Source organism: Polaromonas sp., assembly GCF_036676035.1.
Classification (GTDB): Bacteria; Pseudomonadota; Gammaproteobacteria; order Burkholderiales; family Burkholderiaceae_C; genus Polaromonas.
On sequence record NZ_JAKFDR010000128.1, the window covers coordinates 1 to 56,833 of the forward strand.

The 56,833-nt window shown below is 60.7% G+C and carries 51 protein-coding genes and 2 pseudogenes; 39 read left to right on the forward strand and 14 right to left on the reverse strand.

The features are described from left to right. The 5 genes and pseudogenes from V6M61_RS20080 to manD all read left to right on the forward strand — a co-directional run. Nucleotides 1-608, forward strand: a pseudogene (locus V6M61_RS20080) (altronate dehydratase); the annotation flags it as partial. 128 nt (nucleotides 609-736) lie between these two features. Beyond that, nucleotides 737-1,801: a malate/lactate/ureidoglycolate dehydrogenase gene (locus V6M61_RS20085; RefSeq protein WP_332778424.1), complete on the forward strand. Its 1,065-nt coding sequence runs from the start codon at nucleotides 737-739 to the stop codon at nucleotides 1,799-1,801. 99 nt (nucleotides 1,802-1,900) lie between these two features. Further along, nucleotides 1,901-2,647 carry an SDR family NAD(P)-dependent oxidoreductase gene (locus V6M61_RS20090; RefSeq protein ID WP_332778376.1) on the forward strand — a complete coding sequence of 249 codons (747 nt, stop codon included), beginning with the start codon at nucleotides 1,901-1,903 and terminating at the stop codon, nucleotides 2,645-2,647. A 7-nt stretch (nucleotides 2,648-2,654) separates the two neighbouring features. Beyond that, nucleotides 2,655-4,079 carry a mannitol dehydrogenase family protein gene (locus tag V6M61_RS20095; RefSeq protein WP_332778377.1) on the forward strand — a complete coding sequence of 475 codons (1,425 nt, stop codon included), beginning with the start codon at nucleotides 2,655-2,657 and terminating at the stop codon, nucleotides 4,077-4,079. Further along, the gene (manD, locus tag V6M61_RS20100; RefSeq protein ID WP_332778378.1) at nucleotides 4,076-5,287 is read left to right on the forward strand and encodes a D-mannonate dehydratase ManD; all 1,212 of its coding nucleotides are present in this window, start codon (nucleotides 4,076-4,078) and stop codon (nucleotides 5,285-5,287) included. Before V6M61_RS20095 ends, manD begins: the two co-directional genes overlap by 4 nt. 233 nt (nucleotides 5,288-5,520) lie before the next feature. On the opposite strand, the gene slmA is transcribed toward manD, so the two are convergent. From slmA to argB, 4 genes are all read right to left on the reverse strand, one after another. Continuing rightward, the gene (gene slmA / locus V6M61_RS20105; protein WP_332778379.1) at nucleotides 5,521-6,159 is read right to left on the reverse strand and encodes a nucleoid occlusion factor SlmA; all 639 of its coding nucleotides are present in this window, start codon (nucleotides 6,157-6,159) and stop codon (nucleotides 5,521-5,523) included. A gap of 139 nt (nucleotides 6,160-6,298) precedes the next feature. Continuing rightward, nucleotides 6,299-7,729, reverse strand: coding sequence for a sensor histidine kinase (locus V6M61_RS20110; RefSeq protein ID WP_332778425.1), 1,431 nt, complete (start codon nucleotides 7,727-7,729; stop codon nucleotides 6,299-6,301). Nucleotides 7,730-7,846: 117 nt separating this feature from the next. Continuing rightward, on the reverse strand, nucleotides 7,847-8,536 hold the full coding sequence (locus tag V6M61_RS20115) for a response regulator transcription factor (RefSeq protein WP_332778380.1): 690 nt from the start codon (nucleotides 8,534-8,536) through the stop codon (nucleotides 7,847-7,849). Nucleotides 8,537-8,772: 236 nt separating this feature from the next. Then, complete coding sequence (gene argB / locus V6M61_RS20120; protein WP_332778381.1) at nucleotides 8,773-9,684, reverse strand: acetylglutamate kinase; 912 nt, start codon at nucleotides 9,682-9,684, stop codon at nucleotides 8,773-8,775. Nucleotides 9,685-9,810: 126 nt separating this feature from the next. On the opposite strand from argB, the gene V6M61_RS20125 reads away from it, so the two are divergent. The 23 genes from V6M61_RS20125 (at nucleotide 9,811) to V6M61_RS20235 (ending at nucleotide 35,211) form a co-directional block, all read left to right on the forward strand. Then, entirely contained in the window at nucleotides 9,811-10,326 is a 516-nt protein-coding gene (locus tag V6M61_RS20125) for a MarR family EPS-associated transcriptional regulator (RefSeq protein ID WP_332778382.1), read from the forward strand. Beyond that, complete coding sequence (locus tag V6M61_RS20130; RefSeq protein WP_332778383.1) at nucleotides 10,319-11,737, forward strand: mannose-1-phosphate guanylyltransferase/mannose-6-phosphate isomerase; 1,419 nt, start codon at nucleotides 10,319-10,321, stop codon at nucleotides 11,735-11,737. Before V6M61_RS20125 ends, V6M61_RS20130 begins: the two co-directional genes overlap by 8 nt. 3 nt (nucleotides 11,738-11,740) lie before the next feature. Beyond that, nucleotides 11,741-12,826 (forward strand): GDP-mannose 4,6-dehydratase, encoded by a 1,086-nt coding sequence (gene gmd, locus V6M61_RS20135; protein ID WP_332778384.1) that lies wholly within the window; start codon nucleotides 11,741-11,743, stop codon nucleotides 12,824-12,826. A 5-nt stretch (nucleotides 12,827-12,831) separates the two neighbouring features. Beyond that, nucleotides 12,832-13,764: a GDP-L-fucose synthase family protein gene (locus V6M61_RS20140; RefSeq protein ID WP_332778385.1), complete on the forward strand. Its 933-nt coding sequence runs from the start codon at nucleotides 12,832-12,834 to the stop codon at nucleotides 13,762-13,764. Beyond that, nucleotides 13,761-14,927: a DegT/DnrJ/EryC1/StrS family aminotransferase gene (locus V6M61_RS20145; RefSeq protein ID WP_332778386.1), complete on the forward strand. Its 1,167-nt coding sequence runs from the start codon at nucleotides 13,761-13,763 to the stop codon at nucleotides 14,925-14,927. Before V6M61_RS20140 ends, V6M61_RS20145 begins: the two co-directional genes overlap by 4 nt. 3 nt (nucleotides 14,928-14,930) lie before the next feature. Next, nucleotides 14,931-15,704, forward strand: a complete 774-nt coding sequence (gene rfbF / locus V6M61_RS20150) for a glucose-1-phosphate cytidylyltransferase (protein WP_332778387.1) — start codon at nucleotides 14,931-14,933, stop codon at nucleotides 15,702-15,704. Continuing rightward, a complete protein-coding gene (gene rfbG / locus V6M61_RS20155) occupies nucleotides 15,701-16,789 on the forward strand; it encodes a CDP-glucose 4,6-dehydratase (RefSeq protein ID WP_332778388.1) in 1,089 nt (362 codons plus the stop codon). Before rfbF ends, rfbG begins: the two co-directional genes overlap by 4 nt. A gap of 20 nt (nucleotides 16,790-16,809) precedes the next feature. Then, on the forward strand, nucleotides 16,810-18,132 hold the full coding sequence (gene rfbH, locus V6M61_RS20160) for a lipopolysaccharide biosynthesis protein RfbH (protein WP_332778389.1): 1,323 nt from the start codon (nucleotides 16,810-16,812) through the stop codon (nucleotides 18,130-18,132). Nucleotides 18,133-18,138: 6 nt separating this feature from the next. Then, nucleotides 18,139-19,233, forward strand: coding sequence for an NAD-dependent epimerase/dehydratase family protein (locus tag V6M61_RS20165; protein ID WP_332778390.1), 1,095 nt, complete (start codon nucleotides 18,139-18,141; stop codon nucleotides 19,231-19,233). Next, the gene (locus V6M61_RS20170; RefSeq protein ID WP_332778391.1) at nucleotides 19,230-20,036 is read left to right on the forward strand and encodes a transketolase; all 807 of its coding nucleotides are present in this window, start codon (nucleotides 19,230-19,232) and stop codon (nucleotides 20,034-20,036) included. The genes V6M61_RS20165 and V6M61_RS20170 overlap by 4 nt, the downstream gene beginning before the upstream one ends. Beyond that, nucleotides 20,033-20,965 carry a transketolase family protein gene (locus V6M61_RS20175; RefSeq protein ID WP_332778392.1) on the forward strand — a complete coding sequence of 311 codons (933 nt, stop codon included), beginning with the start codon at nucleotides 20,033-20,035 and terminating at the stop codon, nucleotides 20,963-20,965. Before V6M61_RS20170 ends, V6M61_RS20175 begins: the two co-directional genes overlap by 4 nt. Beyond that, complete coding sequence (locus tag V6M61_RS20180; protein ID WP_332778393.1) at nucleotides 20,962-22,383, forward strand: lipopolysaccharide biosynthesis protein; 1,422 nt, start codon at nucleotides 20,962-20,964, stop codon at nucleotides 22,381-22,383. The genes V6M61_RS20175 and V6M61_RS20180 overlap by 4 nt, the downstream gene beginning before the upstream one ends. A 5-nt stretch (nucleotides 22,384-22,388) precedes the next feature. Continuing rightward, nucleotides 22,389-23,387 carry a CgeB family protein gene (locus tag V6M61_RS20185; protein WP_332778394.1) on the forward strand — a complete coding sequence of 333 codons (999 nt, stop codon included), beginning with the start codon at nucleotides 22,389-22,391 and terminating at the stop codon, nucleotides 23,385-23,387. Continuing rightward, on the forward strand, nucleotides 23,380-24,411 hold the full coding sequence (locus V6M61_RS20190; protein WP_332778395.1) for a glycosyltransferase family 2 protein: 1,032 nt from the start codon (nucleotides 23,380-23,382) through the stop codon (nucleotides 24,409-24,411). The genes V6M61_RS20185 and V6M61_RS20190 overlap by 8 nt, the downstream gene beginning before the upstream one ends. Then, a complete protein-coding gene (locus V6M61_RS20195) occupies nucleotides 24,408-25,463 on the forward strand; it encodes a glycosyltransferase family 10 domain-containing protein (protein ID WP_332778396.1) in 1,056 nt (351 codons plus the stop codon). The genes V6M61_RS20190 and V6M61_RS20195 overlap by 4 nt, the downstream gene beginning before the upstream one ends. Beyond that, the gene (locus V6M61_RS20200; protein ID WP_332778397.1) at nucleotides 25,460-27,256 is read left to right on the forward strand and encodes a hypothetical protein; all 1,797 of its coding nucleotides are present in this window, start codon (nucleotides 25,460-25,462) and stop codon (nucleotides 27,254-27,256) included. The genes V6M61_RS20195 and V6M61_RS20200 overlap by 4 nt, the downstream gene beginning before the upstream one ends. Continuing rightward, the gene (locus tag V6M61_RS20205) at nucleotides 27,249-28,310 is read left to right on the forward strand and encodes a glycosyltransferase (protein ID WP_332778398.1); all 1,062 of its coding nucleotides are present in this window, start codon (nucleotides 27,249-27,251) and stop codon (nucleotides 28,308-28,310) included. Before V6M61_RS20200 ends, V6M61_RS20205 begins: the two co-directional genes overlap by 8 nt. Before the next feature lies 1 nt (nucleotide 28,311). Continuing rightward, the gene (locus V6M61_RS20210) at nucleotides 28,312-29,550 is read left to right on the forward strand and encodes a glycosyltransferase family 4 protein (protein ID WP_332778399.1); all 1,239 of its coding nucleotides are present in this window, start codon (nucleotides 28,312-28,314) and stop codon (nucleotides 29,548-29,550) included. Further along, nucleotides 29,547-30,404, forward strand: coding sequence for a dTDP-4-dehydrorhamnose reductase family protein (locus V6M61_RS20215; RefSeq protein ID WP_332778400.1), 858 nt, complete (start codon nucleotides 29,547-29,549; stop codon nucleotides 30,402-30,404). Before V6M61_RS20210 ends, V6M61_RS20215 begins: the two co-directional genes overlap by 4 nt. An 18-nt stretch (nucleotides 30,405-30,422) precedes the next feature. After that, nucleotides 30,423-31,433, forward strand: a complete 1,011-nt coding sequence (locus tag V6M61_RS20220) for a polysaccharide biosynthesis protein (RefSeq protein WP_332778401.1) — start codon at nucleotides 30,423-30,425, stop codon at nucleotides 31,431-31,433. After that, entirely contained in the window at nucleotides 31,426-32,553 is a 1,128-nt protein-coding gene (wecB, locus tag V6M61_RS20225; protein WP_332778402.1) for a non-hydrolyzing UDP-N-acetylglucosamine 2-epimerase, read from the forward strand. Before V6M61_RS20220 ends, wecB begins: the two co-directional genes overlap by 8 nt. A 66-nt stretch (nucleotides 32,554-32,619) precedes the next feature. Further along, entirely contained in the window at nucleotides 32,620-33,180 is a 561-nt protein-coding gene (locus tag V6M61_RS20230; RefSeq protein WP_332778403.1) for a sugar transferase, read from the forward strand. Nucleotides 33,181-33,255: 75 nt separating this feature from the next. Beyond that, on the forward strand, nucleotides 33,256-35,211 hold the full coding sequence (locus V6M61_RS20235) for a polysaccharide biosynthesis protein (protein ID WP_442957826.1): 1,956 nt from the start codon (nucleotides 33,256-33,258) through the stop codon (nucleotides 35,209-35,211). Here V6M61_RS20235 and rfbC read toward each other — a convergent pair. Genes rfbC through rfbB form a run of 4 tightly spaced genes read right to left on the reverse strand, consistent with a single transcriptional unit; the run spans nucleotide 35,208 to nucleotide 38,611 of the window. Continuing rightward, the gene (gene rfbC, locus V6M61_RS20240) at nucleotides 35,208-35,747 is read right to left on the reverse strand and encodes a dTDP-4-dehydrorhamnose 3,5-epimerase (protein ID WP_332778405.1); all 540 of its coding nucleotides are present in this window, start codon (nucleotides 35,745-35,747) and stop codon (nucleotides 35,208-35,210) included. The genes V6M61_RS20235 and rfbC overlap by 4 nt on opposite strands. Then, a complete protein-coding gene (rfbA, locus tag V6M61_RS20245; protein ID WP_332778406.1) occupies nucleotides 35,744-36,631 on the reverse strand; it encodes a glucose-1-phosphate thymidylyltransferase RfbA in 888 nt (295 codons plus the stop codon). Before rfbA ends, rfbC begins: the two co-directional genes overlap by 4 nt. Nucleotides 36,632-36,641: 10 nt before the next feature. Continuing rightward, nucleotides 36,642-37,538 carry a dTDP-4-dehydrorhamnose reductase gene (rfbD, locus tag V6M61_RS20250; RefSeq protein WP_332778407.1) on the reverse strand — a complete coding sequence of 299 codons (897 nt, stop codon included), beginning with the start codon at nucleotides 37,536-37,538 and terminating at the stop codon, nucleotides 36,642-36,644. An 8-nt stretch (nucleotides 37,539-37,546) separates the two neighbouring features. After that, entirely contained in the window at nucleotides 37,547-38,611 is a 1,065-nt protein-coding gene (rfbB, locus tag V6M61_RS20255) for a dTDP-glucose 4,6-dehydratase (RefSeq protein ID WP_332778408.1), read from the reverse strand. Nucleotides 38,612-38,632: 21 nt separating this feature from the next. Between rfbB and V6M61_RS20260 the strand changes: the two genes are divergently transcribed. After that, on the forward strand, nucleotides 38,633-39,205 hold the full coding sequence (locus V6M61_RS20260) for an H-NS histone family protein (protein WP_332778409.1): 573 nt from the start codon (nucleotides 38,633-38,635) through the stop codon (nucleotides 39,203-39,205). 61 nt (nucleotides 39,206-39,266) lie between these two features. On the opposite strand, the gene V6M61_RS20265 is transcribed toward V6M61_RS20260, so the two are convergent. After that, nucleotides 39,267-41,252 (reverse strand): SDR family oxidoreductase, encoded by a 1,986-nt coding sequence (locus V6M61_RS20265; protein ID WP_332778410.1) that lies wholly within the window; start codon nucleotides 41,250-41,252, stop codon nucleotides 39,267-39,269. A 238-nt stretch (nucleotides 41,253-41,490) separates the two neighbouring features. On the opposite strand from V6M61_RS20265, the gene V6M61_RS20270 reads away from it, so the two are divergent. From V6M61_RS20270 to V6M61_RS20285, 4 genes are all read left to right on the forward strand, one after another. Next, the gene (locus V6M61_RS20270) at nucleotides 41,491-41,985 is read left to right on the forward strand and encodes a phasin family protein (RefSeq protein ID WP_332778411.1); all 495 of its coding nucleotides are present in this window, start codon (nucleotides 41,491-41,493) and stop codon (nucleotides 41,983-41,985) included. A gap of 135 nt (nucleotides 41,986-42,120) precedes the next feature. After that, nucleotides 42,121-43,452 (forward strand): patatin-like phospholipase family protein, encoded by a 1,332-nt coding sequence (locus V6M61_RS20275; protein ID WP_332778412.1) that lies wholly within the window; start codon nucleotides 42,121-42,123, stop codon nucleotides 43,450-43,452. 120 nt (nucleotides 43,453-43,572) lie between these two features. Further along, nucleotides 43,573-44,232: a TetR/AcrR family transcriptional regulator gene (locus tag V6M61_RS20280; RefSeq protein WP_332778413.1), complete on the forward strand. Its 660-nt coding sequence runs from the start codon at nucleotides 43,573-43,575 to the stop codon at nucleotides 44,230-44,232. Nucleotides 44,233-44,277: 45 nt separating this feature from the next. After that, nucleotides 44,278-45,051 (forward strand): hypothetical protein, encoded by a 774-nt coding sequence (locus V6M61_RS20285; RefSeq protein ID WP_332778414.1) that lies wholly within the window; start codon nucleotides 44,278-44,280, stop codon nucleotides 45,049-45,051. 438 nt (nucleotides 45,052-45,489) lie between these two features. Here the strand turns inward: V6M61_RS20285 and V6M61_RS20290 are convergent, their stop codons facing one another. The 5 genes from V6M61_RS20290 to V6M61_RS20310 all read right to left on the reverse strand — a co-directional run bounded on the left by V6M61_RS20290 (nucleotide 45,490) and on the right by V6M61_RS20310 (nucleotide 50,811). Continuing rightward, complete coding sequence (locus V6M61_RS20290) at nucleotides 45,490-46,152, reverse strand: HAD-IB family hydrolase (RefSeq protein WP_332778415.1); 663 nt, start codon at nucleotides 46,150-46,152, stop codon at nucleotides 45,490-45,492. Beyond that, on the reverse strand, nucleotides 46,140-47,687 hold the full coding sequence (locus tag V6M61_RS20295) for an ArnT family glycosyltransferase (protein WP_332778416.1): 1,548 nt from the start codon (nucleotides 47,685-47,687) through the stop codon (nucleotides 46,140-46,142). The genes V6M61_RS20290 and V6M61_RS20295 overlap by 13 nt, the downstream gene beginning before the upstream one ends. Before the next feature lie 7 nt (nucleotides 47,688-47,694). Beyond that, nucleotides 47,695-48,642 (reverse strand): lysylphosphatidylglycerol synthase transmembrane domain-containing protein, encoded by a 948-nt coding sequence (locus tag V6M61_RS20300; protein WP_332778417.1) that lies wholly within the window; start codon nucleotides 48,640-48,642, stop codon nucleotides 47,695-47,697. 8 nt (nucleotides 48,643-48,650) lie between these two features. Beyond that, nucleotides 48,651-49,505 (reverse strand): decaprenyl-phosphate phosphoribosyltransferase, encoded by an 855-nt coding sequence (locus V6M61_RS20305; RefSeq protein ID WP_332778418.1) that lies wholly within the window; start codon nucleotides 49,503-49,505, stop codon nucleotides 48,651-48,653. A 145-nt stretch (nucleotides 49,506-49,650) separates the two neighbouring features. Next, nucleotides 49,651-50,811, reverse strand: coding sequence for an ABC transporter substrate-binding protein (locus V6M61_RS20310; protein WP_332778419.1), 1,161 nt, complete (start codon nucleotides 50,809-50,811; stop codon nucleotides 49,651-49,653). A 51-nt stretch (nucleotides 50,812-50,862) separates the two neighbouring features. Between V6M61_RS20310 and V6M61_RS20315 the strand changes: the two genes are divergently transcribed. From V6M61_RS20315 to V6M61_RS20340, 6 genes and pseudogenes are all read left to right on the forward strand, one after another. Next, nucleotides 50,863-52,980 (forward strand): molybdopterin-containing oxidoreductase family protein, encoded by a 2,118-nt coding sequence (locus tag V6M61_RS20315; protein WP_332778420.1) that lies wholly within the window; start codon nucleotides 50,863-50,865, stop codon nucleotides 52,978-52,980. Nucleotides 52,981-53,021: 41 nt separating this feature from the next. Then, nucleotides 53,022-54,086, forward strand: coding sequence for an aminopeptidase (locus V6M61_RS20320; protein WP_332778426.1), 1,065 nt, complete (start codon nucleotides 53,022-53,024; stop codon nucleotides 54,084-54,086). Then, entirely contained in the window at nucleotides 54,079-54,393 is a 315-nt protein-coding gene (locus V6M61_RS20325; RefSeq protein WP_332778421.1) for a polyhydroxyalkanoic acid system family protein, read from the forward strand. The genes V6M61_RS20320 and V6M61_RS20325 overlap by 8 nt, the downstream gene beginning before the upstream one ends. 28 nt (nucleotides 54,394-54,421) lie before the next feature. Next, nucleotides 54,422-55,357, forward strand: coding sequence for a LysR family transcriptional regulator (locus tag V6M61_RS20330; RefSeq protein WP_332778422.1), 936 nt, complete (start codon nucleotides 54,422-54,424; stop codon nucleotides 55,355-55,357). A 37-nt stretch (nucleotides 55,358-55,394) separates the two neighbouring features. After that, entirely contained in the window at nucleotides 55,395-56,615 is a 1,221-nt protein-coding gene (locus V6M61_RS20335) for a CaiB/BaiF CoA transferase family protein (RefSeq protein WP_332778423.1), read from the forward strand. Then, nucleotides 56,612-56,833: pseudogene (locus tag V6M61_RS20340) on the forward strand (hydroxymethylglutaryl-CoA lyase); the annotation flags it as partial. The gene V6M61_RS20335 and the pseudogene V6M61_RS20340, both read left to right, overlap by 4 nt.

A 56,833-nucleotide genomic window follows, 5' to 3' on the forward strand; every position in this document is an offset into this window, starting at 1 on the left:
CGCCTGAAATTTACGGCGCCGAACACCTGCTGACGCGCCGGGCGGTGAAACCCGAGGTGGCGGAGAAGCTTATCCAGCGCATCAAGTGGTGGGAGCACTACACCGAGATCAACGAAGGCGAAATGAACAACAACCCCTCGCCGGGCAACAAGGCCGGCGGGCTGACCACCATTCTCGAGAAATCGCTGGGCGCCGTTGCCAAGGGCGGCACCAGCAACCTGCAGGCGGTCTATGAATACGCCGAGCCGGTGCAGGCCCACGGCTTTGTCTACATGGACACACCCGGCTACGACCCGGTCAGCGCGACCGGCCAGGTGGCTGGCGGCGCCAACCTGATCTGCTTTACCACCGGCCGCGGCTCGGCCTATGGCTGCGCGCCCTCGCCCTCGCTCAAGCTGTCGACCAACTCGGCGCTGTGGCGCAAGCAGGAAGACGACATGGACATCAACTGCGGCGAGATCATCGACGGCAGCAGCACGGTGGCCGAGATGGGGCAGCGCATTTTCGAGCTGGTGCTGGCCACCGCCTCAGGCGAGCAGAGCAAGAGCGAAAAACACGGCTACGGGCAAAACGAGTTTGTGCCCTGGCAAGTCGGTGCGGTGATGTAGTTTCTTTCTTCACTCCTTCTCCCCTTTGGAGAGGGCGGGGGTGAGGGCTCTGTGTGCCGAGAGGCCCTCACCCTAACCCTCTCCCAGAGGGAGAGGGAATGGAACCCCAAAACACCTTCAATACCAACATGAGTCACATCATCTCCGCCGCCCAGTTACGTGCACAAGCAGCTACTGTTTTAATAGCGGCTGGCAGTTCCTCCGAAGAGGCCGCAACCGTCGCATCCAACCTGGTGCTGGCCAACCTGAGCGGCCATGACTCGCACGGTGTGGGCATGCTGCCGCGCTACGTGGACGCGGTGCTCGAAGGCGGCCTTAAACCCAACAGCGGCGTGCGGGTGGTGCTGGATACCGGCTCGCTGCTCACGCTGGACGGCCAGCGCGGCTACGGCCAGGTCGTTGGCGAACAGGCGATGGCGCTCGGCATAGATCGCGCCCAGACCCACGGCAGCTGCATCATGACCCTTAGCAATGCGCACCACCTCGGGCGCATCGGGCACTTTGCCGAAATGGCCGTGGACCAGGGCCTGGTGTCCCTGCATTTTGTCAATGTGCTGTCGCGCCCGGTCGTCGCGCCCTTTGGCGGCGCCGACGGGCGCTACGGCACCAACCCCTGCTGCATTGGTGTGCCTCTCAAGGGGCGCGATTCTTTCGTGTTGGACTTTGCCACCAGCCGCGCGGCGCAGGGAAAAATGCGTGTCGCGCACAACGAGGGCCGGTACGTGGAGCCCGGCACGCTGATTGACGAACACGGCCGCCCCACCATCGACCCCGGCGTGGTGGTGGTGCCGCAGAGCAATGGCCTGTTTGGTGCGCTGCTGGCCTTTGGCGAGCACAAGGGATACGGCCTGGCCGTGGCCTGCGAACTGCTGGGCGGCGCGCTGACCGGCGGCGGTACCTGGCATCAGCCGACCGACCCCGCCGTGCGCGCCGTCGTCAACGGCATGCTGACGATTTTGATAGACCCGGCCAAACTGGGCACACAAGCGACTTTTGAACAGGAGGCGGTGGCCTTTGTCGACTGGCTCAAAGCCGGACCGGTCGCACCCGGCTTCGACGCCGTACAGATTGCCGGCGAACCGGAGCGCGCCACCCGCGCGCAGCGCGATGTCGATGGCATCGCGGTGGATGGCCAGACCTGGCAAGAGATGGTTGCGGCGGGCCGCAAGGTCGGTGTCACCTTGCAGGACTGAGGCTCGCAGTCACGCCCTTTCGCTATCAAATCAATAGCTGCCTGCGCAAACAAATCAAGGGCCAGCGGCTTAAAACACTATTAACCTCCTTTAAACACCATGACCCCTCCCATTCAAGACCAGATCGCACTCGTCACCGGCGCCAATGCCGGCATGGGCCTGGCCACCGCCCGGGCGTTGCTGGACGCAGGCTACCGGGTGGCCGCCACCGACCTGAGCACCGAGCGCGTCGCCGACACCCTGGCCTCGTTTGGTGAGCGCCTGGCCTGCTTCACCATGGACGTGAGCGAGCAGGCCCAGGTACACGCCGCCTGCGACCAGATCGAGGCGCGCTTTGGCCGCATCGACGTCTGCGTCAACAATGCCGGTTTTTTGCAATACGCCAACTGCGAGCAGACCACCCCCGAGCTGTGGCACAAGACCCTGCGCATCAATCTGGACGGCGTGTTTTACGTCAGCCAGCGCGTGGCCCCCGGCATGAAGGCGCGTGGCTTTGGCCGCATCGTCAACGTGTCGTCGTACGGCGCCAAGACCGGCGGCCTGTCACCGCTGCCGGCCTACGCTGCCAGCAAGGGCGGCGTGATCTCGCTGACCTTCAGCTTTGCCCGCGAATACGCCCCGTTTGGCGTGACCTGCAACGCCGTAGCGCCCACCTTCGTCAAGACCCAGATGCTGACCGAGCAGGTCAGCCCTGAACGGCAAGCCGAGCTGCGCCAGAAAATCCCGGTGGGCCGCTTTTGCGAGCTCGAGGAATTTGCCCACACGGTGCTGTTTCTGGCCCACCCCTTGAGCGGCTTCATCACCGGCGAGGTGCTGGACCTCAACGGCGGTTTGCAGTTTGACTGAGCTCGCCATGCTGAACACACAGTCCCTGCCGTCTCTGGCCGCTCGCGGAATAAGCGCACCAGGCTACGCGCGCGGCGGCCCGGTCGGCGTCGTGCACCTCGGTCTGGGGGCCTTTCACCGCGCCCACCAGGCACTGGTTTTTGACGCCTTGTTGCGGCGTGGCAATGCGCGCTGGGGCGTGCTCGGTGTCGCCATGCGCAGCACGGCGCTGGCCGATGCCCTGGCCGCGCAAGATGGCTTGTACGCGGTGCAGGTCGCCAACGCTGCCGGCGTGCATTGGCAGTTGAGCGGCGCGCTCTGGCAAACCTGCGTGGCCGCACGCGAGCCGTCGCAGGTGGTGCGGGCGCTGGCGGCGCCGTCCACCCGCTGGGTCACCCTCACGGTCACCGAGAAAGGCTATGGGCCGGCGCTGGCCGGACTGCTGGTGCAAGGCCTGGCGGCGCGCCAGGCGGTGGGCCTGGGGGGGCTGACCCTCGCCTCCTGCGACAACCTGGCGCACAACGGCCGCAAGCTGCAAGCGCTGTGTATCGAGGCGGCGCTTGCCCAAAGCCCGGCGCTCGCGCACTGGATAGCCGCCACCTGTGCCTTCCCCAACAGCATGGTGGATCGCATTGTCCCCGCCGCCACCGCAGAACGTCTGGCGGCGGCAGCGCAGGCCCTGGGTGTTGCAGACCAGGCGGCCCTAGGTACCGAGGCGTTTTGGGAATGGGTGATCGAGCGCCGCTTTGTCGATGCCGACGACGCTGATACCCTGGCCGCCGTGGGCGTCACGGTGGTGGACGATGTCGGCCCGTTTGAAGAAGCCAAGCTGCGCCTGCTCAACGGCAGCCACACGGCCATGGCCTGCATAGGCGCGGTGGCGGGTTTGCCCGTGATCAGCGAGTGCATCGCCCAGCCCGCCATCCACCAGTTCATCCATGGCCTGATGACGGTGGAGGTGGGGCCGCAACTCAGCCGCCCGGATTGGGCCCGCTACCGCGATGCGCTGCTCGCGCGCTTTGCCAACCCTGAGCTGCGGCACCGCGTGCACCAGATCGCCACCGACTCCTCGCAAAAAATTCCGCAGCGCTGGACGCCCTCGGTACTCGGCGCACTGCGCACCGGGCAGCCGGTTGAGCGGCTGGCCTTTGCCGCCGCGGCCTGGATGCGCTACCTGCGCGGCAGCGACGAACAAGGGCAAGGCTACGCCATCCATGACCCCATGGCAGAGCAGCTGCAGGCGCAGGCGCTGGCACTGGCCCACGCCGGCGACGCCGCCGCCACGGTGCAGGCCCTGGGCACGCTGAGCGCGATTTGGGGCGAGGCCCTGCCGCAGGAAGCGCGCTGGCTGGCCCGTATCACCCATTGGCTGGACCAGATCACCCAGCTAGGCATGCTGGCCGCCCTGGCCCAACTCAACACGCACCTGACACCGACTCTTGAAACACCATGAAAATCACCAACGCCCGCGTCATCGTCTGCAGCCCCGGCCGCAACTTCGTCACCCTCAAGATCGAAACCGATGAGGGCCTGACCGGCATCGGCGACGCCACGCTCAACGGCCGCGAGCTGGCGGTGGCGAGTTACCTCACCGACCACGTCATTCCCTGCCTGATCGGGCGCGATGCGCACCAGATCGAAGACATCTGGCAATACCTTTACAAGGGTGCGTACTGGCGGCGCGGACCTGTGACCATGAGCGCCATCGCCGCGGTCGATACGGCGCTGTGGGACATCAAGGCCAAGGCAGCGAACCTGCCGCTGTACCAGTTGCTCGGCGGGCGCAGCCGCACCGGGGTGATGGTCTACGGCCACGCCAATGGCAAGGACATCGCACAGACCGTCGACGAAGTCTTGCGCTACAAGGAGATGGGCTACCAGGCCATCCGCGCGCAGAGCGGCGTGCCGGGGCTGGAGAAGGTCTACGGCGTGGGCAAAGGCACGCTGTTCTACGAACCGGCCGACGCCGACCTGCCCAGCGAGCACGACTGGAGCTCGGAAAAGTACCTGCTGCACACGCCCAAGCTGTTCGAGGCGGTGCGCAGCGCCGTCGGGCCGGACATCCACCTGCTGCACGATGTGCACCACCGCCTGACACCTATCGAGGCCGCGCGGCTGGGCAAGGCGCTGGAGCCCTACCACCTGTTCTGGATCGAGGATGCGACGCCGGCGGAAAACCAGGAAGCCTTCAAGCTGATCCGCCAGCACACCACCACGCCGCTGGCGGTGGGTGAAATTTTCAACACGCTGTGGGACTGCAAGGACCTGATCCAGAACCAGCTGATCGACTACATCCGCGCCACCGTGGTGCATGCCGGCGGCATCACGCACCTGCGGCGCATTGCCGACTTCGCCGCGATGTACCAGGTGCGCACCGGCTGCCACGGCGCGACGGATTTGTCACCGGTGTGCATGGGCGCGGCGCTGCATTTCGACACCTGGGTGCCGAACTTCGGCGTGCAGGAATACATGCGCCACACCGAGGCCACCGACGAGGTGTTTCCGCACGCCTACAGCTTCAACAACGGCTTCATGCACTGCGGCGAAGCCGTGGGACACGGCGTGGACATCGACGAGAAGCTGGCCGCCAAATACCCCTACCAGCGCGCCTACCTGCCGGTGAACCGGCTGGCGCACGACGGCACTTTATGGAACTGGTGAATAAGCTCACCCCTGCTGACGCTCACTGCGTGTAGCGTCCCCTCCCCTTGCAGGGGACAGGCGCCTTGGGGCCGGCGGAGCCGGCCCCAAGGCGCCTGCTGGAAAAGAATCCTCGTTAGCTGGCCTCCCCGCGGGGTTTACCAGTTGGGGCCGCGGAACGGGCTTTGCCCGGCCGCAGGCGCCGTCCCCTGGAAGGGGAAAAGGCGCGACACGAAGTGCGCGTCCGATAGGGGTCAGCCCAATATACTGGCCAGGCTGGCGTCCAGGTGCTCGGACGGCAAACGCTTGAAGCCGGAACGGGCAAAGCGCTGCAAACGGCCCACCATGAAGGCCACGATCACCGAGGCGCGCACCTGCGCCTCGACCGTGGGCGTGCTGGCGCCGCTGGCGGCCGCCGCGTCGCGCAGGCTTTGCCTGAGGCTGGCTTCGAGCTTGTCGAAAAACTGGTTCATGCGCTCCTGCAGGCGCTCGTTTTCAAACACCAGCGCATCACCGACCATCACGCGGGTCATGCCGGGGTTCTTTTCAGCAAACTGCAACACCATGACCACCAGCCGGCGCGTGCGCACGGCGTGATCGGTTTCACGCTCGCTGATCTGGTTGACCAGCGTGAAAACCGACTGCTCGATGAATTCGATCAGGCCTTCAAACATCTGCGCCTTGCTGGCAAAGTGCCGGTACAGCGCGGCTTCGCTCACTTCCAGCCGGGCGGCCAGCGCCGAGGTGGTGATGCGCTCGGCACCGGGCTGCTCGAGCATGGTGGCCAGGGCCTGCAGGATCTGGACGCGGCGCTCGCCCGGCTTGGGGCGTTTGCGGGGGGCCGCTTCTGGCGATACCGGGCTCGGTTCAGTTTCAGGCGCTAGCTCAGACATAGTGGCGGTGTAAGAGATGTTTCAAAAGACTGGAAATCGTTGCGATTGATTCTCGCACAGCGCCGGTGACGCGCCCGGCGCTTTGATCTGCGGGTTGACGGCTGTTGTCTGAGCACCACGGACAGCCGGTCTGGCCACACTACAAACTCAGGCGCACCCGCAAACCGCGCGGGCCGCTGGCTGACTGGCTCGCAACATCCAGCTCCAGCCGCGAGCCGTGCACCCGCGCAATCTCGTCGGCAATCGCCAGCCCCAGCCCGTTGCCCTCCCCGGTCGTGCCCTGCACGCGGTAAAAGCGTTCCAGCGCCTTGGCCCGCTCCTGCGGTGCAATGCCGGGGCCATCGTCTTCGACCTCCAGAAACACGCCCTCGCGCGTCCGCGCCTGAGGATCACCCGGGGCCATGGAATCGGCCAGCCCGGGCGCCGGCCCGCAGCGGATGGTGACGGTGCCGCCGGCCGGCGTGTACTTCACCGCGTTATCGACCAGGTTGCTCAACAGCTCGCGCAACAGCCACTCGTAACCCGTTGCCTGGGCGGGCCGGGCCTCCAGGCCCAGGTCAATGCCCTTGCGCGTTGCGGCATCCAGATGCAGGGGCAAGATGGATTCGCACAGATCCTTGAGGTCCACACGCTGCATGGGCTGGGCCGCGATGGCCGAGGCATCGGCCCGCGACAGGGCCAGCAACTGGTTGGCCAACTGCGAGGTGCGCCGGGTGGCGCTGCGCAGCTTGAGGATCTGCTCGGCGCTCAAGGTAATGCGACCTTCAGCGCCGCTGGCGCGGGCAGCCTGGGCCCAGGCCTCCACCTGCGCCTGCAAGCCGGCCAGCGGCGTGCGCAACTGGTGCGCCGCGTCCGCGATGAAGCGGCGCTGCCCCTCGGCCTGGGCATTGACCAGGCCAAACAGGCGATTGAGCGAGGCCACCAGCGGCTGCACCTCGGCCGGGGTGGTTTGCGGGTCAATCGCGCTCAGGTCACGCGGCGAGCGGCGCTCGACGGCCTCCTTGAGGTCCAGCAGCGGCTTGAGGGCGGTCGTGACGGCCCAGTTGACGGCAAACCCGGCCGCCAGCACCAAAATCAGGTTGGGCAGCAGCACCTTGAACAGGACCAAGCGCAGCCACTGCTGGCGTGCGTCCGAGCCGTCGGCCAGTTGGACAATCAGTTCGCCGGCCACGGTATGCACGCGCTGGGCCACGATGCGATAGGTCACACCGCCTTCGGCCATGCTGTGAAATTCGGGCTCGCTGGTGGCCGGCAACAGCTCCGCAATCCAAGACTCGCCCACCAGGAAATCACCCTTCGCACCGGAGATCCGGAAACCGGCCATGCCGGTCCGGTCCTTGATGAAATCTTCCACGGGCGGCGCCAGCAAGAGCACCGGCGCCTCGCCTTCGACCGGGGCCGCCGCCACCACCGAGTCGGCCAACAGAGGCACCAGACGCAGCAATTGCTGGTCTTTTTGCAGGGCAGCACTGCCGGCCGCCTGGTAGTCAAAGTAAATGCTCACAAGCGCAAATACGCTGAGCGGTATGAGCAGCAGCAGCAGCAAGCGGCGCTGCAGGCCGGACTTCATGGCCGCCGGCATCACCCCAGCGGGTGCGGCCACGCGCTCAGCCGTGGCTGACGCAGCCTTGTTGGTGAGGCGGTTTTTCAGGCTGCCCAGCCAGGTGCGGCCCGGATGCATGCGCGCTCACTCGGCCCCGGCGCCTGCGCCACCGAGCAACTCCAGACGGTAACCAAACCCGCGGATGGACCGTACGGCAATGCCATGCGGCTCGAGCTTGCCGCGCAGGCGCGAGATGTAGACCTCGATCGCGTTGGGCGTGATTTCCTTGTCCCAGCCGGTCAGGGCCTGCAACAGCTTGTCTTTGCTGGCGGGCTTGGGAGCGTTGATCAGCAGGTACTCCATCACCGTCCATTCGCGCGGGCCCAGCTCGATCAGCTGGCCGTTGGCACGCGCCTGGCGATTGGCCGAGTCGAGTTCCAGCGCGCCAAAACTTAAGGTGGCGCTGGTGGCGGCCTGCGAGCGGCGCAGCAGCGCGCGCAGCCGCGCCAGCAGCTCAGGCAGCTCAAACGGCTTGACCATGTAGTCGTCGGCGCCCAGGTCCAGCCCCTGCACCCGGTCCTGCAGGGCGTCGCGCGCCGTCAGGATCAGTACCGGCATGGCCAGACCGCTGCGGCGCAAGCGCCGGGTCAGCTCCAGGCCATCGACCTGGGGCAGGCCGATGTCAATGATCGCCGCGTCAAAGGTTTCACCCTGCAGCACCTCCTCAGCCCGCTCGGCGCTGCCGACCCAGTCCACGGCGTAGCCGGCGTCGCTCAGCCCCAGCTTGATGCCGCTGGCCACCATCACGTCGTCTTCAACAAGCAGAAGTCTCATAAGGCATCAAAACGTGTGAAAAACGCGTTCAGGAAGCGTCGCGAGCGGCTGTCAGGCTAGGCGCACGGAGCGGGTTTTTGGGGTCAGAGCCCAAATTCGCCGAGCCTTCGGTTCGCCCGGAGGGTGCGGTGCGGCGCACCGCAGCGAAATTGGTGTCTGACCCCAATAACCCATGAGGATTGCGAGCACCGCGCAACGACGCATGACAGACGCGCAGTAGCTTCATGAATGCGTTTTCAATGGGAGCGGATCATGGTCCCGTAGGCCTGGTCGGTCAAAATCTCCAGCAGCATGGCGTGCGGCACGCGCCCGTCAATGATGTGCACCGAGTTCACGCCACTCTTGGCCGCATCGAGCGCGCCGGCGATCTTGGGCAGCATGCCGCCCGAAATCGTGCCGTCGGCAAACAGATCGTCAATTTCGCGCGCCGTCAGGTCCGTCAGCAGCTTGCCGGCTTTGTCGAGCACCCCGGGCGTGTTTGTCAGCAGCACCAGTTTTTCAGCCTTGAGGACGGTGGCCAGCTTGCCCGCCACCACATCGGCATTGATGTTGTAGCTTTCATTGTGCTCGCCAAAGCCGATCGGGCTGATGACCGGGATGAAGGCATCGTCCTGCAACGCCTTGACCACGCTGGGGTCGATGCTGACGATATCGCCCACAAAGCCGATGTCGTGCTCTTTGGCCGGGTCGTCTTTATCCAGCATCTTGAGCTTTTGCGCCCGAATCAGCCCGCCGTCACGCCCCGTCAGGCCCACCGCCTTGCCGCCAGCCTGGTTGATCAGGCCCACGATGTCCTGCTGCACCTGGCCGGCCAACACCCACTCCACCACCTCCATCGTCTCTTCGTCGGTCACCCGCATGCCCTGGACGAACTCGCCCTTTTTGCCCAGCCGGTTGAGCGCCGTCTCGATCTGCGGCCCGCCGCCATGCACCACCACCGGGTTCATGCCCACCAGCTTGAGCAGCACCACATCCTCGGCAAAATCCGCCTGCAGCGCCGGATCGGTCATGGCGTTGCCGCCGTACTTGATGACCAGGGTTTTGCCATGGAACTTGCGGATGTAGGGCAGCGCCTGGGCCAGGATTTCGGCTTTGTCGCGCGGGCCGACGTGGGAGAGGTCGGGGTCGGTAGCGGTCGGTTGGGTCATGGCAGGTATTTAATGAAATCTGAAGTCAATATTCAAATTGTGCCGCAACAGAAATTAGCACGACTCAATAATTGCCTACCTACAAGCAGCTTTGAGCAATGGCGTCAAGTCAAAATGCACTAAATTATGGCAGCAGACCCACCATCAAGAAGTGTTAATATCTTTGTTCATTCGTTGAACACTCCGGAATTCACCCCCCCCCCCTCCAAAGTCTCCAGCCGCCTGCCATCACAACAGCCGCTTCAGGGCCTGAAGGGGTTTAAAGCCGACCCAAAGCTCTTGTTAAACGCATCCCTTCAAGAAGAGAATCACCTCAAGGTTTTGCGCCTTTTGGAGGCTAACCCACACATGAACCAGCGCGATCTGGCAGACGCGTTAGGGGTGAGCTTGGGTAAAACCAACTATTGCCTCAAGGCATTGCTGGACAAGGGCTTTATCAAGATGCAGAGCTTTAGCAAAAGCCAGAAAAAACTGGCTTACGCTTACCTGCTGACCCCTGTCGGCATTGCCGAAAAAGCCGGGCTAACGGTCCGCTTTCTGGAACGCAAGATGGCCGAGTACGAAAGCCTGACGCTTGAGATCGAAGCCCTGAAGTTTGAAGTAACCGAAACCCAAAACAAGCCAGACCGCATTCATGATTAACGCAAAAATCACCCCCGTCATTCTTTGTGGCGGCTCGGGCACGCGGTTATGGCCGCTCTCGCGCAAGAGTTTCCCCAAGCAATTCGTACCATTGATCGGTAACAAAAGCCTGCTGCAACTGACGCTGGAGCGTGTAGCGCAGGTCAGTGGCGGCAGCACAGCCTCTGAGGTGATTTGCGTGGCCGCCGAAGACCACCGCTTTCTGGTCAGCGAGGCCATGCAGGCCGCAAAGATCAAGGGTCAGATCATCCTGGAGCCGGTGGCGCGCAACACGGCTGCCGCGATGGCGCTGGCAGCGCTGAAGGTCGGCCCGCAAGACTTGCTGCTGTTTAGCCCCTCTGATCACCACATCCCCGATGCGCAGGCTTTTGCAGCCATGGTGCAGCAAGGCAGCCAGGCCGCACGCCAGGGCGCCATCGTCACCTTTGGCGTGGTGCCAAGCTTTCCCTGCACAGCCTATGGCTATATTGAACAGGGCGCGGCCAGCGGCAATGACAGCTTTGGTGTGACTCGCTTTATTGAAAAGCCCGCTGCTGACAGGGCAGAGGCGCTGATTTTGCAAGGTAATGTGCTCTGGAATGCAGGGATCTTTCTAGCTCAGGCGGACACCCTGCTTAAAGCGCTGCAGCTGCACGCGCCCGATATTTTTCAAAGCTGCCAGCAAGCCATGGCGCAAGCGAAACAGGACCAGCAGTTTGTGCGCCCAGAGCCCGAAGCCTTCAGTACCTGCCGGTCTGAAAGTATCGACTACGCGGTTCTGGAGCGCCACAAAAAGGTGGCCGTGGTACCGTTTGCAGGCACCTGGAGCGACGTGGGCAGTTGGAATGCCGTGGCTGATTTGTCGCCGGCCGACAACCAGGACAACCGCATTGACGGCCAAGGCCTAGCGGTGCAAAGTAAGCGGACCTATATTCACGCTCCGCATCGCACGGTTGTGGCTCTGGGCACGCAGGATTTGCTGATCATTGACACCCCCGATGCTCTGCTGGTGGCCGCAAGCAGCCATGCCGAGCAGGTCAAACACGTGGTGGCACAACTGGAGACGCAGCAAAGCCCCGAAGCCAGCATGCACCGCAGAGTCGCACGCCCCTGGGGGTGGTATGACAGCATTGACCGTGGTGAGCGCTTTCAGGTCAAGCGCATTGCGGTCAAGCCTGGTGCATCGCTCAGTCTGCAAAAACACCACCATCGTGCAGAGCACTGGATTGTCGTGTCCGGCACCGCGCTGGTGACCAAAGGCAGTGAGACTTTCCTCCTCACGGAGAACCAGTCGACCTACATTCCCATTGGTGAAACTCACCGCCTGGAAAACCCCGGCAAGACCGACCTCGAGATAATTGAAGTCCAGTCTGGTAGTTATCTGGGTGAGGATGACATCGTACGATTTACCGACAACTATGGCAGGGCCTAAAGAATGAAAAAAGCACTTATCACCGGCGTCACCGGACAGGACGGCGCCTACCTCGCGGAATTTTTGCTTGGCAAGGGTTACGCGGTTCATGGGATCAAGCGTCGCACTTCGCTTTTCAATACAGACCGCATTGATCACCTGTTCCATGACCCGCATGAAAAGGGCATTGACTTCACCCTGCACCATGGTGACATGACCGACTCCTCGTCCCTCACCCGGATCATCCAGCTGGTTCAACCCGACGAGATCTACAACCTCGCCGCCCAAAGTCATGTAGCGGTGAGCTTCGAAGAGCCGGAATACACCGCCAACAGCGACGCGCTGGGGGCCTTGCGCATACTCGAAGCCATGCGCATTCTCGGGCTTGAGAAGAAGACACGGTTTTACCAGGCCTCGACCTCGGAACTGTACGGCCTCGTGCAGGAAACGCCCCAAAAGGAAACTACGCCCTTCTACCCGCGCAGTCCTTATGCCGTCGCCAAGCTCTACGCTTACTGGATCACCGTCAACTACCGCGAGGCCTACGGCATTTATGCCTGTAACGGGATTTTGTTCAACCACGAAAGCCCGATTCGCGGCGAAACCTTTGTCACCCGCAAAATTACCCGGGCGCTGGCCCGTATCAAGCTCGGCATCCAGGACTGCCTGTACCTGGGCAACATGGATTCCAAGCGCGACTGGGGCCATGCCAAAGATTACGTCGAGATGCAGTGGTTGATGCTGCAGCAGGACAAACCCGAAGACTTTGTGATCGCCACCGGCGTGCAATACAGCGTGCGCGAGTTCGTCGAGGCCGCAGCCAACGAACTGGGCCTGCAAATCCGTTGGGAAGGCAGCAACGTTGACGAAAAAGGCTATGACGCCGTGACCGGCAAGTGCATCGTCGCTGTTGACCCGCGCTACTTTCGTCCTACCGAGGTGGAAACCCTGCTCGGCGACGCAAGCAAGGCGCGCGAAAAACTGGGCTGGGTGCCCAAGATCAGTTTTGCGGAACTGGTCGCCGAAATGGCCAAGGCCGACATGACGGAGGCCGAGTTCGACCTCAAGGTCAAACAGCATGGCCACAAAGCCCTGCGCAACCAGGGCTGAGCACGGTGGCAAAAGCTCGCATCCTGCTCACAGGCGGCCGCGGCATGGTGGGCCAGAACATTCTGGAGCACCCGCACGCCGCCAACTGGGAATTTGTCGCGCCCACCAGTAAAGAGCTGGATCTGACGGATTTCAGGGCGACCCGCCAGTTCATGGCCGACCTGCGCCCCGATGCTGTCATTCACTCGGCCGGCAGGGTGGGCGGCATCCAGGCCAACATCGCCCACCCGGTGGACTTTCTGGTCACCAACGTGGACCTGGGCCGCAATGTGATCCTGGCCGCACGTGAAGCGGGCGTGGGCAAGCTGCTCAATCTGGCGAGCTCGTGCATGTACCCGCGCAACGCGCTCAACCCGTTGGGCGAGGCGCTGGTGCTCCAGGGCGAGCTGGAGCCCACCAACGAGGGTTATGCACTGGCCAAGATTTTTGCGACGCGCCTTTGCGAATACATCAACCGCGAAACACCTGGCCTGCATTACAAGACGCTGATTCCATGCAACCTGTATGGACGGCACGACAAGTTTGCCCCCCAGCATTCACACCTGATCCCGGCCATCATCCACAAGGTGCACCAGGCCAAGGTCCAGCATCTGGCAGAGGTTGATATCTGGGGCGATGGCACGGCGCGCCGCGAGTTCATGTATGCGGGCGACCTGGCCGACGCCGTGCTGCGGGCCCTGGAAGGCTTCGACCAGCTGCCTGACCTGATCAATATCGGCCTGGGCCACGACTACAGCATCAACGAGTACTACGCCGCCGCGGCGCAAGTCATTGGCTGGCAGGGGCGGTTTGTGCACGACACCACCAAGCCCGTCGGCATGAAGCAAAAACTGGTCGACATCGGCAGGCAGCGCGCCTGGGGATGGATGCCCGCCACTGCCCTGCATGAGGGCATTGAAAAAGCGTATCACTACTACCTGCAGGACAAGCACGCATGAGCTACAAATACCCCCTCGCTACCGCCACCTGGGACCAGGCTGAATACGACGCGCTGCAGCGTGTCATCACTTCAGGCATGTTCACCATGGGCCCGAATGTGTTCGAATTCGAAAAGCAGTTTGCCAGCTATCTGGGCGTCAAACATTGCGTGATGGTCAATTCGGGCTCTTCAGCAAACTTGCTGATGGTCGCCGCGCTGTTCTATTCAAAGAACCCCGACCTGACACTCAAGGCCGGCGACGAAGTCATCGTGCCCGCCGTGTCCTGGAGCACCACCTACTACCCGCTCCATCAGTACGGCCTCAAACTCAAGTTCGTCGACATTGACCTTGAGACGCTGAACTTCGATCTGGCTGCGCTGGAAAAAGCGGTCACCGACAAGACCCGCCTGATCATGGCGGTGAACCTGCTCGGCAACCCCAACGACTTTGACCGCATCAAGTCCATCATCGGCAGCCGCAAGATCACGCTGATCGAGGACAACTGCGAGTCGCTCGGTGCACAGTTCAAGGGCAAGCAGGCCGGCACCTTTGGCGTGATGGGCAGCTACAGCTCATTCTTCTCGCACCACATCTCGACCATGGAAGGCGGCCTCATCAGCACCGACGACGAGGAGCTGCACCACATCCTGCTGTCGCTGCGCGCCCACGGCTGGACCCGCAACCTGCCCAAATTCAACCATGTGTGCGGAGAAAAAAGCGACGACCCCTTCAAGGAGTCATTCCGCTTTGTGCTGCCGGGCTACAACGTCAGGCCGCTCGAAATGTCGGGTGCCCTCGGCATTGAGCAGGTCAAGAAGCTGCCTTCGCTTGTGGCTGAACGCCGAAAAAATGCAGCCATGCTGCAGTCAGTCATGCAAGACCACCCAACGGTTTTGGTCCAGAAAGAGATCGGCGAAAGCAGCTGGTTCGGCTTCAGCCTGGTGATACGCCCCGGCGTGAACCTGACCCGGGATGAGCTTGTGAACAAGCTTAATGGGCTCGGCTTTGAAGTGCGCCCGATTGTGGCCGGCAACTTCGCCAAAAATGAAGTCGTCAAATATTTCAATTCGGAGGTCTCGGGCACGCTCACCAATGCCGAGCATATCGACAGCAACGGACTCTTCGTCGGCAACCACCACTACTCCATTGCGGATGCGGTCAGGCAACTGAAAAGCATTTAAACCATGAAAGCAGTCATTCTTGCAGGCGGTTTGGGAACACGTATCTCTGAAGAGACCTATGCCAAACCCAAGCCCATGATCGAGGTGGGCGGCAAGCCCATTTTGTGGCACATCATGAAAATCTATTCCGCGCATGGCGTGAACGATTTCGTGATCTGCTGCGGCTACAAGGGCTATCTGATCAAGGAGTATTTTGCGAACTATTTTTTGCACATGTCCGACGTGACGTTCGACATGAGCAAAAACAGCATGGAAGTGCATCAGCGCAGCGCTGAACCCTGGCGCGTCACGCTCATTGACACGGGCGAAGAAACCATGACGGGCGGCCGGCTCAAACGCGTGGCCTCCTATGTTCAGGACGAAGAGGCCTTCTGCTTTACCTACGGCGATGGTGTGAGCGACGTGAACATCACCGAGCTTGTCGCTTTTCACAAGGCCCGCAAGGTCAAGGCGACGCTGACCGCCACCCTGCCTCCCGGCCGCTTCGGCGCGCTGGATTTCGAAGGCCACAAGGTGCGCAGTTTCAAGGAAAAACCCAAAGGCGACGGCGCGATGATCAACGGCGGCTTCTTTGTACTGTCGCCGGAGGTTCTCAGGTACATCGACGGTGACAGCAGTGTCTGGGAACGCACACCGCTTGAAACGCTGGCCGACGAAGGTCAGCTGGCCGCTTACCAGCACAGCGGCTTTTGGCAGCCCATGGACACGCTACGCGACAAAACCCACCTGGAAGAACTCTGGGCCTCAGGTAACGCGCCCTGGAAGGTCTGGAAATGACGCCGGCGTTCTGGCGGGGCAAGCGCGTCTTCCTGACCGGCCATACCGGCTTTAAGGGCAGCTGGCTGTCGCTCTGGCTGGAACAGCTCGGCGCCTCTGTCACCGGCTATTCGCTGGCCCCACCGACCACGCCCAGCCTTTTTGAAGCGGCCCGGGTCGCCGAAGGCATGCAATCCTTGCACGGGGACATTCGCGACCTGCCGGCCCTGCTCAAAGCCATGCAGGCGGCGCAGCCTGAAATCGTCATTCACATGGCCGCACAGTCACTGGTGCGCCGCTCGTATGCTGAGCCGGTCGAAACCTATGCCACCAACGTCATGGGCACGGTGCACCTGCTTGAGGCCGTGCGCCAGACGGCAGGCGTGAAAGCGGTGGTCAACGTCACGACCGACAAGTGTTATGAGAACAAGGAGTGGGTCTGGGGTTACCGTGAAGACGAGCCCATGGGCGGCCATGACCCCTACAGCAACAGCAAGGGCTGCGCTGAACTGGTGAGTTCGGCCTACCGGTCTTCGTTTTTCAGTCCGCACACACATGCGCAGCATGGCGTCGCGCTGGCAACGGCCCGAGCGGGCAATGTGATCGGGGGGGGAGACTGGGCCAAGGACCGGTTGATTCCCGACATCCTGGCCGCCTTTGAAAAAGCCCAGCCCGTTGTGATCCGCAACCCGCATGCAACACGTCCGTGGCAACACGTTTTAGAGCCGCTGCGCGGGTATTTGACCCTGGCCGAAAAGCTCTACATGGAAGGCACGGCTTTTGCCGAGGGCTGGAATTTCGGGCCGCACAGCGACGATGCGCGCCCCGTCGAGTGGATCGTCACGCAACTCGCGCAGAAATGGTCCGACGGCGCGAGCTGGCAGATTGATGCAGGGGAGCATCCCCATGAGGCCAACTACCTCAAGCTGGACATCTCCAAGGCCAGCCACCACCTTAACTGGCAGCCCGTCATGCGGCTGGACCAGGCCCTCGGCCTGATCGTCGACTGGACCCGGGAAAAGCAGGCTGGCGCCGATCTGCGCGCGCTTACGCAAGCACAGATCCAGGCCTGCCAGGCGCAAGCACTTACCTCCAATCCCACTTGAATCCCGCGGATTTTCAAATCATGCAAAACGCACAAACCCAAGCCCTCCGCGACCAAATTTCCACGCTGGTGGAACAGTACGCCGCTCTTGCGCTGGCGCCCGAGCCATTTTTTCCGGGCGTTAACGCAGTTCCACCTTCAGGAAAACTGCTCGATGCCGCTGAACTCAAAAACATGGTCGAGGCCTCGCTCGACGGCTGGCTCACCACGGGCCGTTTCAACACCGAATTCGAGAAAAAACTGGCGGCGTTCATCGGCGTCAAGCACCTGATCACCGTCAACTCGGGCTCGTCGGCCAACCTCGTAGCGTTCAGCACGCTGACCTCCCCGAAGCTGGGCGACAGAGCCATCAAGCCGGGCGATGAAGTTATCGGTGTGGCCGCCGGCTTTCCAACAACCGTCAACCCCATTCTGCAGTTTGGCGCCGTGCCAGTGTTTGTTGATGTGGACCGCCTTACGCACAATATCGACGCCAGCAAGATCGAAGCGGCCATTGGTCCCAAGACCAAGGCCATCATGCTGGCTCACTCCTTGGGCAACCCCTTCAACCTCGATGTCGTCACGGCACTATGCGAAAAGCACAAGCTGTGGCTGGTGGAAGACTGCTGCGATGCGCTGGGCACCACTTACCGCGGCCAGATGGTCGGCACGTTTGGTGATATTGCCACACTGAGCTTTTACCCTGCTCACCACATCACGATGGGTGAAGGCGGAGCGGTCTTTACCAACCATGACGAACTCAAAACGATTGCCGAGAGCTTTCGCGACTGGGGGCGCGACTGTTATTGCCCGCCCGGCAAAGACAACACCTGTGGCAAGCGCTTTTGCTGGAAACTGGGCGACCTGCCCGAGGGCTACGACCACAAGTACACCTACGGCCACCTGGGCTACAACCTCAAAATCACCGATATGCAGGCCGCCTGCGGGTTGGCCCAGCTGGACAAGGCGCCGGCATTTATCCAGGCCCGCAAGGACAACTTTGCCTTCCTGAAAAAACGTCTGAAGGCCTGCGAAGAATTTGTAAACCTGCCCGAGCCGACCGAACACTCCGACCCCTCGTGGTTCGGCTTTCCGATCACGCTGAAAGAAAATTGCCCGGTCACGCGGCTGGACCTGCTGACCTACCTGGATCAAAACAAGGTCGGCACGCGCCTGCTGTTTGCCGGCAACCTGACGCGCCAGCCCTACATGGCCGGCGCCAAATACCGTATCAGCGGCGACCTGACCAATACCGACAATGTGATGAACAACACCTTCTGGATCGGTGTTCAACCCTCGCTGACACCCACCATGCTCGAATTCGCAGCGCGCAAGATCGAGACCTATCTCGGCGTGAACTTCTGATTTTCCATGCGTGCCGCCCTGCCCCACGACGATCTTGACCTGGTGTTGTCGCTAACACCGGAGTTCTGGTCGCGCTTTGGCGGAGCGAGGCTTTTCATGACCGGCGGTACCGGCTTCATCGGAACGTGGCTGCTGCAGGCCCTGCAACGCGCCAATGACAGGCTGGGCAGCAAAATCGAGCTGATCGTGCTGACCCGCGACCCGGAGCGCGCCCGGCAGCAGGCACCCCATGTCTTCAGCAGGCCCGACACCACCCTGGTGGCGGGCGACGTGAGCAGCTTTGCCGGTCCGTTGGGCAGCCTGGACCTCTGCATACACGCCGCCACTGACGTGGGCGACCCGCTCAAGGCGGGCGACCCCCTCAGGGTGTTTGACTCCATTGTGCTGGGAACGCGGCGCGTGCTCGATCTGGCTCATGCAAACGGTGCGTCGCGCTTTTTACTGACCTCAAGCGGCGCCGTGTATGGACCACAGCCTGCCGGCCTGGAGCGCATGGCCGAAACTTATGGCGGGGCGCCTGACCCACTGCAGCCGGGCGCCGCATATGGCAACGGCAAACGCGCGGCCGAGTGGCTGGCCTCTGCCCATGCGGCCCATGCGGCCCATGCGGCCCATGCGGCCCATGCGGCGAAGGCGTCACAAGCCGGGTTCGAGTCCTGCATTGCACGCATCTTCGCGTTGATCGGACCCGGCTTGCCGCTCAACGGACCTTTTGCTGCCGGTAACTTCGTGCGCGACGCGCTGGCCGGCCAAGCCATTAACGTGCAGGGCGACGGACGGCCGCTGCGCTCTTACCTTTACATGGCCGACCTCTGTGTCTGGCTCTTGCGCATCCTCGCCTCTGGCGCGGCAGGGCAGGCTTACAACGTCGGCTCCGAGAACGCGGTGTCGATTGCAGCGCTGGCCCGGCAAGTCGTTGATGCGGCGGGTACGGATACGCCCATCAAGGTGCAGACGCAAGCCACGTCCGATGCGCCGGCACCGCGTTATGTGCCCGACACGCTCAAGGCAAGGCGCGAGTTGGGCCTGGCCGAATACACCGCGCTCAATACCGCCCTGCTCAAAACCATCCACTGGAGTCGTTCGGCGACGGCACTATGAACAAGTTCAACGCAAATCACATCCGCAAAGTCATTCTCGATATGGCTTACTCAGGCGCCACCGTTCATATCGGCTGCGCGTTTTCCATCGTGGAGCTGCTGGCCGTGCTGTACCGCAAGCATCTCCAGCTCGACCCCACCAACCCGGCTTTGCCAACCCGCGACTACATGGTGCTCAGCAAAGGCCACGGCGTCATGGCCCAGTACGCCTGCCTGCATGAGCTGGGCTGGCTCACGGACAACGATATCGCCGACTACTTTAAAAACGGCACCCGCCTCAAGGGCCTGGCCGACGTTCATGTGCCCGGCGTGGAAGCCACTGCCGGTTCGCTGGGGCACGGGCTGTCGGTCGCAGCGGGCCTGGCGCTGGCGGCCAAGCTGAACAAAACGGAGCAGACCTGTTATGCGCTGGTCGGCGACGGCGAGCTCAATGAGGGTCCTATTTGGGAAGCGGCCCTGTTTGCCGCGCACTTCAAGCTGGACAACCTCGTGGTAATTGTCGACAAGAACGGTTTTCAGGCCATGGGCACTACCGACGATGTCATCGCGCTGGGAAATATTGAAGAAAAGTTCAGGGCTTTCGGCTTTGATGCAGTCACCATCGACGGGCATGACGAAGTGGCCATCGACGCCGCTTACGGCAGCATGAAAGCCGCCCGCAACGGCAGGCCCAAGGCGATTGTGGCCACCAGCGTCAAGGGCAAGGGCGTGTCCTTCATGGAACACAACAACATCTGGCACTACACACGCCTTACCCCCGAAACGCACGCGGCCGCCATCACCGAGCTGGGATACACAGCATGAGAACTTCATTTTCCGACGCGCTGGTTGCGGCTGCGCTGTCAGACCCCAAAGTCCTGTTGCTCACGGGCGACCACGGCTACGCGCTGTTTGATGCGTTCCGCAAGGCGCGGCCGGACCAGTACATCAACTGCGGCATTGCCGAGCAGAACATGGTGGGTGTGGCTGCCGGCTTGGCCAAGGCCGGGTTCAAACCCATTGTTTACGGACTGGCGGCCTTTGTCCCCGTGCGTGTGCTCGAGCAGATCAAGATCGATGTTTGTTACGAGAACCTGCCCGTCATCCTGATTGGCGACGGCGCAGGCCTGGTTTACAGCCATCTGGGCGCCAGCCACCAGTCCACCGAAGACATCGCTTGTACACGGGCCATCCCTTCGCTGACCGTGCTGTCACCAGCCGATCGCTTTGAAATGACGGCCACCATGCAACTTGCGCTGCAACTGGCTTCACCGGTCTACTTGCGTGTGGGCAAAAGCGATCGCGGTGATGTGCATGCCGGGCCGGTCCGGCTGCAGGCCGGTGAGTTGCTGCAACTCAGGAAAGGCACGCAGCGCATAGCGTTGCTGGCCACTGGCTCCATGGTCAGGACGGCGCTGGATTTGACCGATCAGGGCCTGGATGCAGAAGTATGGAGCGTGCCCTCCATCAAGCCCCTGAGCCAGCAGCAACTGGCCGAAATTACCCGCCGTGTCGACTGCGTGATTACGCTTGAGGAGCACTCGGTCATGGGCGGACTGGGCGCTTGTGTGGCTGAAGAAGTCGCCACACACCGTCCGCTGCCGGTCTGCCGCATCGGCATCGAAGACCGTTTCTCGGCCTATTGCGGAACCTGGGACTACCTGCTGCAGGAGCACCGCCTGGACCTGCCCTCGGTGAAGCACCGCATAGATGCCTTTATGCGTCGAGTGCACGATAAACAGGCCGCCCCTTGATATTAGTTCTGTTTGGCAATGCAGCACAGTTCATTTTGTTGCTTTTAGTCATGCGACTTGCCACAAGCTATCTACCGCCTGCAGAGATGGGCCGGCTCTCGTTGATCACGGCGGCAACAACTTTCTTTGCGTTGTTTCTGGTGAATCCGGTGGGCATGTTCATCAACCGCCGCTTTCATGCCTGGGACGCACTAGGGCGTGCGAAGTACTACCTCAAGCTGCACTGGATCTACCTTTTGATAGTAAGCGTGGTTGCCGCGGCGAGCCTTGCGGCTCTCAACAAAATCCATGCCTTCGGCTTTCAGTTCAACACAGCATGGCTGCTGGTGCTGGTTTGCGGTTCATTGCTGTTCAATACCATCAATCAGACTGCAATTCCGTCGCTCAACATGCTCGAGTTTCGTGGCCGCTTCGTCACTTTGACTCTGGCAACCATAGGGGCTGGCCTTGTCAGTTCATTTCTGTTAGTGAGGGCCTTTGAGCCGAAGGCCGAGTATTGGCTATTGGGCTTGCTGATCGGCCAAGCCGTGTTTGCAGTGATTGGGGTAACGGTGTTTTTTGACAAACTGAAACCTCCAGTCACCGTTCCAACGCCCACCCGCGCGCACCTCAGCCTTCTCTTCAGTTTTGCATGGCCGGTCGCCATTTCAGTTGGTTTCAACTGGCTACAAACTCAGGGCTATCGATTTTTTGTCGCGGACTCGCTTGGGCTGGTTGCCTTGGGGCTTTTTGTAACTGGTTACGGTATCAGCGCGGGTTTGATGGCGGCATTTGAGTCTGTACTGACCACCTACTTCCAGCCAAAGTTTTACAAGCGCGTGAGCAATAACGATATGGCCGAGCAGTCACTGGCCTGGAACAAGTACGCCGGGGCCATTTTGCCGTCACTGATGCTGGTCACGTTTCTGCTTGCGGGGCTGGCACCGGAGTTGACACGTTTCATGGTGGGGCCAGCCTACCAGTCCGCATCGCAATTTGTGGTTTGGGGCGTCCTGGCTGAAGGTGCCAGGGTGGTTGCCGGCGTCTACAGCATGTCGGCTCACGCCAAAATGAAAACCCGGCTGCTGCTGTTGCCCAATTTGCTGGGCGCGGTGATCTGTATTGCGCTGATCTGGGCTTTGGCACCCGCATTGGGCGCGCACGGTGTCGGCCTTGCACGCGCTCTCGCAGGTATTGGCATGGTGGTGGCGATGCACTACCTGATGATCGTGGCACTTGAAATGAAACTTCCCTACTGGCTACTCCTGAAGGGAACAACCATGGGCGTGGCCCTTTTGTTGATTGCCACGGCAGGCCGTTGGGCGATGGGGGGCACTGAAAGCCTGATCAGTGCCGGCTTTCTCATTGTGGTGACCGGATCGGCGTTCTTGCCCATGTTTTATTGGTTGCTATACCCATTTTTACCAAGGCATGACTAGCCCCTATGAAAATCCTGCTCGTTTGCATGGAGTACGACTATGGCGATCCCTCACGCGGACATTCCTATGAGTACTACAACTTCTACCAAAGCCTGAAGGACCTCGGCCACGAGGTCACCTTGTTTGACTACATGGCTGAGCTTAAACGCTGTGGCAAAACGGAGATGAACAGCAAGCTGCTAGACCTGGTTCAGGCTTCACGGCCTGACCTTGCCATGTTTTCGCTTTACACCGACCAGCTCGACCCCGCCACGGTAAAACAGATGGGCAGCTACACGCGTACGCTGTGCTTTTTTCACGACGACACCTGGCGTGTTGAGTTCTCGCAATTCTGGGCGCGCCAATTTGACTTCTTTACCACCCCGGATGTGTATGGCGAAAGAAAATACACGGCCATAGGCCTGCCCAACGCCATCCACTTCCCGTTCGGCTGCAACGAAAAGCTCTATCGCAAAACCGGGGGGCCGAAAAAGTATGACGTATCGTTCGTGGGAGCGTGGCACCCTTACCGCGAATGGCTCATCAAGCGCTTGCGCAAAGCCGGGTTCACGGTTGAAGCCGTTGGCTACCGCTGGCCTGGGGGCATCGTTTCCCACGAGCAGATGGTGGCGCTGTTTAATGAAAGCCGCATCAATCTGAACATGTCCAACTCAGCCTCGTGGGATGCGCGCTATCTGCTCTCATCCCCGCGCGGGCTGGTCAATCGCATTCGCTCGCCCAAATCGGTTGAGCAGCTCAAAGCCCGTCACTTCGAGATCAATGGTTCCGGCGGCTTCCAGCTTTCTTACTATGTTGAAGGGCTGGAGAGGCATTACGAGATCGGCCGCGAGGTCGCGGTTTACCTCGATCCTGACGACCTGCTGAAAAAAGTGGCTCTCTATCTTGCAGACGAACCGCTGCGGGAAACCATTGCCGAGGCCGGCTATGCGCGCACGATGGTGGGCCATACCTTCGGAAACCGCTTCCGCCATGTGTTCAACCGCATGGGGCTGCTTCATGTCTGACGCGACCGTGCCTCTGGTTTGCATCTGCATTCCGACCTACAACGCGGAAAAAACGATCGCGGCCACATTGCGTTCTGTGCTGGGCCAGACTTACCGCAACATGGTGATCCAGATCGTCGACAACAACTCCACCGACGGCACCGTAGCCGTCGTGGAGGGTTTTGCCGATGAACGCATCACGCTGCACCGAAACCCGGTCAATTTGGGTGGCGAAGGAAATTTCAACCGCTGTATTGCGCTCGCCAAGGGCAAGTACACGGCCATTTACCATGCAGACGACATTTACGAGCCTCAGATGGTGGCCACCCAGGTGGAGTTTCTCGAGCGGCACCCGCAGGCCGGCGCCGTGTTCACGGAAGCGCTGCTAATTGACGAGTTCGACGAACCGATCGGTGCGATTCGCCAGCCGCAAAACCTTGCGGCCAGCGGCCCGCTGCATCATTTCCCGGCGGTGTTCAAGGCGATTCTGGAGCACTCAAATTTCCTGATCTGCCCCAGCGTGATGGCTTTGACCAGCGTCTACCAGGACGACATTAAGTCGTGGCGAGGCGAGCTGTTCGGCTCTAGCGCCGACCTCGACGTGTGGTTCAGAATGCTGCAACGCCGGCCCGTAGGCATCCTTCCCCAGGCGACCATGCGCTACCGGATCAGCCGGAGCCAGTGGTCGGCCAACGTGCGCTTCGATACCCGTCGCGCGGCTTTTTTCGGCGTGATGGATCACTATCTGGCGCAGGAGGAGGTGCGCGGCCTGCTCACAGCTGAAGACAGGACGAACTATGAGCGGCTGGAGCGCCGGGACCAAGTAATGCGCGCCGCCAACGCGCTGTTGCAGAACCAGCCCGACCAGGCAATGAAACTGTGCCCCGATCTCTTTTCGTTGAGCGCGCTCAAGGCCGCCCTGCAGACCCGACGCGGGCTGATCGTGCTGTCCCTCGGCCTGTACCTCAAGGTCATGCTCTCTCTGCGCTGGACCCGCCTTGCCAGGGCCTCATTGAGTCACATTAAAAGGATGGCCAACAAATGATGCTCGACCGCCCGTCCAATGCGATTTACATCGATCCGCCGTCGCCCGCCTATTACGAAGACAGATTGTTCGACACATCCAACACGGTGCTCAACCGGGACGATACGCTGGTGCCCTTTTTCAAACTGCGGGCGGCGCAAAGGAAACAGGGTGCAGACATGCACACTGCAGACTTCTTGATGGGCCAGAAAGGCCGGGAGCATGTAAGCGACTACTACTCACTGGGAGTGCTGGACAACTACAAAGCCCTGCTGGAACGGGCTGATGTGCGTCTAAAGGCGTTTGTAATTTTTGAGCCCCCCGTGGTCGATCCACGGCTCTACAAGGCGCTGCCAGAGCTGACGAGGTTTTTTGAGCGTGTGTATGTTCACAACACCACCGGCGATGGTTACTCTCTTGAAGGGGTTGACACCTCAAAGCTGCGCCAGTTGTACTGGCCCCAGCCGCGCGATGAAGTCATCAAGCACTACTGGGAACGCACAGACCGCCTGGATCGCATCGTCGTGATCAATGGCAACCACATTCCGCGTAAAGTCCCCAAGGAGCTGTACAGCAAACGGATCGAAGCAATGGCCAGCCTCGCCCAATTGGGTGCAGTGGACTTGTACGGGCGCGGCTGGGCCAAGTGGTGGTCACGCGCCTCGATGTGGCTGCCGTACTGGAAACACCGCAAGACCCTGATGTCAATCTACAAAGGGGCATGCGACTCCAAGTACGAAGTTTTGAGCCAGTACAAATTCAGCTTGTGTTTCGAGAACATGGCAATGAAGGGCTATGTGACCGAAAAAATATTTGATTGCCTTTATGTGGGAACGGTGCCGTTGTATTTAGGCGCCACTGACATTGAGGGCTTGATCCCAGAAAATATTTATATTGATTGTCGGAAGTTTTCTTCCTGGCAAACGATGCTCCGTGCAGTTGAAAGCATTCCATCGCATGAAATTGAGAAAATGCGCGAGAAGGGCAAGGAGTTCATTCAAAGCACTCAAGGCGCAAGATATTACGACTCTCTGATAAAAATATTTGGTGAAACCCCTCAAACTAAGCTATGAGTACTTGGCAGCATGAGATTGCAGGGCATCTACGCAAACGCTGGACCGCCAAGACGCACGCCCATGAGAAATTCACTCAAATTAACATGAACAATTCAACCCTGGCAACAGTACCTCCGCAGCTCCGAAAAAACCGCCTACCCTTGGTACTTCTGATGTTGGGCCTGCTCGTTTGGCTTTTACCATTCACGCTAGGGCTGGCAGGTTATTCAGGCTCAAAAGCACTTTATGTGCTGTTTTCGATCGTAACGGGCATTATGCTTGTCACCGGCTTCCAGAAAATGACCGGCTACGGCTATTTGTTTCTGACCATTTTCCTCTGGCTAGGTTTCTGGCTGAAACTGACGATCCACACGATATTGAGCTATCCCTTCGTCGAGCCAGTGGGATCGTTTGTGGGTAGTGCCCAAGCATGGGATGAGGTGTTATTCACCGCCACAGTTGCGAGCTTGGGTGTCATCCTGGGAAAACTGCTCTACAACCAAATAAAATCCCGCTTCGGTGCAATGCACGGAGAGATAAAGCCTGTAGTTCCTCCCTGGTATGCCAACAGCCGGAAATGGTTATGGGCGGGGCTGATGGTCACTGGCGCCACGGTACTACTTGTAAACCTGAAGTACGGGATTCATCAAATTGGGCTGGCACCGCGTACGATCCTAATGTGGCCGTTGAACGCAGGGATTGCCTGGCTGCTGAACATCGGACTGGCCACAGGCATTACGGTATTGTTATGGTGGGATATTGCTCTCAAAAAGAATCTCACAGTCCCCATTTACGCCATCATCGCCGAAGCATTAGTTTCGAGTGTGTCCATATTGAGCCGGGCGGCCTATGTCTTCCACGCGATTCCCCAACTGTGGGCCGCGCATCGGTTCAAACATACCTTCAAAGGATGGTCCCACGCCAAAACAGGTCTACTGGTTGCCATTTTTGCCTTGTTATTGGTGGTGTCCATTTCGGCCGTCACGACTTTCAGGAACTACCTTTATCAGTCGGGCGCCTATTTAAGCACTGCTTACCAAGTAGCTTACGCTCGTTCGGAAGCTTTAATGAGCGCAATCGCTGCGGAGCAGCTCAAAATTAAAAACAGCTCTCCGGCCGAACGCGTGGCGCTCGAAAAGCGCGTGCGCGAGTTGCTGGCGGAAAAGCTAAAGCTCGACGCGATTGCGGCAAAAGAAAAAGCGAAGTCGGATGAGGCCATGAAGTCCGGCTCCGCGCAGTCCAAAGTTTTACTGAATGAGTTTGGCTATCAAATCACTGGGGGCTCATCGACATTAATGCTGCAGTTGAGCGTGGACCGGTGGATCGGGTTGGAAGGGTTAATGGCCGTGCAATCCTACCCGGAGAAAAATAGAGATCTACTTTGGCAAGCCTTGAACGAAAAACCAGAAGCCGGTAAACCCGATATCTACCAGACCGTCTCAGACTCCATTTACCTGAAATCGGATGGCACGAAATTCCGGTTCGCCACCTTACCAGGCGCCGCGGCTTTCCTTTATTACAGTGGTTCACTTTTGATTGTGCTGCTGGGAATGGTCTTCTTCTCCTTGGCCGTGCTGGTTATCGAATTTGTCATTAACGCCTTGACGGCCAATCCAATTCTTTGTTCACTGTACGGTGCTGTGATTGCGAGCAACGTCGCGCAGTTTGGAGGTTCACCCCAACTGAGCCTTCCGTACTTTCTTATGCTCGCGTGCGGTATTCTGCTCGTCTGGATAGTTCAGACTAGGCTTTTTACCCAGGTATTGCACAAACTGAAACTACTCAACACTGCACAGCCACGTGATGACTAGTTCAGGAAGAAGACTCTTTGTTCATGCGACGAATGTTCACACAGGTGGTGGGCAATCGTTGCTAAATGCCCTGCTTCAGTCTTTACCGACTGATTCAGGCGTTGTAGCGCTCCTCGACACGCGTATGGAAACGCCGGACACGCTACCTCACAACTTGGAAGTCAAGCGGGTTAAGCCTTCGGTATGGCAACGTCTGAAGGCCGAATGGTGGCTCGCGAAAAGGGTAAAACAAAACGATATCGTCTTGTGCTTCGGAAATCTACCTCCCCTGTTCCAATTGCACGGTCGTGCAGTGGTGTTCGTCCAAAACCGGTATCTAATTGACCGGATAAGTCTGGAGAATTTTCCATTTAAAACCCGGATGCGTCTTAAAGTTGAGCGTTATTGGTTTTTCTGGAAAGCGGGCAATGCCCATGCATTTATTGTGCAGTCCCCATCCATGCAAACCATTCTCAAATCATTGGGCAGGGTCGGCTGCAAACCTGTTTACGTATTCCCTTTTGTCAAGACAAGTCAGGGTTACCAGCGAGCTTTGGAGCTGGCCAACCATGAAGAAGTGGCGCATGACTTTATATACGTAGCATCCGGTGAGCCTCACAAAAACCACCGCCGTCTGATAGAGGCTTGGTGCCTGCTGGCGCATGACGGGCTTTTCCCCTCGTTAAGACTCACGCTGGACACCAAAGTCCACGCCGATTTATGCATCTGGATCGACAAAAAAAAACGACAATTCGGGTTGAATCTCCAAAATTTAGGGGTCCAACCTCATGAACAGATCAAGCATCTTTATACTCAAGCACGAGCCTTGATCTACCCATCGACTTTCGAATCCTTCGGTCTTCCGCTGATAGAGGCGCGCCAAGCGGGCCTCGCGGTAATAGCTTCTGAACTGGATTTCGTGAGAGATGTGCTCGATCCCGAGCAGGTCTTTGATCCGCGGTCTCCCGTATCCATTGCCAGAGCCGTGAAGCGATTTCTGGGATCGGATGAAAAAGCGTTGCCGCTATTGAATGGTACAGAATTTATGAAGAGCCTTTTGGAAAAGTGTGACTAGCGTGCATATCTTGATTGTCAGCCAGTATTTCTGGCCCGAAGGCTTTCGCATTAACGACATTGCCAAGACACTGGTGGAAAAAGGTGCACACGTCGACATACTGACCGGCAAGCCCAATTACCCGGAAGGGCGTATCACTGAGGGTTACCGGGCATGGGGCACACAGCGTGAATCCTGGGAGGGCGCGTCGGTGTTTCGTGTCCCCCTGTTTCCGCGAGGTGCGCGCAGCGCCTGGAGGCTGGCGCTCAATTACCTGTCCTTCATTTTTTCCGGCCTGGTTTTTGGGCCGTGGCTGCTGCGCAAGCGGCAATACGACGTGGTGTTTGTCTACGGACTGTCGCCCATACTGCTGGCCATCCCCGCCATTTTCCTGGCTCGACTGAAGCGGCGAAAACTTGTTCTGTGGGTGCAAGATCTCTGGCCCGACAGCCTGTCGGCCACAGGCTACATTCATCACCCGCGCCTGCTCCGACTGGTTGAACGGGTGGTTCGATGGATTTATGGCCACTCGGATTTGCTGCTGGTACAGTCCCGCGCATTCGTTGCCGTCGTGTCCGCGCTGGCGCCGGGCAAGACAATCGCGTACTACCCCAACTCGGTAGATGCTACTTTTGGCGAGCCGCCAGACCCGCGTGTGATTTTGCCAAGGGTTTCGGCGCTGGAAGCCGGCTTTCCTGTGGTGTTTGCAGGTAATGTTGGCGTGGCGCAGGCTGTGGAGGTCATCGTGGAAGCGGCTGAGTTGCTGAAGCCATATGAGGAAATTTCCTTTGTTGTGTTCGGGCAGGGGAGTCGCTGGGATTGGATGCAAGAGCAAGTACCAGCGCGAGGGCTGACAAACTTGCACTTGCCCGGGCGCTTTCCTGTAGATACCATGCCCGGCCTGATGCAAAAAGCGGGGGCTTTGTTGGTGACCTTGGCCGATGAGCCGATTTTTGCCGCCACGGTGCCCAACAAGGTGCAGGCCTACATGGCTGCTGGCCGGCCCATAGTGGCCGGCCTCAACGGCGAGGGCGCACGCGTCGTGGAAGAGGCACAGGCAGGAATTAGCGTGCCAGCCGAAGATGCACAAGCACTGGCTGATGCTGTTTTACGGCTCTACCGCATGTCACCCGAGCAGCGTGCCGAGATGGGAGCCAATGGTCGGAGATATTTCAAGACCCATTTTGACCACGACAAGCTGGTTGAAGAGTTGATGACACACTTGCGTGGCATGGCTGTAACAAACAAGGAAATGGCATGAAGGTATTGGTATTTGGTGCGAGCGGAATGATCGGTAGTGCCATGTTTCGCGTTCTGAGTGAAAAGAAAGAATGGGAGGTCTGGGGTACGCTGCGCTCTAACGCTTTAAAGCGTTTTTTCCCGGAAACTCTCGCCGCCAAACTGATTCCAGGCGTGGACGTAGAAAAGCACGACGCATTGGTGCGGGTTTTTGCCCAGGTGCAGCCAGATGTGGTGGTGAACTGCGTTGGACTCACAAAACACCACCGGGAAGCCGAAGACCCGCTGCTGGCCATACCGCTGAACGCCCTGTTGCCGCATCGACTGGCCGATATGTGTGCGGCGACCGGCTCGCGACTGGTCCACGTGAGCACAGACTGTGTGTTTTCCGGCACAGGGGGCGGCTATGTGGAAGACGATGCGCCTGATGCGGTGGACGTCTACGGCAAGTCCAAGCATCTGGGCGAGGTGGATTACGCACATGCCATTACTTTGCGTACCTCGACCATCGGCCATGAGTTGCAGAGTGCCTTCGGTTTGCTTGAATGGTTCTTGTCACAGCAGGGTTCTTGCAAGGGGTTTAGCCGCGCCATTTTTTCCGGCTTGCCAAACGTGGTGTTTGCCCAGGTCGTGCGCGATGTCGTGATTCCCCGTCCTGAGCTTTCAGGTCTTTACCATGTCGGCGCACAGCCCATCGGAAAGTATGATCTGCTGCAGCTGATCGCAAGGGCTTACAAGAAGCCCATCAACATTGAGATGGACGATAAATTCGTCATTGACCGTTCACTGAACACGCAACGTTTTCAAAAAGCGACGGGTTACACCGCCCCCGATTGGGACAAGCTGATTGGCACAATGCACTCCTTCAATAGATAGCAAGATAGCACCATAACCATGTTCGATAACCAAGTACTCATGATCACCGGTGGCACGGGCTCGTTTGGCAATGCCGTTCTCAAGCGGTTTCTGTCGACTGCGGTGCGGGAAATACGCATTTTCAGCCGCGACGAGAAAAAGCAGGAAGAGATGCGCATTGCCCTGCACAACGACAAGCTGAAGTTCTATATCGGTGATATCCGGAACTACGACAGCATTCACCAGGCCATGAAAGGCGTCGACTACGTCTTTCACGCTGCAGCACTCAAACAGGTGCCCTCATGCGAGTTTTATCCGATGGAGGCCGTACGTACCAATGTGATCGGTGCGGAAAACGTCATGAATGCCGCCATTGCACAGGCCGTGAAGCGGGTCGTGGTACTCAGCACTGACAAGGCCGTTTATCCCATCAATGCGATGGGCGTGTCCAAAGCCATGATGGAGAAATTGATGGTGGCCAAAGCACGGATGCAAAACGACGGTGAAACCGTCCTTTGTGCGACCCGTTACGGCAATGTGATGGCTTCGAGGGGTTCCGTGATCCCTCTTTTTGTTTCACAGTTAAAGGCCGGAAAACCCTTGACGGTCACCGACGCAAACATGACGCGCTTCCTCATGTCGCTGGACGACTCAGTGGATCTGGTTCTGCACGCTTTTGAAAATGGGGAGCAAGGCGACATTTTTGTGCAAAAGGCACCGGCGTCAACAGTCGCTGATCTCGCGCAGGCGCTGAAGGAGCTTTTCGTCAAAGACAATCCCATCCGGATCATTGGCACCCGTCACGGCGAGAAGCTCTATGAGACGCTGGTTTCACGTGAGGAAATGGCAAGAGTTGACGATATGGGTGCCTATTACCGCATTCCGGCTGATAACCGCGACTTGAACTATGCCAAGTATTTCAGCGATGGTGAAGAAAAAATTTCGCACTTGGATGACTACACCTCGCACAACACGCAGCGTCTGAATGTTGCGCAGGTAAAAGCACTTTTGCTAAAACTGGATTTCATTGAGGAGGCGCTTCGTGTTTAAAGTAATGACAGTAGTCGGGACCCGTCCCGAATTGATCAAGATGAGCCGTGTCATTGCGGCCCTGGACAAGCATATGCAACATGTTCTTGTTCATACAGGCCAAAATTTCGATTACGAGCTGAACCAGATTTTTTTCGAGGATCTTCAAATCCGCAAGCCGGATCATTTTCTGGATGCGGTCGGCGAAAACGCAGCGCAAACCATCGGCCAAATCATCATGAAAGCCGATGCCGTCTTTCAAAGCGAAAAGCCCGATGCAGTCTTGCTGTATGGCGATACCAATTCATGCTTGGCAGTGATTGCCGCCAAGCGCCGCAAGATTCCGGTCTTTCACATGGAAGCCGGCAATCGATGTTTTGACCAACGTGTGCCCGAGGAACTCAACCGCAAGGTTCTGGACCATCTGTCAGACATCAACATGGTGCTGACTGAGCATGCGCGCCGCTACCTGATTGCCGAAGGCGTGAGGCCAGAAACCATTATCAAAACTGGCTCACACATGCGTGAAGTCATTGACTTTTACCGCCCGGAAATTGAGAAGTCTGATGTGGTGTCGCGCTTGTCACTCAAAGCGAATGAGTTTTTTCTCGTCAGCGCACACCGCGAGGAAAATGTCGACTCCCCAGATGCTTTGAAGGATCTGCTTGAAACGCTCACTGAACTCGTCAAAAAATATGGCTTTCCCGTCATAGTTTCTACGCATCCCAGAACCCGAAAACGACTTGAAGAAGTCGGATACGACGGACTCGACAAACGGATTATTTTCGGCAAACCACTGGGGTTTTTCGATTACATGAAACTTCAGATGGAAGCACGCTGTGTGCTCTCGGACAGCGGCACGATTACCGAAGAGACATCGTTGCTGAATCTGTGCTCGATCACTCTGCGCAACGCCCATGAGCGGCCTGAAGGCATGGATGTCGGCACCCTCATCATGAGCGGCCTGAAGAAAGATCGCGTACTCAACGCCATAGAGATAGTCACTGCACAGTATGATAAAAACGTCCGCCCTGTTTTGCCGATTGCGGATTATGAAAATCCTCACGTTTCCGCGCAAATCGTGCGGGTCGTCACAAGTTATATCGATTACATCAACAGAGTGGTGTGGTCAAAAAAATAAAAACTGTGCCGCCGGGAAATACAGGCAAGCAGAGACACTGACTGCACTCCATCGCGTGACTGTTACATGAAACGTTTTTTTGATTTGGTGCTGGCTCTTGTAGCGGCACTGCTTTTGTCGCCGCCATTTGTGCTGGTTGCAGTGGCTGTGCGGCTGACCTCGAGAGGGCCGGTGATTTACTGGTCTGATCGTGTCGGGAGGCATGACAAGCTCTTTAGCATGCCCAAATTCAGAACCATGCATGTCAATACACCTGCAGTTGCAACGCATTTATTGAGTGACCCCAAGCAGTTTTTGACTCCCATTGGATCGTTTTTACGGCGATCCAGCCTGGATGAGTTACCGCAGTTGTGGAGCATCATCAAGGGTGACATGAGTTTTGTCGGCCCTCGCCCCGCGCTCTTTAATCAGCATGATTTAATTGACCTGCGCGCAAAGTTTGGCGTGAATGGTCTGCGCCCAGGACTGACAGGTTGGGCACAAATCAATGGCCGGGACGAACTAGCAGTTCCTGACAAGGTTGCTCTGGATATTACGTACCTGAACAAGCGTTCAATGAGGCTTGACATCCGTATCTTATGGCTGACAGCCATCAAGGTGCTGCGCCGCGATGGGGTTGCGCATTAGCCAGGCAATCATCCGGATCCACTGTAAAACTGATAATAACAACAACAAGGCTGCTATGTGCTTAGCTTTCAATTCATGGTCAAAACCAAACTACTGAGCCAGCCCAGATACGTCAAGCAGGCATTCGTGGCGATCGCGGACGCCTTGATGAGTGTCCTAGCTGTCTGGGTGGCTTACTCGCTGCGGCTCGACACCTTGCACTGGCCCTATAGCGCCCATCAGTGGTGGCCCTACGTGCTCGCGCCGGTGCTGGCTGCGCCGATCTTCTGGCGCAACGGCCTTTACCGGGCCGTGTTCCGGCACAGTGGCATGGCAGCCATGCGAGCACTGGTAGTTGCCGTATCGCTGTACGCCGTGCTGTTTTTCGGCGTGTTGGTGTTTATGGCGTGGCCTGATGTACCGCGCTCCATCGGCCTGCTGCAGCCGCTGATATTGATGCTGCTGGTAGGCGGCAGCCGGGCTGCGGCGCGCCAGTGGCTTAACGGCCTGTCTCCCGGTCAACGCCACGGCATGCCAGTCAGCCGTTTGCTGATTTACGGCGCAGGATCTGCCGGAGTTCAAATCGCCAACGCCATCGCCACCTCGCACGAGTTCAAACTGCTTGGATTTATTGACGACAGCCCGACACTGCAGGGCTTGACCATCAACCACGTGCCGGTCTACGCGCCAACCGACCTGCCAGAAATTGTTGAAAAACACGACATCACTGACCTATTGCTGGCGCTGCCGTCGATTACCCGCGCACGCCGCAACGAGATCCTGAACGAGTTGCAGCCGCTGCCGGTTCATGTGCGTTCCCTCCCCGGCCTTACCGACCTTGCCCATGGCCGCGTTGCGCTGGCGGACATCAAGGACCTCGACGTCGAAGACCTGCTGGGTCGCGATGCCGTGCCGCCCGACCGCGCACTGCTGGCCCGCAGCCTCACGGGCAAGGTGGTGCTGGTCACCGGCGCAGCGGGCAGCATTGGCAGCGAGTTGTGCCGCCAGATATTGCATGAGCAGCCTGCCCGCCTGGTTCTCGTGGAACACAGCGAGTTTGGTCTCTACAGCATCCAGCAGGAACTGCAGCATATATGCCAAGGTGTTGCGGCGCGTTCGGGCGTCGTCGTCGAGCTCGTGCCGCTGCTCGCGAGCGTGCGCGACTACGCGCGCATGCTCGAGATCTGCCGAGCCTACCGGCCGCACACGGTCTATCACGCTGCCGCCTACAAACACGTGCCGCTCGTCGAACATAACCCGGCCGAAGGCATCGCCAACAACGTGCTCGGCACGTTCAACGCAGCGCGCATCGCGATCGAGACTGGCGTCAGCCATTTCGTGCTCGTGTCGACCGACAAGGCCGTTCGCCCCACCAACGTCATGGGCGCCAGCAAACGCCTGGCCGAAATGGTGCTGCAAGCCCTGTCGGCGATGCCAGCCGTCAGCTTCCAGTCGGGCGGCCGTCCCGTCAACAACCTCACGCGCTTTGCGATGGTTCGTTTCGGCAACGTGCTCGGCAGCAGTGGCAGCGTCGTGCCCCTGTTCCGGCGCCAGATCGAGACCGGCGGCCCAATCACCTTGACGCATCCCGACGTCACGCGTTATTTCATGACCATTCCCGAAGCCGCACAACTCGTGCTGCAGGCGGGCGCCATGGCCGAAGGCGGCGAGGTGTATGTGCTCGACATGGGCGAACCGGTGAAAATCATTGACTTGGCCAGTCGCATGGTCAAGCTCTCGGGTTTCACGGTGCGCGACGAGAGTCGCCCCGATGGCGATATCGCCATTGAGGTGACTGGTTTACGCCCCGGCGAAAAGCTTTATGAAGAACTGCTGATCGGCGACAACCCCGTGGCGACTGTTCACCCGCGCATCCTGAAGGCGCGCGAAGATTTTGTGCCCTGGGCGGAATTCCGGGCCGACCTCGAACTGCTGCAACGGGCCGTCGTTGCCAACGACACCGCAGCTTTGCGAACAGTACTGCTGAAACACGTGAGCGGGTTTACGCCCGATGCGCAGGACAGCGACCTCGTCGGCCTGGCAAGCTCTTAAAGCGCTGCGGCCTTGAAAGCCTGGCCGACGCTGTCCTTGGACGAAAGCGTCGGGGTGCCATCCAGCGGCCAATTGATCGCCAGCGTGGGGTCGTTCCACACAATGCAGCGCTCCTGCGCCGGCGCGTAGTAGTCGGTGGTTTTGTATAAAAAGTCGGCGCTGTCGCTGAGCACGAGAAAGCCGTGCGCAAGACCCGGCGGCACCCAGAGCTGCCGATTGTCATGCTCGTTCAACTCCAGGCCGATCCATTTTCCGAAGGTCAGCGACGCGGGGCGAATATCGACGGCCACGTCGAAGACGGCTCCACGCACCACACGAACAAGCTTGCCCTGCGGCTGGCCCAGCTGGTAATGCAGGCCACGCAGCACGCCTTTCGCCGACCGGCTGTGGTTGTCCTGCACGAAGCTGAAATCGGTGCCGGTCGCGGCATTGAAGTCGCGCTGGTTGAAGCTCTCAAAAAAGAAACCGCGCGAGTCGCCGAACACCCGAGGCTCGATAACCAAGACATCCGCGATGGCTGTAGGTGTCACCTTCATGGCTGGCCACGCTCCTTGAGCAGGCGCAGCAGGTATTGGCCGTACCCGTTTTTTGCGAGTGGCTCCGCCAGTTTCTTGAGCTGGACATCGCCGATAAAGCCATTGCGCCACGCAATCTCTTCGGGGCACGCGATTTTGAGGCCCTGGCGGTGCTCCAGCGTCGCGATGAACTGGCCGGCATCGAGCAGGCTGTCGTGGGTGCCGGTATCCAGCCACGCGTAGCCGCGCTGCATGATTTGCACCTTCAGCTGGGAGCGCTCCAGGTACATCTGGTTGACGGCCGTAATTTCGAGTTCGCCGCGGGCGCTCGGCTTGATCGACTTGGCGATTTCGACGACCTGGGCGTCATAAAAATAAAGGCCAGTCACAGCGTAATGACTTTTCGGCACAGCCGGTTTTTCTTCGATGCTGCTGGCCTTGCCGGCCGCGTCGAACGCCACAACCCCATACCGCTCAGGGTCCTGCACATGGTAGGCAAACACCGTCGCACCAGCCTCTTGGGTGTCTGCTTCCATCAGCAGCTTGTGCAGATCGTGCCCATAAAAAATATTGTCGCCAAGCACCAGCGCGCTGGGCGCACCGGCCAGGAATTCCTCGCCGATGATGAACGCCTGCGCCAGCCCGTCTGGACTGGGTTGCACCGCGTACTGAAGCTTCATGCCCCACTGCGAACCGTCACCAAGAAGCTGCTTAAAGCGCGGTGTGTCCTGCGGCGTGCTGATGATGAGCACCTCGCGGATGCCCGCAATCATCAGCGTGCTCAGCGGGTAATACACCATCGGCTTGTCGTAAACCGGCAGCAACTGCTTGCTGATGGCCAGCGTAGCCGGGTGCAGGCGAGTGCCTGAGCCACCGGCGAGGATAATGCCTTTGCGTTGGGTCATGTGTCGGGTATTAGGTGATTTCAGCCAGCATGCGGGCAACGCCCTGCTGCCACGCGGGAAGCTTCAGATCAAAGCAGCCCTGCAGTTTAGCGGTGTTCAGTCGGGAGTTATGCGGACGCACGGCCGGCGTGGGGAAAGCTGTCGTCGGAACCGGGTCCACGGTGTCCGGCGACGTCTTGAGGGGCAAGCCGGCTTTTGATGCGCAGTCGACGACGAAGCGCGCGTAGCCATGCCATGAGGTCTCGCCAGCAGCGGCGACGTGGTAGATCCCGGCAATGCGGTCAGAAGCGCCAGGCAGCGCGCTGCGCACCATGTGTGCCGTCACGTCAGCAAGCAAATCTGCGCCGGTCGGCGCACCGAACTGGTCGTTGATGACGGTCAGACGATCGCGCTCCCTGGCCAGGCGCAACATTGTTTTGGCGAAGTTTCCGCCGCGCGCGGCGTAAACCCAGCTGGTACGCAAAATGAGGTGATTCGCGCATTGGGCCGCAATACGCTGCTCGCCTTCGAGCTTGGTCCGGCCGTAAACACCAAGCGGGCCGGTCGGGTCGCCCTCTTCCCACGGCTTGCTGCCGCTACCGTCAAAAACATAGTCGGTCGAATAGTGCACCAGCCATGCGCCGGTGGCCTTGGCCGCCTCGGCCAGCGCGCCCGGTGCTGCGGCGTTGATGGCATGCGCGTTGGCGGCGTCGCTTTCGGCCTTGTCGACGGCGGTATAGGCCGCAGCATTGACAATGACATCAGGCCGGACCTGGCGCACCGTATCGCTTATTCCGCCCAGGTTGGCGAGGTCGCCGCACAAGTCCGTGCTGTGGCGATCAAGCGCTACAAGGTCGCCAAGTGGCGCCAGGCTGCGCTGCAATTCCCAACCGACTTGGCCGTTCTTGCCGAAAAGCAGGATCTTCATGGGCAGGCTCAAGCTGCGACCGTCACGTACTGGGCCTTCACCCAGTCGCGGTAAGCGCCGCTTTGCACCCGCAGGACCCAGTCGGGGTTGTCCAGATACCACTGCACGGTCTTGCGGATGCCCGTTTCAAACGTCTCGGCCGGTTTCCAGCCCAGCTCGCGCGCTATCTTGCGCGCGTCGATCGCATAACGGCGGTCATGGCCGGGTCTGTCCTTGATGAACGACACCTGTTCGCGGTAGCTGCCACTGCCGCGCGGGCGCAGCTCGTCGAGCAGTGCGCAGACCGCATGAACGATGTCGATATTCGGTTTTTCGTTGCCGCCACCGATGTTGTAGGTCTCGCCGGGCTTGCCGGCTTCGAGCACGCGGCGGATTGCACTGCAATGGTCCTTGACGTAAAGCCAGTCGCGCACCTGCTGGCCATCGCCATAGACCGGCAGTTGCTTGCCAGCCAGCGCATTGACGATCATGAGCGGAATGAGTTTTTCCGGGAAATGATAGGGGCCGTAGTTGTTGGCGCAGTTGGTCGTGAGAACCGGCAGGCCGTAGGTGTGATGGTAGGCACGAACGAGGTGGTCACTCGATGCCTTGCTGGCCGAATAAGGGCTGTTCGGCTCGTAGCGGTTTGTTTCACTGAACGCCGGGTCGGACGGCTGCAGCGAGCCGTAGACTTCGTCGGTCGATACCTGCACGAAGCGGAACCCAGCTTTGGCTTCTGCGGGCAGGCCGGCCCAAAACTGGCGCCCCGCTTCCAGCAAGCGGAACGTGCCAACAATATTGGTCTGGATGAAGTCTTCGGGGCTCGAGATGGACCGGTCTACATGCGATTCGGCCGCAAAATTGATAATGGCACGCGGCTGGTGCCTGGTCAGCAAGCCGGCAACGAGCGCGCTGTCGCCGATATCGCCCTTGACAAAAATATGCCGCGGGTCGTCCTGCAGCGAGGCCAAGGTTTCCATATTGCCGGCGTAGGTGAGTTTGTCCAGGTTGACGACCGGCTCGTCGTGCTTCGCCAGCCAGTCAAGGACAAAATTGGCGCCGATGAAACCTGCGCCTCCGGTAACCAAAATCATGAATTTGCCTCTAAAGATTGAATGCCAGCGCCCGGCAAGGGCTTCCATTATGCCCGCGAGGCATGTGCATTCCCGCTTGCCCGTTCGCCGCGATGCTGCGCCTTTTTACGCTGGGTGTTCTGGAATTATTCGTTAATTGGTGATTTGAAATACCCTATTACCAAGACCCACCTCAAATATTCGCGCAAATATACTTATTTACTTGCTATCATCCGAATAATAATTTTCGCATTGAAAGATCAATTTATTATGTCCACCCTGACCGAACTCCAGCAGCAGATTAATCAGGCCGAAGCCAGAGTCAATGAGTTGCGCGAGAAACTGGCCGAGCAGAAAAATAATGAACGCATACAAGCCATCGCCTCAGCCAAAGAGCTGATCAAAACGCACCAACTCTCGGCAGCCGATTTGGGTCTTGCCGGGAAAAAATCCACTACACGCAAGGAACGCGCAACTGGCGACAAGCGCTCGACAGTTGCGCCCAAATATAAGGACCCGTCTAGTGGCAAAACCTGGACAGGCCGCGGCAAGACACCCGCCTGGCTTGCAGCCCACCTGTCTGCTGGCCGCAGTAAACAGGATTTTCTGATTTAAATAACGTTCAATAAAAATCGCTCCACCGGGGCGATTTTTTTATTGAGGGAGCAGAAAACGATCAGAAGTGGATGCCCCGCATCATCTGCTGCATGGCCACGGCTTCTGGTGACAACTGTGACTTCACACCCTTCTCGCCCTTGGCCGCCGACGAATCGGGGAACATGCGAAAGCTCGTGTTCATGACGATCTGCGCCACGCGCGGAACCAGTGCGTGCATGATCTGCCCGGTAATGCCCAGGCGCGTCGCGATGCGCACCGGCTTGAAGATGCAGGCCTGGGCAATCAGGTCGGCGGCTTCTTCGGGCGCCAGCGTGGGCACGTTGTTGTAGATCTTGGTCGGCGCGATCATGGGCGTGCGCACCAGCGGCATGTTGACGGTGGTGAACGTGATGCCTTGATCGGCAAATTCGCTGGAGGCGCAGCGTGTCCAGGCATCAAGGGCGGACTTGGAGGCCACATAAGCCGAGAAGCGCGGCGCATTGGTCAGCACGCCAATCGAGCTGATGTTGACCACATGGCCTTTGTGCCTGGCGACCATGCCCGGCAGCAAACCCATGGTCACGCGCAGGCAGCCAAAGTAGTTGAGCTGCATGGTGCGCTCAAAGTCATGAAAGCGGTCGTAGCTGGCTTCGATGGCGCGGCGAATGGAGCGGCCCGCGTTGTTGATGAGGAAATCCACACCGCCATGGTTTTCGATCAGCAGCTGCACAAAACGGTCGCAGTCGGTCATGTCGGCAATGTCCGCCGGATAGGCCACGAAATCGTAGCCTTTGGCCTTGGCTTCCTTGCAGGCTTCGTCCAGCTTGTCCTGGTCGCGTCCGCAAATGATGGTGGTGGCGCCGGCTTCGGCAAATTTGTGCGCGGCGGCCAGGCCAATGCCTGAAGAGCCCCCAGTGATCAGCACCACTTTGCCGCTGACCGTGCCTTTGAGGGAGCGGTCGATATGCAGGTCGGGGTCGAGGTTCCGCTCCCAGTAATCCCACAAGCGCCAGGCGTAGTCCTTGAGGTTGGGGCACTCAATGCTGGAGCCCTTGAGCGCGGCCAGCGTGTCGCGGCAGTCAAACCGGGTGGGGTAGTTGACAAAAGTCAGCATGTCCTCGGGCAGGCCCAGGTCGGCCATGATGGCGTTGCGCACGCGGCGCACCGGCGCCAGCGCCATCAGGCTTTTCTTCACGCTGCGCGGAATGAAGCCCAGCAGGGCGGCATTGACGAACAGGTTCATCTTGGGCGCATGAGCGGCCCGGCTGAAAATGTCCAGCACATCGCCGACGCGGTAGCCCACCGGGTCCACCAGGTGGAAGCATTTCTTGGCGATGCCGGCTTTGTGGCTGATATGGTCCAGCGCGTCCACGACGAAATTGACCGGCACGATGTTGACGCGGCCGCCTTCAAGGCCCACGGCGGGCATCCAGGGCGGCAGCAGCTGGCGCATGCGCTGGATCAGCTTGAAGAAATAGTAGGGGCCGTCAATCTTGTCCATCTCGCCGGTGCTGCTGTCGCCGACAACCATGGCGGGACGGAACACCGTCCACGGCACCTTGCACTCACTGCGAACGATTTTTTCGCTCTCGTGCTTGGTCATGAAATAGGGATGTTCGTAGCTCTCGGCTTCCTCGAACATGTCTTCGCGGAACACCCCTTCGTACAAGCCGGCTGCGGCAATGGAGCTCACATGGTGGAAATGGCCGGCATCAATGGCCTTGGCGAACTCGACCGTGTTGCGCGTACCTTCAATGTTGACGGCAATCTGGCTTTCCTCATCGGCCCCCAGGTCATATACCGCAGCCAGATGGTAAAAATGATCAATCTGCCCCTTGAGCTTTTTGACATCGTCCGCGCTCACGCCAAGCTTTTTGGTGGTCAGGTCGCCATGCACCGGCACGGCTCTGGCAGCGCTGGCACCCCAATAGTCGCGCAGGGCGGCGACCTTGCCCGCACTTTCCTTGCGGATCAGGAAATGGACGGTTGCTCCCTTGCGCTCCAGGAGTTTTTTAACCAGGCGTTTACCGATGAAGCCGGTGGCTCCCGTGACGAAATACTGCATTGTTTTTCTCCGCTGAACTGCTAGTTGGTGACTGATTCTTGCCCAAAGCTCCGGACTGCCTATTCAGCAGAAACCCGCGCTCACATGTTTTGCATGGGTATTTTCATAGAGCAAGACCCCTAGCGTTTTAGGAGCCAGCACCTAAACGCAGGCGCCTGCAGCGCTTATATTTTCTGCTGCGCGCTGCTTGGCTTGTGGCGCGGCATTCAACAATCAACATGCCTGTCAGGAGTAACCCATGGTCAAGAAACTGCAAAAAATGAGCGCTGACAAAAAAACCGGCCCCCAACTGTCTGGCGCCGTCAAGGAGTCTGCCCAGCAAATCTGGCTGGCCGGTCTGGGCGCTTTTTCCAAAGCCCAGGAAGAAGGCGGCAAAGTGTTTGAAACCCTGGTCAAGGAAGGCCTGAGCATCCAGCGCAAGACGCAAGCCGTTGCCGAAGAGAAAATCTCCGAAGCCACCAGCAAGATGGCCAACATGGCCACCGACATCACCTCCAAGGCCGGCCACCAGTGGGACAAGCTCGAAAACATCTTTGAAGAGCGCGTTGCCAAGGCCCTGAACAAGCTGGGCGTGCCCTCGGCCAAAGACGTTGAGGCCCTGATTGCCCGCATTGACGAGCTCAACAAAAACGTCCAGAAGATGAGCGCCAAAACCCCCGCCAGCAAGGCGGCCGCCCCGGCGCCTGCCAAGAAAGCCGCTGCCAAGCGCCCGGCCGCCCGCAAGTCTGCCTGAAGCTTTGCCCGCCTGACTCAATCAAAGGGACGTTGAAACGTCCCTTTTTTTACGCCTGCTTCAAGCCGCAGGACCCGGATGCGTTTGCTGCTTTGCAGCAAATTTGTTCGGGCCTGCCGTCTACACTTTCGCTCCATGACTTCTGCAAAGCTTTCAAAAACCAGCCGCTCTGCCCCTGTCAAAAACCGCGCCACCAACGGGCAGCCAGGCACGGCCAAAAAACCCACGGAACCCCGTATCGCGCTGGCACTGGCTGGCGGCGGCCCCTTGGGAGCCATCTATGAAATCGGCGCCCTGTGCGCGCTGGATGAATCCCTGCAGGGACTCTCGTTCACCCGCTTGCACCACTATGTGGGTGTGTCAGCCGGCGGCTTTATTGCGGCCGGTCTGGCCAATGGCATGACGCCGCGCGAGCTGTGCGCCGCCTTCATTGAAAACGACAGCCAGGTCTCTGAAGTATTTGATCCGGCCTGGCTGATGGTGCCGGCCTACGGCGAATTTGTGCGCCGCAGCATCATGCTGCCCGGGCTGGCGGCCTCAGCCTTGTGGCGCAGCACCTGGGGGCGCAAATCCATCATCAACGCCATGGAAACGCTGGGGCCTGCGTTGCCCACCGGGATTTTCTCGAACGAGGAAATCGATGTGCGCCTGAGCCGGCTGTTTTCAAAAAACGGGCGCACCAACGACTTTAGGCAACTCAAGACCCAGCTCACGCTGGTGGCGACCCAACTCGACAGCGGCGAGGCCGCCCCATTCGGCCGTCCCGGCTGGGACCATGTGCCCATCTCCAAGGCGGTGCAGGCCAGTTCGGCCCTGCCCGGGCTGTTTCCGCCGGTCGAGATTGACGCCCATTACTACGTGGATGGTGCGCTGAAGAAAACCATGCACGCCGGCGTGGCCATGGACGAAGGCGTTGACCTGATGATTTGCCTGAACCCGCTGGTGCCGTTTAACGCCACGCAGCCCTCGAACCCCATGAGCCGGCGTGTGATGCAGCGCGGCCTGCCCAAAGAAAAACAGGCCATTCCGCGCCTGGTCGATGGCGGCCTGCCTGCCGTGATGAGCCAGACCTTTCGCGCCATGATTCATTCCCGACTGGAACTGGGCATGAAGCACTACGAGCACGCCTACCCCGACACCGACATCGTGCTGCTCGAGCCCGATCACCGCGACACCGAGATGTTCCTGGCCAACACCTTCAGCTACGCCCAGCGCCGCCAGCTGGCCGAGCACGCTTACCAAAAGACCCGCCAGATGCTGCGCTCGCGGCAAACCACCCTGTCGGCCAAGCTGGCGCGGCACGGTGTGTCGCTCAACCTGGAGCGGCTCGACGACCCCAAGCGCCATCTGGTGGCCCAGACACCGGCCGCCACGCGGGTGGGCCGCGCGATTGCCCGGCTCGAAGAGCTGATGGAGGACCTGGGCCATGCCGCCCTGCCCGCCGCCGCGGTGCCCCACGCCGCCTGAGCGAAAGATGCCGAGGCGCAAACACCGGTGCTCGCCTTCCCTACTTCCAGGCCCCCGGTGACTGGGTTAGAGTAGGCGGGCACAAACAGCAGAACAAAGAGCAGAGAGGAAGACAAACCCATGGCGAAAAAAGCGCCGCGCCGTACTGCAGAGCGCATTCTGGAAGTCACGCTGGACCTGTTCAACCGCTTTGGCGAGCCCAATGTCTCGACCACGCTGATCTCGGCCGAGCTCAGCATCAGCCCCGGCAACCTGTACTACCACTACCCCGCCAAAGACGAGCTGATCAACGCACTGTTCGACCGCTACGAGCGAGCCCTGAGCGAGCTGCTCAATGCCAGCGACGGCGTGCGCAATGTGGAAGACGCCTGGTTTTTCATGCACACGCTGTTTGAGCTGATCTGGCAATACCGCTTTCTGTACCGCGACCTCAACGACCTGCTGAGCAAGAACCGGCGGCTGGAGACGCACTTCCAGTGGGTGCTCAAAAACAAGACCCGCTCGGTCAAGGCCATGCTAGACAGCATGAGCCGCGCCGGCGCCATGACGATCGATTCGCGCGAAGTGGAAGCCACAGCCACCAGCATGGTGGTGGTGCTGACCTACTGGCTGAGCTTTGAATACGTGCGCGACCCGCGCAATGCGCTGGAGCCCGCCAATGCGCAGGCCGCGCTGCTGCGCGGGGCCCACCACGTCCTCAACCTGCTGATCCCTTACCTCGAACAGGGCCAGCGCCTGCATTTGCAGGCGCTGGTGGGCGCCTACAACGCACCGGCCTGAAAAGAACAAACCAGACAACATCATTTTTAGCAAGGAGATAACCACATGGTCAAATGGACTGCCTTTCCCCATGCGGGTGATTACGAGTTTGACGCCGCCAGTCTGAAGAAAAGCTGGGCCCGCCTGCACCAGGGCGACTGCGAGCCTTGCCCCAAGGATGCCCAGGTGCTCGAGGCCTGGGTGCTGTTTCACAACGGCGAGTTTCAAAAAGCCTTTGACACCGGCGTCAAGGCCGGCGGCGCGGGCATCACCGTCGCCAACAAGGCCGCCAGCATTTACGCCAACTACCTTGAGCCCAAGGAAAAAACCAAGCTCGAGCTGTTCATGGAAGTCGCAACGCGCGCCGAAGCCCAGCAGTCCGACGAACCCAAAAACGCCAACGCCTACTACTGGCAAGCCTACGCGCTGGGCCGCTACAGCCAGGGCATCAGCGTGGCCAAGGCACTCGCGCAGGGTCTGGGCACCAAGGTCAAAACCGCGCTGGAGCAGACCATCAAGCTCGCTCCCAAGCACGCCGATGCGCACATTGCGCTGGCCGCCTTCCATGCCGAGGTGATCGACAAGGTCGGTTCGCTGATCGGCGGCATGACTTACGGCGCCAAAAAAGACGTGGGCCTGTCGCTTTACAAAGACGCGCTCAGGATCAACCCGGAATCGGCCATTGCCATGATCGAATACGCCAACGGCATGGTCATGCTCGAAGGCGATAAAAAGATGAAGGAAGCCACCAGGCTTTACGAGCAGGCTGCCACCAGCAACCCGCTGGACGCCATGGAGCGCTTGGACGTAGAGATGGCCAAGGCTGAGCTGGAAGACTGAGGGTGCCTTTCCCGGCGGACGGGTTTTCAGCGAATGCTATTATTTTTATAGCATAACGCACCCATCTCGCCTGGGCCAGAGGCAAATCCGGTCATTACCTTGATGCCCGACCTCAAAGCACTTTTGAGGCGCTTTGCTTTCGCCTTGGTGTCGCGGCTCGGTTGGCAGGCCTCGTGCTTTCACCACCAAGCCGGGGGTAGCCCGGCTTGGTCGTGAAGGGCGTTGCGGTGAACTCATGCGCGGCTTCGACAAGCTCAGCACTATCCTTCGATACCTCAGGACGAACGGGTTCAGGCTTCGACAGGCTCAGCCCGAACGGGTACGCGAAATCAGTACGCTATTAATTCAATAGCTAATAGCGCCCATCCCGCCTGGATCAGACGCCGATTCGATCACTATTTCTGGCGCAAACAGCCTTTCACGACCGTTTCCCCGCACTCAAACTTGAGAGGAAGTGTCTTTCCACGGCCGGCCCCGATACCACGCATACTGCGCCAGACGCAGCATGGGCTTGTCGCCCGACGTGTCGCCATAGGCGTAGAGCGTCGTGCCCGCGAAAGAAGCAAGGCCAAAACGCTCCGACAGCCAGCCCTTCAGGCGCAGCACTTTTTGTTCACCATGGCAGTTGGGCGTGCGCATGAGACCCGTTAAACAGTCCCCCTTCACTTCCATCTCGGTGCAAATCAGCGCGTCAAAACCCAGTTGACTGGCCGCGTGCTGCAGGTAAATATCGGGCGAAGCGCTGACCATCACGCAGCAATGACCCGCCTGCCGGTGTTCCGCCAGCTGCGCCAGGGTCCAGCCCTGCAGCTGACGCGGCAAATCATGCTCGGCCCAGTCAGCGGCCCAGCGCGCCACCTCGGTACTGCTGCGCCTGGCCAGCGCCACCTTGAGCAGCCGCGCCTTGGCCACATCATTGCGCACGAGCTTCAGCGCAAAACCGGCCATCCAGGGCCCACTGAGCAACAAAGCCCGTAAAAACCCGGGCCAGCCCAGGCCACGGACGAGAAACGGCAGCAGGGTATCGCGCCGGGTCAGCGTGCCGTCAAAGTCGAAGGCGGCGATCACGAGCGGTTTAAGCGCTTGCGCTATCTCGGGCATCGCACCTGCCCGCAAAAGCGCTCACAAAACGGGCAACCCGTCATCGGCAGCACGGAAGGGATGTTGTAGTAGCGCTGGAAGATGGTGGCCAGCACGCCGTCCTTGTAGGCCGCGTACTTGAAGCCCGTGCCTTCCACCGCATAAAAAGGCGTGCCATTTTGCGTGAAGCTCAGCAGCTGGACTGTCTCGAAATAAGGCCGGTAGTCCGCCAGATCGGGCGGCTCCATCTGGATGACCCTGATTGTTTTGCCCTGGTAGATTGAAAAATCAACCAGTTGGTCGTCCTGCCGCGCATGAAAGCGGCCGGGGCCGAACACCGGCATGTACTCGCGGCGCTCAAAGCCGTAAATCGAGGCGGGGGTGTAGGCACTGGCCATCAGCACCACGCCGGGCGCATTGACCTGCTTGAGCACCTCGGCGGTTTTGTAGCTGCGGATGATTTGCGGGTAGAGCTTGGTACTTTTCCAGTTGTCCAGCGAGGTCATGGACAGGCCGGCGACCGCCAGCACATGCAGCCCGGCAAACACGGCCAGGCCGATGGCGCAGGCCTTGAGTTTTTCAAGCGGCAGGGCAAACGCCAGCCAGGCAAAACCGAACGGGTAAAACGACAGCACCCAGTGCAGGCCAATGACTTTTTTGAGCGACAGCAGGGCAAAAAAACCCAGGGGCACCAGCACCAGACAGCCCAACAGGCGCTGCCGGCGAAAGGCGTCGACCAGCCCACGCCGGTATTTCCAGCCCAGCCAGGCGCCGGCCGGCGTGAGCAGATACAGCATCATGCCCGCATACAGCAAAGGCTTGCGCCACTCAAACGACGCATCTTCATTGCGGTTGTAGAGGTTGAACATGATGTTCGACCAGCCGTGCGACAGGTTGTAGGCGATGTTGATGGCCGGGCCCGGCAGCGCGCAAGCCACCAGCAGCGCCAAGCCCGCCAGGCGCTCGCGCCGGTACAGCGCAAAGTACACCAGGTAAGTGAGGCCCAGCACCACCGCGAAATACTTGGACAGAAAGGCACAGCCCAGAAACAGCCCCGACAGCGCATACAGGCCCCAGGCAGCCCGGTCGAGCCGGGCGCGGTGCTCGGCGCGCAGCAGCATGGCCACGGACAGCGCCGACCAGAAAATCAGTGGTGTGTCGGTGGTGATCAGGGTGTTGAGCCAGTTGATCGGCGCCAGCCAGACAAACAGCACGGCCCAGGCGGCCCGCACCCGGTCCACAGGCGCCAGCGCCCACCCGATCGCAGCGCCCAAGGCCAGCGGCAGCAGCACGATAGGCAGGCGAATCGACCAGAGGGTGTCACCCAGCGTGGCGCGCATCAGGCCAATCAGCCAGCCCACCATGGGCGGGTGGTCGGAGTAGCCCCAGTCCAGATACACGCCCCACCAGTAAAAGAAGGCCTCATCGCCGGTGATGGGAAAGGCCACCGAAATCCACAGCCGCAGCGCCAGAGACAGCGCGCCCGCCGCGATCAGCCAGCGTGTGAGCTGCGTGGGGAAGGCTGAAGGGGGGGATGCGGCGTGGCCTGGGTTCATGAAAAAACTATCTGAAGCTGATTTCTTTGCGAATGGCCGCACTATAAAGCAAGGCCAGCACGCCAATTCCCACGGCCAGCCACAGTGTCAACAGCCTGACCAGCACCGTGATCGAGACCGCCGTGGCCGGCGCCGCGCCGTGCGCCACCAGCAGGCCGGTCAGCACGGCTTCGGTGCCGCCCAAGCCGGCGGGCAGGGCCGACAAGGCGCCCGCCACCATGGCCACGGCATACACACCGCAGGCCGCCAGCACATCCAGCGCCAGCCCCATCTCCCGGCAAATCAGCCAGACCGCCAGGCCTTGGGCCGCCCAGGCGGTCAAGGTCAGCGCCAGCCAGGTCCACGGCCGGCTCGCCAGGCAGCGCCAGGCATCGGCCACCCAGGGGAAGCGGCCCAGCAGACCGATGCGGAATTTGTACACCAGAAAAAGCAGGCCCAGCAGGCCTACCACCGCCGCCAGCCCCAGCCCGACAAACAGCAGGGGGGCCGCCTGCAGCGGCACCCGGGCCAGCAGCCACCACGCCACCGGCAGGCTCAGCAGCAGCAGGCACAGCAGGTCGGCCAGCCGCTCGGCGCCAAAGATCGCCAGGCTCTGGGCGGTGCCCAACGGGTTCTTCGCCAGCATCAGGCCGCGCACGGCTTCACCGAGGTTGCCCGGCGTGGGCGTGAAGGCATAGCCCGCCAGATAAAGCCGCAAGCCTTGCAGCCGGCCCAGCGGACGCTGGTGCTGGGCCATCCACAGGCGCCAGCGGATGCCGCGCAAGCCGTAGTTGAGCAGGCACAGGGCGGCGGCCTGCAAACCCGCCAGCGAGTACAGGCGCTGCAAGGTGGCGGCGGGGCGGTCACCCCAGACCAGCAAGACCAGGGCGTACGCGGTGGCCACCGCAGCCAGCACCAGCAGCAGCTGTTTAACAGGCAACTTGGCGGGCAACTTGCCTGGCAGCAAACGCCCCATCGGCTGCTTCACAAGCGGCGGCCCAGAAAGATGGCCAGCCAGACCACGCCGGCCGCCAGTATCCACGGGTCGCGCAGCAGGTCACGCGCCACGTCTTCGCCCTGCCCCCGGTGCACCTGGTAGGTGTAGCGCAGCATGCCGAAAATGACCACGGGCACGGTGTAGAGCAGGCGCTCGCCATGCTGCGCCTGCGCCTCGGGGCTGGTGGCAAACAGGCTGTAGGTGGTGATGGTCGCGGTCATGGTCACGGCCATGAAGGTGTCGAGCAGGGCCGGCGGGTAATGCGCCATCACGGCGCGCTGGCTGGCCTCGTCGTGAAAGGTCTCGGCCTTGCGCTTGGAAAAACCCAGGAACAGCGCCACAAAAATACCGGTGAGCAGCAGCCAGCGCGAGGGCGGAATACCGACCGCCACCGTGCCCGCCAGCAAGCGCAGCATGAAGCCCGAGGCGATGATGGAGACATCCACCACCGGCACCTGCTTGAGCCGCCATGAGTAAACCAGGTTCAGAACCACATAAACACCCAGCAACACCAGCAGCAGCCAACTGCCAGCGGCCAGCCACCCGCCGGCGGCCAGCAAGGCGCCGGCCAACGCCCAGGCCATGGGCGCGGACACCAGCCCGCTGGCCAGCGGCCGGTGGCGCTTGACGGGATGCAGGGCATCACTGGCGCGGTCGTGCCAGTCATTGACGATGTAGACCATGCTGGACAGGCAGCAGAACGCGGCAAAGGCCTGCAGCACCCGCAGCACCAGCGGCCCGTCCTGCCAGGTCTGGCTGAACACCAGGCCGGCGAAGACAAAGGCGTTCTTGAGCCACTGGTGGGGCCGCATCAAACGGACAAGACCGGTCAGTGAATGCATGAAGATAAGGAGAAGGAGCGCACGGGTTGAAAAGCTACGCCCAAGCATAACTGACTGGGTCGGCCAGCCCTGCGCTGCCTCAGGGCGAACGGGAAGAATTAACCGGTCATGACTTATGCAAGTCTCAATAATCTGGGGCGCCCGCTTATTCCCGCACGCGCCCCTGCGAATCGATCAGGCTCAACTCCACCAGCTTGGAAGCCACCCGCTCCTCGGCGAAATGGACCCGGAAGCCCCCCACGCTGATGTCGTCGAGCGCGTCGATGGCTTTCTTGAGCCGCGCGCGGTTCGGCTCCTTGCCGGTGGCGATGCGGCGCAAGGCTTCGGTGTAGACGCGCGCCGCGATGTAGCCCTCGAGCATGTAGACATTGGGCTTGCCGAGATTGGCGGCCGCGGCGTCGGCCTGCAGCTCGCGCACCACGGCCATCTTGGGGTTATCGCTCTTGGGTACCACGCGCACCACCACCACGCCGGCGCCGGCGGGGCCCAGCTGCTCGGCCAGCAGGCTTTCGCCGGTATTGGAGAAACCGTAGATCGGACCGCGGAAACCCTTGGCACGCAGGTCGCGCACCACGCTGGCGGCGCTCGATGCATCGCTGATGACCAGCACCGACTCGGGCCGTTTGGCCAGCGCCTGGTCGACGCTGTTGGCCAGGCTGCCGCTGGACATCGGTGACTTGGCCACCAGGTTGGCGCCCAGGCTGGTCATGGTGCGCTCGGCCGATTCGAGCGCCGAGAGCGATTCGCCGTCCCCCGCGTGCAGGATGGCGAGCTTGCGCGCACCCAGGGTTTCGGCGTGCCTGGTGATGGCGGCCGCTTCCTCGGAATAGCCCGGGCGCATCGAATAAACATTGGCGTACATCGCGCCGCGGAACTCGTCGGCAGCCGACATCGGCGCAAACAGCAGCACGTCGCCGTCCTTGATCAGCGGGTAGGCGGCCGTGACCTGCGGTGAGCCGTAGTAGCCGAACAGGGACAGCACGCCCTGCTCGAGCAGCTTCCTGGTATTGGCCGCCGTGGTGGCCGGACGGCCCTGGTCGTCCAGCGTGATCAGCTCGATCTTGCGGCCATTGATGCCGCCGGCCGCGTTGACGCGGTCGAAATACATCTTGGCGCCCTGGTGGAACGGCACGGCCAGCGTGGAGCCCGCTCCCGTCAGCGCCACCGACTGGCCGATCGCGATGGTGGTTTTCGAAACCCCATCCTGCGCGCTGGCCCCCGTCGCCACGGCGGCCAGCAAGGCCGTTACCATGGACACCTGGACCAGAACCTTGCGCACCCGCCCGCCGTTTTTGACTATTGTCATGAATTGCCCTCTCTCTGATTGCCGATATGGCTGTCAATATAAAGTTACGCCATGAGCAATACCATCAGCATCTCCCCTAGCGTCAGTTTCGTGAAAGCTGATAGTCAAACCGGCCAGGTGCGCGGCGCCTGCCCGCACGACTGCCCCGACACCTGTTCACTGCTGACCACGGTGGAAAACGGCGTGGCGATCAAGGTGCAGGGTAATCCCGAACACCCCCACACCGATGGCGTCCTGTGCAACAAGGTCTCGCGCTACACCGAGCGCACCTACCACCCCGAACGCATCCTGCAGCCGCTCAAACGCGTCGGCCCCAAGGGCTCGGGGCAATTTGAACCAGTCAGCTGGGACGCGGCCCTGGACGACATTGCCGCGCGCCTGACAAGCATTGCAGCACGCGACCCGCAAGCCATAGCGCCCTACAGCTACGCCGGCACCATGGGCCTGGTGCAGGGCGAAAGCATGGCGGCGCGGTTTTTCAACCGGCTGGGCGCCTCTTTGCTGGACCGCACCATTTGCGCCACGGCCGGCGGCGAAGGCCTGACGCAGACGCTGGGCGGCAAGGTCGGCATGAGGGTGGAGTTTTTTGCCGAAAGCAAACTCATCATCATCTGGGGCAGCAACTCGATTGGCAGCAACCTGCACTTCTGGCGTTACGCGCAGCAGGCCAAGCGCCAGGGCGCCAAACTGGTGTGCATCGATCCGCGCAAAACCGAAACCGCTGAAAAATGCCACGAGCACATCGCCCTGCTGCCGGGCACCGACGCCGCGCTGGCCCTGGCCCTGATGCACGAGCTGATCGCCCACGACTGGCTGGACCACGACTACCTGGCCCGCCACACCGTGGGCTGGGAGGCCCTGAAAGAACGCGCCCTGCAATGGCCGCTCGAGCGCGCCGCCGAAGTCTGTGCGGTCCCGGCCGAGCAGATCCGCGCGCTGGCGCGCGACTACGGCCAGTGCTACCTCGACCAGCAGCCGGCCGCCATCCGGATGAACTACGGCATGCAGCGCGTGCGCGGCGGCGGCAACGCGGCCCGCGCGATTGCCTGCCTGCCCGCGCTGATTGGCGCCTGGCGGCACCGCGCCGGCGGCGTGCTGCTCAGCAGCTCGGGGCTGTTCCCGGTCGACAAGGCGGCGCTGCAGCGGCCCGATCTGCTGGCGGGACGCCAGCCGCGCACCATCAACATGAGCACGATTGGCAACGCCTTGCTGGAGAAAAGCTCCGTGCAGTTCGGCCCGAAAATCGAAGCCCTGGTCGTCTACAACAGCAACCCTGTCGCGGTGGCGCCGGAGTCCGGCAAGGTCGTGCAGGGCTTTGCGCGCGACGACCTGTTCACCGTGGTGCTGGAGCATTTCCAGACCGACACGGCAGACTACGCCGACTACATCCTGCCGGCCACCACGCAGCTGGAGCACTGGGACGTGCACAGCGCCTACGGCCACACCGATGCGCTGCTCAACCGCCCGGCGATTGCCCCGCTGGGGCAGGCCCGGCCCAACACCCAGATCTTTCGCGAGCTGGCCGCCCGCATGGGCTTTAGAGACGCCTGCTTTGCCGAGAGCGACGAAGCCCTGTGCCGCGCCGCCTATGGCGACAAGGTCGATTTCAATGCGCTGCTGGAGCGCGGCTTTGCCCGTCTGCAGCTGCCCGACGCGCCCTTTGCCAATGGCCACTTCCCCACGCCTTCGGGCCAATGCGAGTTTTTCAGCGCACGCCTGGCAGACCAGGGGCTGGACGGCCTGCCCGATCACCTGCCGAACTACGAGACCCTGGGCAGCTCCACGCAATTTCCGCTGGCCATGATCTCGCCGCCGGCCCGCAACTTCCTGAACTCCAGCTTTGTCAATGTCAAAAGCCTGCGCGACATCGAGGCCGAGCCGGTGCTGGAGATTCATGAGAGCGATGCGGCCGCGCGCGGCATCAGCTCGGGCAGCGTCGTCAAGGTGTTCAACCAGCGCGGCGAGTACCGCTGCAAGGCGCAGGTTTCCAAACGCGCCCGGCCCGGCGTCGTCAATGGACTGGGCATCTGGTGGCGCAAGCTGGGGCTGGACGGCACCAACGTGAACCAGCTCACCAGCCAGCACCTGACCGACCTGGGGCGCGGGCCGGTGTTTTACGACTGCCTGGTGGAGGTGCAGGTCGACCGGCCCGGGGAGCCTGTGGCGTGAAAGGCCAGGTCCGGGCCACCGCCCTGACAGTGATTGCAGCCATGGCCGCCCTGAACCTGTCGGGCTGCACCAGTGTCGGCTACTACTGGCAGTCGGTCAGCGGCCACCTGCAGCTGATGAACGCGGCACGCCCGGTCAGTGACTGGCTGGACGATGCACAAACCCCCGAGCAGCTCAAGACCCGGCTGGCCTTGGCTCAGCGCATCCGCAGCTTTGCCGTGAGCGAGCTGAAACTGCCCGACAACGCCAGCTACCGCCGCTATGCCGACCTGCAGCGCCGGTCCGTGGTGTGGAACGTGGTGGCAGCCCCGGAGTTGTCGCTGACCCTCAAGACCTGGTGCTTTCCGGTGGCCGGCTGTGTGGGCTACCGCGGTTATTTTGACGAAGCCGAGGCGCGCGCTGAGGCGGCGCGGCTGCAGGCCGAGGGGCTGGAGGCCGCCGTCTTCGGCGTGCCCGCCTACTCCACCCTGGGCTGGATGAACTGGGCCGGCGGCGACCCGCTGCTCAACACCTTCATCGCCTACCCCGAAGGCGAGCTGGCCCGCCTGATCTTCCACGAACTGGCACACCAGGTGGTCTATGCCCGCAACGACACCATGTTCAACGAATCATTTGCGACGGCGGTGGAACGGCTGGGCGGTCAGCGCTGGCTGGCCACCCAGGCCAGCCCGGCGGCCCGGGCCGAGTACGCGGCTTTTGACGGCCGGCGCCAGCAGTTCCAGGCGCTGGTACGGACCACGCGGCACAGGCTGGCCGGAATTTATGATTTAAATTGGGCACCGCCCCCCGCCAGACCTGCGCAAATAGCTATGAAAAGCATAGCGCTTTCAGATTTCAACCAGCAGTACGCCCAACTCAAAACCGCCTGGGGCGGCTACACGGGCTACGACGCCCTGGTGGCGCGCGCCAACAACGCCACGTTTGGCGCGCAGGCCGCCTACGAGGAACTGGTGCCGGGTTTTGAAGCGCTGTTTGAGCGCGAGGGCCGGGACTGGCAACGGTTTTATGATGCAGTCAAGCGGCTGGCCGACCTGCCCCAGGACGAACGGCACAAGACCCTCAAACACAATGGCAAGCGCAACAACACGGAGACCCCCCATGGCTGACATCCATATTGAACGCGAACACACCCTGGGTCTGCTGGAGGCGCGCAAGGTGGCCTTCAAGTGGGCCAGCCAAGCCGAAGAAAAGTTCGACATGGACTGCACTTACGAAGAGGGACCCACCAGCGACGAGGTGAGCTTCAAGCGCTCGGGCGTCAACGGCACGCTCAAGGTCACCCAAGACCGGTTTGAACTCGATGCCAGACTGGGCTTTCTGCTGGGGATGTTCAAGGACAAGATCGAGGACGAAATTGTGCATGCCCTCGACACCCTGCTCAAGAAAAAATCCGTCGTCAAGAAAAATACGTAACCCTCCTGAGCGCGAGCCGGGGGCCACATTGACCAGCTACAACCTCGCCCGTTTTGACCTGGTGTCGATTCGCCTGGCCGTGGCCTGCGCCCAGACCGGCAGCCTGACCGCGGCGGCGCGCGATTCGCACCTGGCGCTGGCCGCCGCGAGTCGACGCATCCGTGAGCTGGAGGCCGCGTTGGGCGATGCCCTGTTCGAACGCCATGCGCGCGGCCTGCTGCCCACGGCGGCCGGCCGCGTCTTCGTCAAGCACGGGCTCACCCTGTTGCAGACCATGGAGCAGCTCGGCGCCGAGTTGGCCGATTTGCGCCAAGGCATTGCGCGCCACATCCGCCTGTGCGCCAGCAGCGCCGCCATCAGCCAGTTCCTGCCACCGCTGCTGGCCCGCTATGGCGAGATGCATCCGCAGGTGCATGTGGATCTGGAAGAGCAGGTGTCGGAGGCCGTGGTCACCACGCTGCGCGAAGGCCGGGCCGATGTGGCGGTGTTTGTCGAGGGGCCGGACACGGCCGGGCTGGCCACCCGCCTGTTTCGCAAGGACGAGCTGGTGCTGGTGCTGCCTGCAACACACCGCCTCGCGGGCCTAAAAACGCCGCTGGCATTTGTCGATACGCTGGACGAGGAATGGATCAGCCTGACCGCCGGTGCCGCCATGCTGCAAAAGCAGCAGCAGGCGGCCCTCGCCGCGAACCGGCCGCTGAAATTGCGCATGCAGGTGCGCAGCTTCGATGCGGTCTGCCACATGGTGGCCTCGGGCCTGGGGATTGCCGTGCTGCCCAAGGGCGCCAGCCTGCCCATCGTGAAGACCATGAAGCTGGGCTGGCGCCCGCTGGCCGATGCCTGGGCCCAGCGCCGCCTGCTGGTGGCCACAAGCGCCGGGGAAAGTGATGCGGTAATCACCTCACTGGTGGACTTTTTGACCGAGCCTTCGCAAAACGCGAAAACCAAACACCGCAACAAGTAATGGACGCCGGGCGGCCGCAGCCGCACACTGCGCAGCCATGGACACTGCTTCTTCTTCCCAGACAACCTCGCCTGGCCCGCTGGCCGGGCTCAAGGTTCTCGAACTTGGCCAGCTGATCGCCGGGCCGTTTGCCGCCAAGACCCTGGCCGACTTTGGCGCCGAGGTCATCAAGATCGAAGCGCCCGGCGCGGGAGATCCCTTGCGTAAATGGCGACTGCTGAAAGACGGCACTTCGGTCTGGTGGCAGGTGCAGTCGCGCAACAAGCGCTCGCTGGCGTTGGACCTCAAGGACAGCCAGGCGCAAGACATCGTGCGCAAGCTGGCGCTGGAGTCCGACGTGCTGATCGAAAACTTCCGCCCCGGCGCCATGGAAGGCTGGGGCCTGGGGCCGGACGAACTGCTCAAGCTGAACCCGCGCCTGATCATGCTGCGCATCAGCGGCTATGGCCAGACCGGACCGTACCGCGACCGCCCCGGCTTCGGCGTGGTGGCCGAGGCCATGAGCGGCCTGCGCCACCTCACGGCCGAGCCCGGCCGGGTGCCGGTGCGCGTGGGCGTGAGCATTGGCGACACGCTGGCCGCGCTGCATGGCGTGATAGGCATTTTGCTGGCGCTGCAGCATCGCAACAGCCATGGCGTCGGCCAGGTGATCGACGTGGCACTCTACGAAGCAGTGTTCAACTGCATGGAAAGCCTGCTGCCCGAGTACAGCGCGTTTGGCGCCGTGCGCGGGCCGGCCGGCAGCGCCCTGCCCGGCATCGCGCCCAGCAATGCCTACCGCTGCAAGGACGAAGGCTATGCCCTGATTGCGGGCAATGGCGACAGCATCTTCAAGCGCCTGATGAACGTCATAGGCCGTGATGATCTGGCGACCGATCCAGCCCTGGCCGACAACGCTGGCCGCGTGGCGCGCGTGGACGAGATTGACGCAGCCATCGACCAGTGGGCCGCGCAGCGCACGGTGGACGAGGTGCTGGCGGCGCTCGACAAAGCAGCCGTACCCGCAGGCCGTATCTACACCGTGGCCGACATTGCCGCCGATCCGCACTACCAGGCGCGTGGCATGCTCGATAGCGTGCAGATGGACGACGGCAGCACGCTGGCCGTGCCTGGCATCACGCCCAAGCTCTCGCTCACGCCGGGCGGCCACAGGCGCAATGCCCCCACGCTGGGGCAAGACAGCGACGCCGTGCTGCGGGAACTCGGCTTGAGCAGCGCACAAATCCAGGCCCTCAAGGACAAGGGCATCGTGTCATGAAGCAACGCATCTACTTCAACGAGGTCGCCACGCGCGACGGCTTCCAGATCGAGCCAGAATTCATCCCGACCGACACCAAGGTGGCACTGATTGATGCCTTGAGCGAGTGCGGCTACGCCAAGATCGAGGTCACCTCGTTCACCTCGCCCAAGGCGATCCCCATGCTGCGCGACGCCGAGGAAGTAATGGGCCGCATACGCCGCGTGCCCGGTGTCGAA

Bases quoted from the DNA above. Each gene is read 5' to 3' on its own strand.
- V6M61_RS20085 (WP_332778424.1), top strand. From the start codon at position 737: ATGAGTCACATCATCTCCGCCGCCCAGTTACGTGCACAAGCAGCTACT.
- V6M61_RS20090 (WP_332778376.1), top strand. From the start codon at position 1,901: ATGACCCCTCCCATTCAAGACCAGATCGCACTCGTCACCGGCGCCAAT.
- V6M61_RS20095 (WP_332778377.1), top strand. From the start codon at position 2,655: ATGCTGAACACACAGTCCCTGCCGTCTCTGGCCGCTCGCGGAATAAGC.
- manD (WP_332778378.1), top strand. From the start codon at position 4,076: ATGAAAATCACCAACGCCCGCGTCATCGTCTGCAGCCCCGGCCGCAAC.
- slmA (WP_332778379.1), bottom strand. From the start codon at position 6,159: ATGTCTGAGCTAGCGCCTGAAACTGAACCGAGCCCGGTATCGCCAGAA.
- V6M61_RS20110 (WP_332778425.1), bottom strand. From the start codon at position 7,729: ATGAAGTCCGGCCTGCAGCGCCGCTTGCTGCTGCTGCTGCTCATACCG.
- V6M61_RS20115 (WP_332778380.1), bottom strand. From the start codon at position 8,536: ATGAGACTTCTGCTTGTTGAAGACGACGTGATGGTGGCCAGCGGCATC.
- argB (WP_332778381.1), bottom strand. From the start codon at position 9,684: ATGACCCAACCGACCGCTACCGACCCCGACCTCTCCCACGTCGGCCCG.
- V6M61_RS20125 (WP_332778382.1), top strand. From the start codon at position 9,811: ATGGCAGCAGACCCACCATCAAGAAGTGTTAATATCTTTGTTCATTCG.
- V6M61_RS20130 (WP_332778383.1), top strand. From the start codon at position 10,319: ATGATTAACGCAAAAATCACCCCCGTCATTCTTTGTGGCGGCTCGGGC.
- gmd (WP_332778384.1), top strand. From the start codon at position 11,741: ATGAAAAAAGCACTTATCACCGGCGTCACCGGACAGGACGGCGCCTAC.
- V6M61_RS20145 (WP_332778386.1), top strand. From the start codon at position 13,761: ATGAGCTACAAATACCCCCTCGCTACCGCCACCTGGGACCAGGCTGAA.
- rfbF (WP_332778387.1), top strand. From the start codon at position 14,931: ATGAAAGCAGTCATTCTTGCAGGCGGTTTGGGAACACGTATCTCTGAA.
- rfbG (WP_332778388.1), top strand. From the start codon at position 15,701: ATGACGCCGGCGTTCTGGCGGGGCAAGCGCGTCTTCCTGACCGGCCAT.
- rfbH (WP_332778389.1), top strand. From the start codon at position 16,810: ATGCAAAACGCACAAACCCAAGCCCTCCGCGACCAAATTTCCACGCTG.
- V6M61_RS20165 (WP_332778390.1), top strand. From the start codon at position 18,139: ATGCGTGCCGCCCTGCCCCACGACGATCTTGACCTGGTGTTGTCGCTA.
- V6M61_RS20170 (WP_332778391.1), top strand. From the start codon at position 19,230: ATGAACAAGTTCAACGCAAATCACATCCGCAAAGTCATTCTCGATATG.
- V6M61_RS20175 (WP_332778392.1), top strand. From the start codon at position 20,033: ATGAGAACTTCATTTTCCGACGCGCTGGTTGCGGCTGCGCTGTCAGAC.
- V6M61_RS20185 (WP_332778394.1), top strand. From the start codon at position 22,389: ATGAAAATCCTGCTCGTTTGCATGGAGTACGACTATGGCGATCCCTCA.
- V6M61_RS20190 (WP_332778395.1), top strand. From the start codon at position 23,380: ATGTCTGACGCGACCGTGCCTCTGGTTTGCATCTGCATTCCGACCTAC.
- V6M61_RS20195 (WP_332778396.1), top strand. From the start codon at position 24,408: ATGATGCTCGACCGCCCGTCCAATGCGATTTACATCGATCCGCCGTCG.
- V6M61_RS20200 (WP_332778397.1), top strand. From the start codon at position 25,460: ATGAGTACTTGGCAGCATGAGATTGCAGGGCATCTACGCAAACGCTGG.
- V6M61_RS20205 (WP_332778398.1), top strand. From the start codon at position 27,249: ATGACTAGTTCAGGAAGAAGACTCTTTGTTCATGCGACGAATGTTCAC.
- V6M61_RS20215 (WP_332778400.1), top strand. From the start codon at position 29,547: ATGAAGGTATTGGTATTTGGTGCGAGCGGAATGATCGGTAGTGCCATG.
- V6M61_RS20220 (WP_332778401.1), top strand. From the start codon at position 30,423: ATGTTCGATAACCAAGTACTCATGATCACCGGTGGCACGGGCTCGTTT.
- V6M61_RS20230 (WP_332778403.1), top strand. From the start codon at position 32,620: ATGAAACGTTTTTTTGATTTGGTGCTGGCTCTTGTAGCGGCACTGCTT.
- V6M61_RS20235 (WP_442957826.1), top strand. From the start codon at position 33,256: ATGGTCAAAACCAAACTACTGAGCCAGCCCAGATACGTCAAGCAGGCA.
- rfbC (WP_332778405.1), bottom strand. From the start codon at position 35,747: ATGAAGGTGACACCTACAGCCATCGCGGATGTCTTGGTTATCGAGCCT.
- rfbA (WP_332778406.1), bottom strand. From the start codon at position 36,631: ATGACCCAACGCAAAGGCATTATCCTCGCCGGTGGCTCAGGCACTCGC.
- rfbD (WP_332778407.1), bottom strand. From the start codon at position 37,538: ATGAAGATCCTGCTTTTCGGCAAGAACGGCCAAGTCGGTTGGGAATTG.
- rfbB (WP_332778408.1), bottom strand. From the start codon at position 38,611: ATGATTTTGGTTACCGGAGGCGCAGGTTTCATCGGCGCCAATTTTGTC.
- V6M61_RS20260 (WP_332778409.1), top strand. From the start codon at position 38,633: ATGCCAGCGCCCGGCAAGGGCTTCCATTATGCCCGCGAGGCATGTGCA.
- V6M61_RS20265 (WP_332778410.1), bottom strand. From the start codon at position 41,252: ATGCAGTATTTCGTCACGGGAGCCACCGGCTTCATCGGTAAACGCCTG.
- V6M61_RS20270 (WP_332778411.1), top strand. From the start codon at position 41,491: ATGGTCAAGAAACTGCAAAAAATGAGCGCTGACAAAAAAACCGGCCCC.
- V6M61_RS20275 (WP_332778412.1), top strand. From the start codon at position 42,121: ATGACTTCTGCAAAGCTTTCAAAAACCAGCCGCTCTGCCCCTGTCAAA.
- V6M61_RS20280 (WP_332778413.1), top strand. From the start codon at position 43,573: ATGGCGAAAAAAGCGCCGCGCCGTACTGCAGAGCGCATTCTGGAAGTC.
- V6M61_RS20285 (WP_332778414.1), top strand. From the start codon at position 44,278: ATGGTCAAATGGACTGCCTTTCCCCATGCGGGTGATTACGAGTTTGAC.
- V6M61_RS20290 (WP_332778415.1), bottom strand. From the start codon at position 46,152: ATGCCCGAGATAGCGCAAGCGCTTAAACCGCTCGTGATCGCCGCCTTC.
- V6M61_RS20295 (WP_332778416.1), bottom strand. From the start codon at position 47,687: ATGAACCCAGGCCACGCCGCATCCCCCCCTTCAGCCTTCCCCACGCAG.
- V6M61_RS20300 (WP_332778417.1), bottom strand. From the start codon at position 48,642: ATGGGGCGTTTGCTGCCAGGCAAGTTGCCCGCCAAGTTGCCTGTTAAA.
- V6M61_RS20305 (WP_332778418.1), bottom strand. From the start codon at position 49,505: ATGCATTCACTGACCGGTCTTGTCCGTTTGATGCGGCCCCACCAGTGG.
- V6M61_RS20310 (WP_332778419.1), bottom strand. From the start codon at position 50,811: ATGACAATAGTCAAAAACGGCGGGCGGGTGCGCAAGGTTCTGGTCCAG.
- V6M61_RS20315 (WP_332778420.1), top strand. From the start codon at position 50,863: ATGAGCAATACCATCAGCATCTCCCCTAGCGTCAGTTTCGTGAAAGCT.
- V6M61_RS20320 (WP_332778426.1), top strand. From the start codon at position 53,022: ATGGCCGCCCTGAACCTGTCGGGCTGCACCAGTGTCGGCTACTACTGG.
- V6M61_RS20325 (WP_332778421.1), top strand. From the start codon at position 54,079: ATGGCTGACATCCATATTGAACGCGAACACACCCTGGGTCTGCTGGAG.
- V6M61_RS20335 (WP_332778423.1), top strand. From the start codon at position 55,395: ATGGACACTGCTTCTTCTTCCCAGACAACCTCGCCTGGCCCGCTGGCC.